This window comes from Halanaerobium sp. MA284_MarDTE_T2 (assembly GCF_003337245.1).
GTDB lineage: Bacteria > Bacillota > Halanaerobiia > Halanaerobiales > Halanaerobiaceae > QPJE01.
Genome location: NZ_QPJE01000006.1, coordinates 1 through 57671 on the forward strand (window position 1 = coordinate 1; position 57671 = coordinate 57671).

52 protein-coding genes, 1 tRNA gene, 1 pseudogene and 1 riboswitch (1 of these 55 running past the window's edge) are annotated in these 57671 nt (G+C 33.9%); of the genes and pseudogenes, 6 read left to right on the top strand and 48 right to left on the bottom strand.

Translation table 11 applies throughout. The features are described 5' to 3' along the window. Positions 1-94: pseudogene (locus DFR78_RS12380) on the bottom strand (aspartate ammonia-lyase); the annotation flags it as partial. Between the two features lie 21 nt (positions 95-115). Then, complete coding sequence (locus tag DFR78_RS04165) at positions 116-3481, bottom strand: DNA polymerase III subunit alpha (protein WP_114457585.1); 3366 nt, start codon at positions 3479-3481, stop codon at positions 116-118. 437 nt (positions 3482-3918) lie between these two features. On the opposite strand from DFR78_RS04165, the gene DFR78_RS04170 reads away from it, so the two are divergent. Next, on the top strand, positions 3919-4140 hold the full coding sequence (locus DFR78_RS04170; protein ID WP_114457586.1) for a NifU family protein: 222 nt from the start codon (positions 3919-3921) through the stop codon (positions 4138-4140). Positions 4141-4203: 63 nt separating this feature from the next. Here the strand turns inward: DFR78_RS04170 and DFR78_RS04175 are convergent, their stop codons facing one another. The 6 genes from DFR78_RS04175 to rlmD form a co-directional block, all read right to left on the bottom strand. Then, positions 4204-4596, bottom strand: a complete 393-nt coding sequence (locus tag DFR78_RS04175) for a YlbF family regulator (RefSeq protein ID WP_114457587.1) — start codon at positions 4594-4596, stop codon at positions 4204-4206. Further along, entirely contained in the window at positions 4596-5090 is a 495-nt protein-coding gene (locus DFR78_RS04180) for a metallophosphoesterase family protein (RefSeq protein WP_114457588.1), read from the bottom strand. The genes DFR78_RS04175 and DFR78_RS04180 overlap by 1 nt, the downstream gene beginning before the upstream one ends. 17 nt (positions 5091-5107) lie before the next feature. Then, positions 5108-6250 carry a DUF362 domain-containing protein gene (locus DFR78_RS04185; RefSeq protein ID WP_114457589.1) on the bottom strand — a complete coding sequence of 381 codons (1143 nt, stop codon included), beginning with the start codon at positions 6248-6250 and terminating at the stop codon, positions 5108-5110. 129 nt (positions 6251-6379) lie between these two features. After that, the gene (locus DFR78_RS04190) at positions 6380-6607 is read right to left on the bottom strand and encodes an FmdB family zinc ribbon protein (protein WP_114457590.1); all 228 of its coding nucleotides are present in this window, start codon (positions 6605-6607) and stop codon (positions 6380-6382) included. A gap of 96 nt (positions 6608-6703) precedes the next feature. Beyond that, positions 6704-6976 carry a hypothetical protein gene (locus tag DFR78_RS04195; protein WP_114457591.1) on the bottom strand — a complete coding sequence of 91 codons (273 nt, stop codon included), beginning with the start codon at positions 6974-6976 and terminating at the stop codon, positions 6704-6706. Positions 6977-7116: 140 nt separating this feature from the next. Then, a complete protein-coding gene (gene rlmD / locus DFR78_RS04200; protein WP_114457592.1) occupies positions 7117-8493 on the bottom strand; it encodes a 23S rRNA (uracil(1939)-C(5))-methyltransferase RlmD in 1377 nt (458 codons plus the stop codon). Between the two features lie 435 nt (positions 8494-8928). On the opposite strand from rlmD, the gene DFR78_RS04205 reads away from it, so the two are divergent. Together DFR78_RS04205 and DFR78_RS04210 are read left to right on the top strand one after the other, a co-directional pair. After that, a complete protein-coding gene (locus DFR78_RS04205) occupies positions 8929-9849 on the top strand; it encodes an AEC family transporter (protein WP_158531709.1) in 921 nt (306 codons plus the stop codon). 48 nt (positions 9850-9897) lie between these two features. Beyond that, a complete protein-coding gene (locus DFR78_RS04210) occupies positions 9898-11265 on the top strand; it encodes an MATE family efflux transporter (RefSeq protein ID WP_114457594.1) in 1368 nt (455 codons plus the stop codon). Positions 11266-11297: 32 nt separating this feature from the next. Here DFR78_RS04210 and DFR78_RS04215 read toward each other — a convergent pair whose 3' ends face one another. From DFR78_RS04215 to DFR78_RS04275, 14 genes are all read right to left on the bottom strand, one after another. Then, the gene (locus DFR78_RS04215; RefSeq protein WP_114457595.1) at positions 11298-11612 is read right to left on the bottom strand and encodes a helix-turn-helix transcriptional regulator; all 315 of its coding nucleotides are present in this window, start codon (positions 11610-11612) and stop codon (positions 11298-11300) included. 69 nt (positions 11613-11681) lie between these two features. Then, positions 11682-12302, bottom strand: coding sequence for a CoA pyrophosphatase (locus DFR78_RS04220; RefSeq protein WP_114457596.1), 621 nt, complete (start codon positions 12300-12302; stop codon positions 11682-11684). 59 nt (positions 12303-12361) lie between these two features. Next, entirely contained in the window at positions 12362-13807 is a 1446-nt protein-coding gene (gatB, locus tag DFR78_RS04225) for an Asp-tRNA(Asn)/Glu-tRNA(Gln) amidotransferase subunit GatB (protein ID WP_114457597.1), read from the bottom strand. A 21-nt stretch (positions 13808-13828) separates the two neighbouring features. Next, entirely contained in the window at positions 13829-15271 is a 1443-nt protein-coding gene (gene gatA, locus DFR78_RS04230; RefSeq protein WP_114457598.1) for an Asp-tRNA(Asn)/Glu-tRNA(Gln) amidotransferase subunit GatA, read from the bottom strand. Positions 15272-15301: 30 nt separating this feature from the next. After that, entirely contained in the window at positions 15302-15589 is a 288-nt protein-coding gene (gatC, locus tag DFR78_RS04235) for an Asp-tRNA(Asn)/Glu-tRNA(Gln) amidotransferase subunit GatC (protein WP_114457599.1), read from the bottom strand. A 76-nt stretch (positions 15590-15665) separates the two neighbouring features. Continuing rightward, the gene (gene ligA, locus DFR78_RS04240) at positions 15666-17672 is read right to left on the bottom strand and encodes an NAD-dependent DNA ligase LigA (protein WP_114457600.1); all 2007 of its coding nucleotides are present in this window, start codon (positions 17670-17672) and stop codon (positions 15666-15668) included. Between the two features lie 12 nt (positions 17673-17684). Beyond that, positions 17685-19832 (bottom strand): DNA helicase PcrA, encoded by a 2148-nt coding sequence (gene pcrA, locus DFR78_RS04245; RefSeq protein ID WP_114457601.1) that lies wholly within the window; start codon positions 19830-19832, stop codon positions 17685-17687. After that, positions 19822-20271, bottom strand: coding sequence for a DUF123 domain-containing protein (locus DFR78_RS04250; protein WP_114457602.1), 450 nt, complete (start codon positions 20269-20271; stop codon positions 19822-19824). The genes pcrA and DFR78_RS04250 overlap by 11 nt, the downstream gene beginning before the upstream one ends. Before the next feature lie 171 nt (positions 20272-20442). Further along, on the bottom strand, positions 20443-21879 hold the full coding sequence (locus DFR78_RS04255) for a monomeric [FeFe] hydrogenase (protein ID WP_114457603.1): 1437 nt from the start codon (positions 21877-21879) through the stop codon (positions 20443-20445). An 11-nt stretch (positions 21880-21890) separates the two neighbouring features. After that, positions 21891-22130, bottom strand: coding sequence for an NAD(P)H-dependent oxidoreductase subunit E (locus tag DFR78_RS04260; protein WP_114457604.1), 240 nt, complete (start codon positions 22128-22130; stop codon positions 21891-21893). A 69-nt stretch (positions 22131-22199) separates the two neighbouring features. Further along, positions 22200-23354: a PP2C family protein-serine/threonine phosphatase gene (locus tag DFR78_RS04265; RefSeq protein ID WP_114457605.1), complete on the bottom strand. Its 1155-nt coding sequence runs from the start codon at positions 23352-23354 to the stop codon at positions 22200-22202. A gap of 2 nt (positions 23355-23356) precedes the next feature. Next, entirely contained in the window at positions 23357-24856 is a 1500-nt protein-coding gene (locus DFR78_RS04270) for a [Fe-Fe] hydrogenase large subunit C-terminal domain-containing protein (protein ID WP_369834917.1), read from the bottom strand. A gap of 12 nt (positions 24857-24868) precedes the next feature. Beyond that, positions 24869-25078, bottom strand: coding sequence for a 4Fe-4S binding protein (locus tag DFR78_RS12145; RefSeq protein ID WP_233486974.1), 210 nt, complete (start codon positions 25076-25078; stop codon positions 24869-24871). Continuing rightward, complete coding sequence (locus tag DFR78_RS04275; RefSeq protein ID WP_114457606.1) at positions 25078-25323, bottom strand: (2Fe-2S) ferredoxin domain-containing protein; 246 nt, start codon at positions 25321-25323, stop codon at positions 25078-25080. The genes DFR78_RS12145 and DFR78_RS04275 overlap by 1 nt, the downstream gene beginning before the upstream one ends. Before the next feature lie 264 nt (positions 25324-25587). On the opposite strand from DFR78_RS04275, the gene hflX reads away from it, so the two are divergent. Then, complete coding sequence (gene hflX, locus DFR78_RS04280; protein ID WP_114457607.1) at positions 25588-26820, top strand: GTPase HflX; 1233 nt, start codon at positions 25588-25590, stop codon at positions 26818-26820. Here the strand turns inward: hflX and hslO are convergent. The 8 genes from hslO to DFR78_RS04320 all read right to left on the bottom strand — a co-directional run bounded on the left by hslO (position 26817) and on the right by DFR78_RS04320 (position 37538). Beyond that, entirely contained in the window at positions 26817-27701 is an 885-nt protein-coding gene (gene hslO / locus DFR78_RS04285) for an Hsp33 family molecular chaperone HslO (RefSeq protein ID WP_114457608.1), read from the bottom strand. The two genes, hflX and hslO, sit on opposite strands and share 4 nt — an antisense overlap. 199 nt (positions 27702-27900) lie before the next feature. Beyond that, positions 27901-28596 carry a 2-phosphosulfolactate phosphatase gene (locus DFR78_RS04290; protein ID WP_114457609.1) on the bottom strand — a complete coding sequence of 232 codons (696 nt, stop codon included), beginning with the start codon at positions 28594-28596 and terminating at the stop codon, positions 27901-27903. Between the two features lie 35 nt (positions 28597-28631). After that, positions 28632-30932, bottom strand: coding sequence for a single-stranded-DNA-specific exonuclease RecJ (recJ, locus tag DFR78_RS04295; protein WP_114457610.1), 2301 nt, complete (start codon positions 30930-30932; stop codon positions 28632-28634). Between the two features lie 15 nt (positions 30933-30947). After that, positions 30948-31748: a PD-(D/E)XK nuclease family protein gene (locus DFR78_RS04300; protein ID WP_114457611.1), complete on the bottom strand. Its 801-nt coding sequence runs from the start codon at positions 31746-31748 to the stop codon at positions 30948-30950. Beyond that, on the bottom strand, positions 31741-33951 hold the full coding sequence (locus DFR78_RS04305; protein ID WP_114457612.1) for an ATP-dependent helicase: 2211 nt from the start codon (positions 33949-33951) through the stop codon (positions 31741-31743). Before DFR78_RS04305 ends, DFR78_RS04300 begins: the two co-directional genes overlap by 8 nt. Further along, complete coding sequence (locus DFR78_RS04310) at positions 33941-35932, bottom strand: UvrD-helicase domain-containing protein (RefSeq protein WP_114457613.1); 1992 nt, start codon at positions 35930-35932, stop codon at positions 33941-33943. Before DFR78_RS04310 ends, DFR78_RS04305 begins: the two co-directional genes overlap by 11 nt. A gap of 10 nt (positions 35933-35942) precedes the next feature. Further along, a complete protein-coding gene (locus DFR78_RS04315) occupies positions 35943-36422 on the bottom strand; it encodes a DUF456 domain-containing protein (protein ID WP_114457614.1) in 480 nt (159 codons plus the stop codon). A gap of 654 nt (positions 36423-37076) precedes the next feature. Then, positions 37077-37538 (bottom strand): peroxiredoxin, encoded by a 462-nt coding sequence (locus DFR78_RS04320; RefSeq protein ID WP_114457615.1) that lies wholly within the window; start codon positions 37536-37538, stop codon positions 37077-37079. Between the two features lie 236 nt (positions 37539-37774). Between DFR78_RS04320 and DFR78_RS04325 the strand changes: the two genes are divergently transcribed. Both DFR78_RS04325 and DFR78_RS04330 read left to right on the top strand, forming a co-directional pair. Then, positions 37775-38983: a DHHA1 domain-containing protein gene (locus DFR78_RS04325; protein ID WP_114457616.1), complete on the top strand. Its 1209-nt coding sequence runs from the start codon at positions 37775-37777 to the stop codon at positions 38981-38983. 143 nt (positions 38984-39126) lie between these two features. After that, a tRNA-Pro gene (locus DFR78_RS04330) sits at positions 39127-39203 on the top strand. A 105-nt stretch (positions 39204-39308) separates the two neighbouring features. On the opposite strand, the gene DFR78_RS04335 is transcribed toward DFR78_RS04330, so the two are convergent. The 18 genes from DFR78_RS04335 to DFR78_RS04420 all read right to left on the bottom strand — a co-directional run. Next, positions 39309-40700 (bottom strand): NAD(P)/FAD-dependent oxidoreductase, encoded by a 1392-nt coding sequence (locus tag DFR78_RS04335; RefSeq protein WP_114457617.1) that lies wholly within the window; start codon positions 40698-40700, stop codon positions 39309-39311. A 214-nt stretch (positions 40701-40914) separates the two neighbouring features. Then, on the bottom strand, positions 40915-41205 hold the full coding sequence (locus tag DFR78_RS04340; RefSeq protein WP_114457618.1) for a YerC/YecD family TrpR-related protein: 291 nt from the start codon (positions 41203-41205) through the stop codon (positions 40915-40917). 23 nt (positions 41206-41228) lie between these two features. Next, the gene (gene guaA / locus DFR78_RS04345; RefSeq protein ID WP_114457619.1) at positions 41229-42764 is read right to left on the bottom strand and encodes a glutamine-hydrolyzing GMP synthase; all 1536 of its coding nucleotides are present in this window, start codon (positions 42762-42764) and stop codon (positions 41229-41231) included. A 174-nt stretch (positions 42765-42938) separates the two neighbouring features. Further along, positions 42939-45563 (bottom strand): pyruvate, phosphate dikinase, encoded by a 2625-nt coding sequence (gene ppdK, locus DFR78_RS04350; RefSeq protein WP_369834906.1) that lies wholly within the window; start codon positions 45561-45563, stop codon positions 42939-42941. Between the two features lie 14 nt (positions 45564-45577). After that, positions 45578-46387: a pyruvate, water dikinase regulatory protein gene (locus tag DFR78_RS04355; RefSeq protein ID WP_114457695.1), complete on the bottom strand. Its 810-nt coding sequence runs from the start codon at positions 46385-46387 to the stop codon at positions 45578-45580. Positions 46388-46467: 80 nt separating this feature from the next. Continuing rightward, positions 46468-47259 carry an ABC transporter ATP-binding protein gene (locus tag DFR78_RS04360; RefSeq protein ID WP_114457621.1) on the bottom strand — a complete coding sequence of 264 codons (792 nt, stop codon included), beginning with the start codon at positions 47257-47259 and terminating at the stop codon, positions 46468-46470. A gap of 317 nt (positions 47260-47576) precedes the next feature. Next, positions 47577-48548 (bottom strand): ABC transporter substrate-binding protein, encoded by a 972-nt coding sequence (locus DFR78_RS04365; RefSeq protein WP_114457622.1) that lies wholly within the window; start codon positions 48546-48548, stop codon positions 47577-47579. Beyond that, positions 48549-49316, bottom strand: a complete 768-nt coding sequence (locus DFR78_RS04370) for an ABC transporter permease (protein ID WP_114457623.1) — start codon at positions 49314-49316, stop codon at positions 48549-48551. A 2-nt stretch (positions 49317-49318) separates the two neighbouring features. Then, entirely contained in the window at positions 49319-49618 is a 300-nt protein-coding gene (locus tag DFR78_RS04375; protein ID WP_114457624.1) for a thiamine-binding protein, read from the bottom strand. Positions 49619-49660: 42 nt separating this feature from the next. Beyond that, a riboswitch (TPP riboswitch) is annotated at positions 49661-49758 on the bottom strand. A gap of 261 nt (positions 49759-50019) precedes the next feature. Next, positions 50020-51678: a chaperonin GroEL gene (gene groL / locus DFR78_RS04380; protein WP_114457625.1), complete on the bottom strand. Its 1659-nt coding sequence runs from the start codon at positions 51676-51678 to the stop codon at positions 50020-50022. Between the two features lie 69 nt (positions 51679-51747). Further along, positions 51748-52038, bottom strand: coding sequence for a co-chaperone GroES (locus tag DFR78_RS04385; protein WP_114457626.1), 291 nt, complete (start codon positions 52036-52038; stop codon positions 51748-51750). Between the two features lie 192 nt (positions 52039-52230). After that, the gene (locus DFR78_RS04390; protein ID WP_114457627.1) at positions 52231-53565 is read right to left on the bottom strand and encodes a DUF512 domain-containing protein; all 1335 of its coding nucleotides are present in this window, start codon (positions 53563-53565) and stop codon (positions 52231-52233) included. Between the two features lie 127 nt (positions 53566-53692). Further along, the gene (gene tsaD / locus DFR78_RS04395) at positions 53693-54733 is read right to left on the bottom strand and encodes a tRNA (adenosine(37)-N6)-threonylcarbamoyltransferase complex transferase subunit TsaD (RefSeq protein ID WP_114457628.1); all 1041 of its coding nucleotides are present in this window, start codon (positions 54731-54733) and stop codon (positions 53693-53695) included. Between the two features lie 2 nt (positions 54734-54735). Further along, complete coding sequence (gene rimI / locus DFR78_RS04400; protein WP_158531710.1) at positions 54736-55179, bottom strand: ribosomal protein S18-alanine N-acetyltransferase; 444 nt, start codon at positions 55177-55179, stop codon at positions 54736-54738. After that, entirely contained in the window at positions 55169-55888 is a 720-nt protein-coding gene (gene tsaB / locus DFR78_RS04405; protein WP_114457630.1) for a tRNA (adenosine(37)-N6)-threonylcarbamoyltransferase complex dimerization subunit type 1 TsaB, read from the bottom strand. Before tsaB ends, rimI begins: the two co-directional genes overlap by 11 nt. Further along, positions 55869-56354, bottom strand: a complete 486-nt coding sequence (tsaE, locus tag DFR78_RS04410; RefSeq protein WP_114457631.1) for a tRNA (adenosine(37)-N6)-threonylcarbamoyltransferase complex ATPase subunit type 1 TsaE — start codon at positions 56352-56354, stop codon at positions 55869-55871. Before tsaE ends, tsaB begins: the two co-directional genes overlap by 20 nt. An 11-nt stretch (positions 56355-56365) precedes the next feature. Beyond that, the gene (gene proC, locus DFR78_RS04415) at positions 56366-57175 is read right to left on the bottom strand and encodes a pyrroline-5-carboxylate reductase (protein WP_114457632.1); all 810 of its coding nucleotides are present in this window, start codon (positions 57173-57175) and stop codon (positions 56366-56368) included. A gap of 27 nt (positions 57176-57202) precedes the next feature. Continuing rightward, positions 57203-57671 carry the end of a glutamate-5-semialdehyde dehydrogenase gene (locus DFR78_RS04420; RefSeq protein WP_114457633.1) on the bottom strand. It continues 788 nt past the right edge of the window, so the window shows 469 of its 1257 coding nt (coding positions 789-1257); the start codon falls outside the window, past its right edge — the gene reads right to left on this strand; the stop codon is at positions 57203-57205.

The following is a 57671-nucleotide window of genomic DNA, read 5'->3' on the forward strand; positions in this document are numbered from 1 at the left end:
AATTTTCTGCCGCTCTTGCTGACTGTATTCCATAATAGGCATCTTTCGGCACTTTTTTACTGCCTATTGAATCTTGTTCTTCTCTCATTAGCATTGGATAAACCCTCCATTATGTTTATATATATTTATATTTTGAAACATCTATAATTTTACTGAGATTTTTTTGACTTGTTTGATCATCATTAAACCAGAATTTAGAATTTGATAAAATCAATTTATTATCAAGAACTTTCAGTATAACTGGTATATTTCCTTCTTTTTTGAAGAGAAATTTTTTTAAAGTAAAAATTTTTTTTCGTTCAATATTATTCAAATCTATAATTAATATTTTTCTTTCCATCGGGATAATTTTTGAAGCTATTACTTTTTTGTCATCTCTTCTTCCAACAACAAAAATCTGCCCAGATTTCTCCATATCAAAATCCAGTTCAGACAGCAGATCTGGAAATACAATTACATCTATCTTACCTGACCAATCTTCCAATGTCAAGAAGGCCATTTTGTTGCCTCTTTTTGTTATATGTGAACGATTATTTATTATTTGACCTGCAAAAAAAATCTCCCGATTTTCTTTAATATTTTCAATTTGACTTATTGAAAGATCAACTATTTCGTTTATTTTATTTTTGTATTTATCCAGAGGATGACCGGAAACATAAATTCCCAAAAACTCTTTTTCCTGTTCTAACAGAACGTCTTTTCTCAGTTCCTGTATATCCTGATAAGCAAGATCTTCTTCCATAAAGTCATTACTTTTAGAAAACATATCAAAAAATGATATCTGGCCCTGAGCTCTTTCCTTATACAGCATATTATATTTTTTATACAAATCTTTATAGTTTAATAAAAGCTGAGACCTTTTAGCAGAAAACTGAGAAAATACTCCGCTTTTTATAAAAGCCTCTAAAACCTGAATATTTATTCTGCTCATATCTATTCTCTGCAGAAAATCCGTAAAACTTTCAAATTTTTTTTCTTTACGTGCCTCTATAACAGCTTCTATGGAACCGCTGCCTACATTTTTAACTGCTTTTAAACCAAATCTTATTTTATCTTCCGCCTCAGGTGTAAAATAAAATCCGCTGATATTTATATCTGGCGGCAGTACTTCTATATTTATTTCCCGGCATGCTTTAATATAATCCGAAATTTTATCCTGATTACCCATAACAGATGACAGGAGAGCAGACATAAAATCAGCTGGATAGTGTACTTTTAAGTAAGCTGTCTGATAGGCGAGAAATGCATAAGCAGTACTATGGGATTTATTAAATCCATATCCAGCAAAATATTCCATCTGATCAAAAATTTTATTGGCTGTTTTTTTATCTATACCATTTTCTACAGCACCATTTATAAAACGCTTTCTTTCGCCCGCAATTAATTCTAATTTTTTCTTGCCCATGCCTCTTCGCAAAAGGTCAGCTTCTCCCATAGTATATCCACCGAGCGTACTGGCAATCTCCATAACCTGCTCCTGATAAAGAATCATACCAAAAGTTTCTTCTAGAATTGGCTTAAGTTTTGGGTGCAGATATTCCGGCTCTTTTTCACCATGTCTACTCTTTATATAATCATCAACCATATCACTACCAAGTGGTCCGGGCCTTCCCAGAGCCAGCAGAGCTATAAGATCACTAAAGCGGTCAGGTTTTAATCTTCTATTTAAAGATTGAAATAAATATGATTCCATCTGAAAAACTCCAGCAGTATTTCCTGACTGAAGAAGACGATATACTTTTTTATCATCAAGTGGAATACTGTCAATATCTATTTCTTTCCCGTGCCTCTGCTTAATCAAATTTAATGTATTTTCTATAACTGTTAGATTGCGCAGACCTAAAAAATCCATTTTCAGAAGGCCCAGTGCCTCCAGATCACCCATAGGCAGCTGAGTAATTATGCTGTCATCCTGTTTCTGCAGAGGAATAATTTCAGTCAGAGGCTGGGCACCAATTATTATGCCGGCAGCATGTGTGGAGATATGTCTGGGCATACCCTCCACCCCTCTGGCATAATCTATTAATTTTTTAATTTCCGGATCGTTTTTATAATAATCCTGCAGTTCTTTAACAGAACTTAAAGCTTCTTTAATCGTTGTACCAGGCTGAGTTGGAATAAGCTTTGCAATTTTATCAACCCTTCCGTAGGATATCCCAAGCGCTCTACCTACATCTCTAACAGCTGCACGAGCTGCCATTGTTCCAAAAGTACCAATTTGTGCCACTCTCTGTTCTCCATACCTCTTTTTTACATATTCAATAATTTCATCTCTCTGTTCATCAAAATCTATATCTATATCAGGCATTGTAGCTCTTTCTGGATTTAAAAATCGTTCGAATAAAAGCCCGTATTTTAAAGGATTGACCTTTGTAATATTTAATAAATAAGCAACAAGACTTCCAGCTGCAGAACCTCTACCAGGGCCAACTCTAATACCGTTTTCTTCCGCATATTTAACAAAATCATATACAATCAAAAAATAAGAAGCATAACCCATTTTATAAATAATACTAAGCTCATATTCCAACCTTTTTTCTGCTTTTTTAATATCCTGAAATACTTTATTTTTTAATCCTTGACAGCACAATTTTTTGAGAAAACTTTCAGGATTTTCTCCATTTTCTATATCAGGATAATCAGGAAGATAAAACTTATCAAAATCGAGTTCAACATTACATCTTTCAGCAATTTTTACTGTATTCTCATAAGCAGTTTTAATATCAGGAAATAATGCTTCCATTTCTTCAGGTGTTTTAAAATAAAATTCCTTTCCTTCAAAGGTCATTCTATTTTTATCATCTATTGTTGTTCCTGTCTGCAGTGCCAGCAGAACATCCTGAAGATCTGCATCTGATTTATTTAAATAATGTGCATCATTGGTAATTACAAGAGGAAGATCAAGCTCCTGAGAAATCTTTATAATTCCTGAAGCAGCTTCTTTTTCAGACTGAAGATTGTGATCCTGAAGTTCAAGAAAAAAATTATCCCTGCCAAAAATCTGTCTGTATTCTGCTGCAGCATTTTTAGCTGCTTTATATCGACCTTTTAAAATAAGCTGAGAAATCTCTCCTTGAATACACGCAGATAGACATATGAGACCATCACTATATTCTGCCAGCAGTTCTTTGTCCACCCGCGGCTTATAATAAAAACCTTCCAGCCATGCTTTGGAAACCAGCTGAATAAGATTATGGTATCCTATGTTATTTTCAGTCAGTACAATCAGGTGATACCGTTCTCTAGATTTTTCAAATCTGGAACCTGTGGTCAGATAAAGCTCACACCCTAGAATTGGCTTAATATTCTCACTTTTTGCATGTCTATAAAATTCTATCATACCATAAAGAACTCCATGGTCTGTCATAGCAACTGCAGGCATATTATTTTCTTTTGCCTTTTTAACCATATCTTCAATCCTAAGAGCACCATCCAGCAGGCTGTAAGCGGTATGGTTATGAAGGTGTACAAATTTAGACATTTTATCATTCTCCTATTAACAAAATCGAAAATATAATTTAGATAGAGTTTCCCCAAAATTATTTTTAGAGTTGCAAAATGGGAAAAGTCTTTATATAATTTAGTAGGAGTTTCTCCAAAATTTATTTTCAAGCTGCAAAAAGGGGCTTTAGTCATCAACGAAATTTTTAGATTTATCTAAAACACAATTCGGGTGTGAAATAGGGCACACTAATCAATGAGTCCTCCTGACTCATGATTAGCTCACTCCATCCTGTAGTTCAACCCTATTTCTTCCTTAATTTCGTTAAGATTCATTGACTAAAAATTTCAATATTCCTGCATCTCCCTTTTTTGCAGCAGTATATAAAAAATGGGGAAAATCCAGATAATTTAGGTGTTGTAAAAAGTTGAGTTTTTTAGTATAATATAATCAAATGTAAATTAGGAGGTGCAACATTGAAAAAAGAAGTTGAAAAATATATCGATAAAATCAGACCCAGCCTTCAGGCTGATGGTGGTGATGTTGAGCTGGTAGAAGTCACTGAAGACGGAATTGTAAAAGTTAAATTACTTGGAGCCTGCAGTGGTTGTCCAATGTCAACACTGACCATAAAAAATGGTATTGAACGTACACTGAAAAATAACATTGACGGTGTAAAAGAAGTACGTCCTGTATAACCTGTATAAAATGTATCTTATTAAAAGCACCCAGACACTGGGTGCTTTTTTTCTGCCTGACTTTTAATCCTCTTTTTCTGAACTACCTTCTTTTTCTGAACTATCCTCGGCTTCATTATTCTGCGGTATACCAATTTCTATATCTGAAAATATAATTTTCTGAAGATCATTTAACATAACACTTAATTTATATTCTGCCTCCAGATATTTTTTAACATTGTTATTAATTTCAATAAAATTATTAAGATTATTGAGCTTTTCTTTTTCTTCTTCACTTATTTCCTGCCCGGAAAGCTGTTTTGTCTGCAGCTCCATCATTAAATTCTGATAGTCTAAAAGCATTTCTCTTGAGCCTTTTTTTCCCATAACTTTTTTTCTTAATTCAGTGTATTCCTGATATTCATCAGAATCTTTTATTTTTCTTTCCAGCCTTCTTGCAATATCATACACAGACATTAAGATCCCTCCTTTAGAATTTTTATTTCAGAATTTATATCTTTATTAATATCTATTATACCAAAGGTATAGTTTTTCTCAAATCTTTTATCTGTTGGAGAACCTGGATTAAAAAATAATTTTTTGTTAATATATTGATTTAACGGTCTGTGTGTGTGGCCAAAAATTATAATATCACAGTCCGGAAAACTGTAATCCAGAGAATTAATTAAATCTCCAGCCCTGAATTGATGGCCGTGAGTCAGCCCAATTTTCCTATCATTTATTTCAAATGTTATTTTTTTAGAAAGCTTATTTTTTATTAAATAATTATCCATATTGCCATAAACAGCGCGAACAGGTTTAATATTTTTTAGTTCATCCAATACTTTTTCTGACACATGATCACCAGCATGTATTATTAAATCTACGTTTTTTAATTCTTCCAGCAGTTTTGGAGGGAGTTTTTGCCCCCCCATAGATATATGTGTATCTGAAATTACACCCAGTTTCATTAATAAATATTCCTCCTCTATCTGCTAAAAAAAAGTTTGCCCAGCCAGGGATGTTTAATATTCACTGCATCATAAGGGCATAATTCCTGACAGCAAAAGCAGCGAATACATAGATCTAAATCAACTTTTGGAAAGCTGTCAACCATCTCTATTGCTTCAGGAGGACAGTTTTCCGCACAGGTTCTGCAGCTTACACATTTATTTTTATCAAAAACCGGTTTGGGCCGCAGAAATTTTTCCAGAAGTTCTGCTAAAAAATTAGGCATTTTATCCTTTAGAAGATTTGAATTCCCTTCTATAGAAGGAATTTTTGCATCTTTATAGCTGTCAAGCTGATCACCCACTATTTGATAATTATCTTCAGCAATTAAACCATCTTCACGAGAGATTTTAATAAGTGGAACTTCCTCTAGTGGATTAATGCCTAAAATTTCTACTGCCACCCTATCCAGATAAAAAGGGGATTCTGAAGCAAGCAGATATTTAAAATTTCTTGGTTCTCCAGAAGAAGGTCCATCTCCTTCCATTCCTATTATTCCATCCATAATTGTTAATCCTGGTTTAACAAGTAAGGCAAGATCATTTAACATACGCGAAAAATCATCCACATTTGGCATTTTAAGATGATATTCTGCTTTTAAAACACCCGGTATACATCCAAATAAATTTTTTACAGCTCCTGTATACATAGTTAATCCATGTGTTTTTAATTTAGGTAGATTTATAATAAAATCTGCATTTAAAACATATTCTCCAAGAACAAAAGACTTGATTATTTTCCCATCTTTAAATTCCACTGTTTTTTCTTCCGTATTATAATTGAGTTCAAAACCTTCCTCAGCTGCCATTTCATAAATACCGCTTTTTTTATAGGCTCTTTTTAGTAAATTTTCATTAAAAGGTCCTCCAGGACTATCACCAATAACTACCTCTGCTCCCAGAGATTTTACTTTTATTCCTACAGCTCGCAGAATCTCCGGATGTGTAGTTACAGCCTGATCAGGATCTTTTCCCATTAAAAGATTTGTTTTTAACAAAACCCTTTTACCTTTTTTAATATATTGCTCCCATCCACCAAGATTATCGATTAGAATATCCAGTGAATTTTTTATTTTTTCTCTATTATATGAATCACATTTTTTTAAAGACACTTTTATCATTTTATTTTACCTGCCTTTATTTTACCTAAAATTAATTATAATTTTATACACTTCATCAACTATTATACAGCTCACACAGGAGAACATTTCAAAAAAAGCCGGCACTACTAGTGCCGACTTTTATTGTTTTTAAGATGCTTTATCAGTATTTTCCTTATTTTTCTTTTCTTTTTTTTCAGATTTTTTATTTTCCTGATTTACATAAAAATTAGAACCTTTAAAAATAATGCCGGGAGCACCTATAATGCGTTTTACTTTACCTCCACACTCCGGACATTCTTCCAGAGGCTCATCCTTAATATTTTGAAATTTTTCAAACCTTCCACAGCTTTTACATTCATATAAATATGTCGGCATTTTTATTCCTCCCTATTGTGTTATTTATATTTACTTATTTATTTTTTAGACCCTGTTCAGCAGAATTTTTTACCTGTCTTATTATAATGGGAAATATTATTCATGTTCAGCATTTAATAATCCCCAGTAATTATAAAGCTGAATAAAAATGAACAGGGCTGTTATCAGCCATTTTTTTGTATAAATAAAATAGCCACCACCTATTACTGTCGAAATTAATATTGATATCAAAACAAATTTTTTGTTCAATTTAATTTTCAAAAGCTGCCATGGTATTAATCCAAACCCTATAAATATACCTGAATCAACCTGATAAAAAAGGCCTGCAGCCCCAACTAATACAAAAAGAATCAGAAAAAAGATATTCATATTTACTCCTCCTATTTTGTGGAGCATTTTTTAACTATACTATAATATATCACAAATCACCCTTAATGAGCAAGGAAACAATTTAAAGAAGTTTTTCATATTTAAGCATAAAACTTAATATTTTATAAGAGGCAGTTTTCTTATGTAAATTTTTTTAATAATGCAACAGACTCAACGTGATATGTCTGTGGAAACATATCAACTGGCTGTATAACTTCAACCTTATAATCACTTTTTAAGTTTTTTAAATCCCTTGCCTGTGTGGCTGGATTACAGGAAACATATATAACCTTCTCTATACCACTTTCTTTTACCATTTCAACTGTTCTATCTTCCAGACCTTTTCTGGGGGGATCAAAAACCAGCAGATCTATCTTATTATCCTTTAATAATTTTCCCAGTTCTTTTTCTACTTCACCTTCAATAAATTCAATATTATCCAGAGAATTCAAATGTATATTTACTTTCCCATCTTTAACTGCAGATGCAGAATTTTCTATACAATATATTTTTTCTATATTATTTTTTTCTTTTTTCATTTTCTGATCCAGGTAAACAGCAATACTTCCTGTGCCAGAAAAGGCATCTACTATTTTTTCGCCTCCATTAAATTCAGCCATTGAAAAAATCTGCTTATATAATTTTTCTGCCTGAAGTGTATTAACCTGGAAAAAAGATGATGGAGAAATAACAAACTCTGCTTTCCCAATATATTCTTTTATCTTATTTTCTCCAAATAGATTTATATTTCTGCTGCCCATAATTCTATTTGTATTTTCTATATTTATATTCTGAGTTACGCCTTTTAGTTCTGGAATTCTGTCAAAAATTCTTTTGGCTATATTTTTAGAATTTGGAAATTCAAGTTCTGATGTTACAAAAGTAAGCAGAGCTTGGTTTGTACATACTCCAGCTCTAATTATTAAATGCCTCAGCAAACCAACACCTTTCTTCTCGTCATAAACTGATAGTTCTTCCTTGTTCAGCACTTCAAGGGTTTCTCGCAGAATTCTATTTATAAGTGGGTGCTGGATCAAACAGTTATTATATGGAACTATAGAATGAGATGCTCTCTGATAAAATCCAGCCACTATTTCCTCACCAACTTCTGTGAGTGGAAATTGAGCTTTATTTCTGTAGCGAAATGGAGGCTGATAGGGAATTATTTCTTTTAAAGGAATATTATCAAGTTCTCCGATTCTTGCCATTAAATCATAAATCATATTTTTCTTGAATTCCAGCTGTTTTTTATAATTTATATGCTGAATCTGACAGCCCCCACATATATCAAAAACCGGACACGGAGGTTCTATTCTATCTGGAGAAGATTCAATTAGCTCTATTAATTCACCCTGTGCAAAATTCTTTTTTTTGTATGTTATTTTAATTTTTACATAATCACCAGGAAGAGTTAGGGGTACAAAAACTACCAGATTATCCTCTATTCTTCCTACACCATCTCCACCATTGGCAAGATCTTCAATTTTTACTCTATATATATCATTTTTTTTAACCATTTTAGCAGCCCCCTGTAAATCTTATAAGACAATTTTATCAATTAAAACTTAAAATGCAAATATATTTACTAAAAGACTTTCCCCATTTTTTTATATACTGCTGCAAAAAGGGGAGATGCAGGAATATTGAAATTTTTAGTCAATGAATCTTAACGAAATGAAGGAAGAAATAGGGTTGAACTGCAGGATGGAGTGAGCTAATCATGAGTCAGGAGGACTCATTGATTAGTGTGCCCTATTTCACACCCGAATTGAGTTTTAGATAAATCTAAAAATTTCGTTGATGACTAAAGCCCCCTTTTTGCAGCTTGAAAATAAATTTTGGGGAAACTCCTGTTATTTACTGTTTTTGACAGCCCACATCTTCTGTGGTAGAATTACTTGACAGTATTTATTAATATTTTGCCAGTATAATTTTAAATGGAGGCTAAAATCTTGGATTTTCAACTGATTATTGGACAGATAGTCTCACTGTTTATTCTTATTTTTATCGGTTATTATTTGAGAAAAATCAATTATCTTAATGAAAATAATATGGCAGCAATTTCTAAGCTGCTGATGAATCTTATTTTACCGGCAATGATTATATCATCACTGCAGATGGAATTGAATAAAAACTTGATATCTAATATGAAAACTATTTTAATATACTGGTTTATTTTCTATATTTTTCTTATTATTACAGCAAATTTAATCACCAAACTTTTCTCACTACCTAAAAGTAAAAAAATAATAGTAAAATTTTTACTAATTTTTGGTAATATAGGTTATATGGGGATACCGGTAGCAGATGCACTGCTTCCCGAAAATGGCCTGGCATATGCTGCCCTTGGTCTAATTCCATTTAATATAATTGTATGGACTTATGGGATCAGACTTTTTATAAATGACAGTGATGAGCTGGATTTTAATTTTAAAAGCATGTTTAACAATGGATTAATAGCAATATTTATAGGACTATTTTTAATGATTACTGGCCTTAAACTTCCCCTTCCTCTAGAGTCTGCAGTTGATATGCTGGGAAATGCTACTTTCCCACTTTCTATGCTTGTTATTGGCAGCAGTCTGGAAAAAATACAGTTGAGGGGAATTTTTACTGATATTAATTTAATAGTATTTTCTATCATTAAATTACTGATAATTCCGGCAGCAGCTTTTTTGGTGCTTTTTTATTTTGAAGTAGACAATCAAGTTAGAACTATTTTAACCTTACAGATGGGTATGCCGGCCGCATCCTATGGAGTTATATTTGCGGAAATATATAATGGCGACTACACCTATGCAGCAAAAAGTTTATTTGTTTCTACACTTTTTTCAGCATTAACAATACCTGTAATATCTTATTTTATCATTTAATTAATTTTAACAGCATATAATCTATAAGACAGAGGAGGTCTACAGAAAATGCAGCAGAAAGGTTCAGAAAAACTGGGAACTGAAAAAATAATACCGCTTTTATTGAGGTTGTCTGTACCATCAATAATTGCTATGGCCATTCAGGCCCTCTACAATGTAGTTGACAGCATTTATGTTGGCAGACTCAGTACTGAAGCTCTTTCGGCATTGTCACTTGCTTTCCCAATTCAAATTATCTTAATAGGTATTGGAGTTGGAACAGGTGTAGGTGCAAGTTCTCTTATTTCAAGAAGACTTGGGGAAAATAACAAAAAAGCGGCTGCAAATGCGGCAGAACACAGCATCATGATTACCCTAGTATATGGAATAACAGTAGCTGTAATTGGATTTTTTTATGCTGATAAAATCCTGCGTCTCTTTACAAATGATAAGCTTCTCATCCAAATGGGAGGTGAATATATCAGCATAATTTTAATGGGATCAATCGCCATGTTTTTCCCCATAATCACAAACAATATTCTCCGCGGTGAAGGTAATACATTTACACCAATGATTGCAATGCTTATCGGATCTGTAATAAATATTATCCTGGATCCTTTTTTGATTTATGGATGGTGGATCTTCCCTCGTTTGGAAGTTACCGGTGCCGCAGCTGCTACTGTTTTTTCCAGAGCAGTAAGTGGAATATTCCTTTTCTTTATTTTTTTCGATGAGCGCAATGAACTTCAAATAAAGCTTAGAGATTTTTCTTTCAGATTTCAGATAATAAAAGAAATTTACAAGGTAGGTTTCCCGGCAATGGTAATGCAGTTTTTGGCCAGTTTTATGCTGGGTGGTATGAATAAAATCCTGGCTGGTTTTGGCAGTACAGCTATTGCTGCCGCAGGTATTTATTTTAGACTTCAGTCATTTGTCTTTATGCCTGTTTTTGGACTCAATCAGGGATATATGCCTATTATGGGATATAACTATGGGCATAATAATCCAGCAAGAATGAAAAAAGTATTTAAATCAGCATTAATGATTGCTTTTACCTTTACTTTTATAGGATTTATCATCTTCCAGACTGTTCCAGAATTTTTGATTAAATTGTTTAACAGTGATCCAGAACTCATAGATATTGGAACAAATGCACTCAAAAAAATAAGCACAGCTTTTCCAATTATAGGTCCGGCAATAATTGTCTCAACTACTTTTCAGGCACTGGGAAACGGATTACCAAGTTTATTCTTTTCTTTCTTGAGACAAATAATAGTTCTGCTTCCTTTAATGTATATTTTAGGAAGGACTGTTGGTCTGGAATATCTTTGGTTTGCCTTTCCTATTTCAGAAGTTATAAGTGGTATACCGGCAGCACTCTGGTTAAAATTTAAACTTAATAAAATATTTTTCCAGATGAAAAATAAAGGCAGTTGATATTTTCAATCAGACTGCCTTTAATATTATCTTCAATCATCTAAGGACATTACGATTTTCTTAGCTTTATCACTGATAACATAATAATTTCTTTCCAAACCATTTCTTTTGCTCGAAAGTATACCTGCATCTCTTAATTTTGCTAGATGCTGTGACAGAGTTGACTGAGGTATATCCAGACACTGCTGCATCTTCGAAACATTACATCCTTCAACATCCAGCAGCCCTCTTACAATACAGAGCCTCACCGGATGTGCAAGCGCCTTTAAAATTTCAGCTTCTGACTCAAAATTAGAAAAATTATCTTCCAATAAATTTCCCGTTTCTGAATCTGTAAAAAAGGGCATTTTATTTCCTCCCAGCCTTTAATATTATTGTATTCAAATAATACGATATATAGAATAGAATGTCAAGCTTTATACTCTGTTTTTTAAGATATCAATAAAGTTTTTACTTATTTCTGCTGTTATTCCCCATATTATTCTATCTTCATACCTGTAAAAATAAACTGTATAGCTGCTTCTGCGGTGGTTGTACTCCTCTCCCCCTGGAATTAAATGATAGGGGAAATTATTATCCATTTCACTTTTCAGCTCTGCTCTGTATTCTTCTGGCTTATGGATCATAAGATAATCAACAGGAACTTTAAATATTTCTTTTACTTCATTTTTGTTAACTTCAATCCCATATAAATTATCAATATCAATTTGAGCAACAAACGCATATATTATAAAATTAAATGGGGTAATTAAATAATCTATTTCTCCCAGAACATCTATTTTTTCTTCAGCAATGTTTAATTCTTCTGAACACTCTCTTACAGCACCCTGACAGAATGTTTCTCCTCTTTCCACACGTCCGCCAGGAAAAGATATTTCTCCCGGCTGTGTGGAAAGATGATCTGCTCTCACCTCATACAGAATATAAGTTTTATTATTTATCTCAATCACTGGTATTAATACAGAATAATATCTTTCTATCCTCATCGGTCCTGGAATTCTGTTTTTTATTTTATTTTTTATTTTATCAATTTTCATTTCACCTCATCCTTATTTTGAACCCGCCTTTTCTGCGGCGGGTTCAATTGGTACTTATTTTATTCAGCAACTTTTTTCCTCAACATCTGATTTACCAGTCCAGGATTGGCTTTTCCTTTTGTCTCTTTCATTACCTGACCAACCAGAAATCCAATAGCCCTATCTTTTCCGTTCTTTATATCTTCCACTGCTGATGGATTATCTGCTATTATTTTATCAACGATTTTTTCTAGTTCATCCTCATCACTTATCTGCTTCAGTCCTTCTTCTTCAACAATTTTTTCAGCACTTTCTCCACTGCTGTACATCTTTTCAAATACTTTTTTAGCTATTTTCCCACTTATTACTCCTTCATCAATTAGTCCAAGCATTTCAGCAAAGTTTTTAGCCGAAATCCCAGTCTCATCTACACAGTCATTATTTTCATTAAGCAGGCGGAGAAACTCACCCATCATCCAGTTGCTGATTGTTTTAGCATCAGAGTAAGATTTTAAAGTTTCTTCGAAAAGTTCAGCCATTGCTCTATCTCCTATTAATACACCTGCATCATATTCCGGCAGTCCTAATTCAGAAACAAATCTTTTGTATTTTTCACGCGGGAGTTCCGGTATTTTTTTGCTCATTTCTTTTTTCCAGCCCTCATCTATTTCTAGAGGTACCAAATCCGGTTCAGGAAAATATCTGTAATCATGAGCTTCTTCTTTACCGCGCATAGATATTGTTTTATTTAAAGATTCATCCCAAGTTCTTGTTTCCTGAATAATCTCTCCTCCCTCTTCCAGTATCTGCTGCTGTCTTTTTATTTCATATTCCAATCCTTTTTCTACTGCACTAAAAGAGTTCATGTTTTTAAGTTCAGCTTTTGTACCAAATTCTTTTTGTCCTGCAGGGCGCAGAGAAATATTGGCATCACAGCGCAGAGAACCTTCTTCCATATTACAATCTGATATATCAAGATATTCCATAATAAGTTTCAGCTGTGTTAGATAAGCTTTAGCCTGAGCTGGAGTTCTTATATCCGGCTCACTAACTATTTCTATCAGCGGAACTCCGGTTCTATTATAATCTATTAGACTTCCTTCAGATTTATCAATACTACCTTCGTGAATTAATTTTCCGGCATCTTCTTCTAAATGAACTCTGGTAACACCTATGTTAAAAACTCCTTTATCTGTCTCAACTTCAATATTTCCATGTTCTGCAATTGGAAGATCAAACTGTGAAATCTGATAGGCTTTCGGCAGATCAGGATAAAAATAATTTTTTCTGTCAAATTTAGAATACTCTGCAATTCTGCAGTTTAAGGCAAGTCCTGCCATAATTGCATAATCCACTGCTTTTTTATTTAAAACCGGCAGTGTTCCTGGTAGACCCAAGCAGACAGGACAAGTATTTTCGTTTGGTTCTTTTCCAAATTCTGTACTGCAGCCGCAGAAAATTTTAGATTCTGTAGCCAGCTGTACATGGACTTCAAGTCCAATTACTGTTTCATATTTAGTAGCCATTTTTTCACCTCTCTCAATGATTTATAATTCTGCTCTTCTATCTTTAATATTCAGCAGTTTTTCTAGGGTATATGCTGCCTGTATAATTTTACCTTCACCAAAATGTGGTCCAATCAACTGCAGTCCAATTGGCATATTACTGGAGTCAAAACCACAGGGAACAGACATTGCAGGGACACCGGCTATATTTACTGGTACTGTAAAAATATCTGAATGATACATTGTTAAAGGATCACTTTTTGAGTCCAGTTCAATAGCTGTTGAAGGCGCAGTTGGAGTTATGATTAGGTCAAAATCATTAAAGATTCGGTCAAAATCATCCTTGATTAGAGTTCTAACCTTCTGTGCCTTAAGGTAATAAGCATCATAATATCCTGAACTTAATACATAAGTTCCAATCACAATTCTTCTTTTAACTTCATCACCAAAACCTTCATATCTGGTGTTTGTAAACATTTCTTCCACATCTGAAGCATGCTCACTGCGCAGACCATAACGCACTCCATCATACCGGGCCAGATTGGAACTTGCCTCAGCTGGAGCAATTACATAATAAGCTGCAAGAGCATAGGATGCATCTGTCATATGTACTGTTTCTACTTCTGCACCTGCTTTTTTTAGCTTTTCTACTGCTGACATTACACTGTTTTTAACTTCCTGATCAAAATCTAAGTTAAAATATTCTTCGGGAATACCTATTTTCATGCCGCTGACATCTTCTTTTAAGTATTCTGTATAATCTTCTTTTTTTCTCTCAACTGAAGTGGTATCTTTTGGATCATGACCTGCAATTACATTCATCATAACGGCACTATCTTCCACATCTTTGGTAAGAGGGCCTATCTGATCTAAAGAAGATGCAAAAGCAACCAGACCATAGCGGGATACCAGTCCATAGGTAGGTTTTAGTCCAACCACACCACAGTATGAAGCCGGCTGTCTAATTGACCCACCTGTATCAGAACCAAGAGCAGCTGCACATTCTCCGGCTGCCACAGCTGCTGCTGAACCACCACTAGATCCTCCTGGTGCACGATTTAAATTCCAGGGATTGTGGGTATTAAAAAAAGCTGAATTTTCTGTGGTTGAACCCATGGCAAATTCATCCATATTGGTTTTACCTAAAATTAATGCTCCAGCATCATTTAGATTTTCAACTACTGCAGCATTATAAGGTGGTTTATAATTTTCCAGTATTTTGGATGCACAGCTGGTTTTTATTCCATCAGTTGACATATTATCTTTTACTGCTATTGGAATTCCAGCCAGCAGGCCATCCTTATTTTCTTCATAGTTATTTAGCTGACGATTAACCAGCTTATCAATAACAGTAATATATGATTTGACTTTATCTTCAACGTCATTAATTCTATCTAAAAAAGCATTTTTTATCTCTGCTGCAGTCAATTCTCCATCAGAAAGTTTATCCTTTAATTCATGGATCGTTAGATCATAAATGTTCATTTTATTAATTACCTCTCTTTCTGCCTATATTTAGTCTGACATTATTTTGGGTGCTCTAAACTGACCATCTTTTTGATCAGGTGCATTTGCAAGTGATCTTTCTCGTGGAAGTGATTTTTCCACCTTATCCTCACGCAGAACATTTTTCATTGGTACTGTATAAGCTGTCGGCACAACACCATCTGTATTCAGTTCATTCAGCTTATCTACATAATTTAATATTTCACCAATCTGTTCTGTGTATTTTTCTTTTTCTTCTTTATTAAGTTTAAGCTTTGCTAAAGCAGCTGCGTGTTCCACATCTTTTCTTTTAATCATTAAATTTCCTCCTCACATATATAATTCATTTAATTTTTAGTATAAAATATCAGTTTCTTATCCTATCTTAGTGTTTTTAATCGGACATTTCTTCAATCATATTTTTAAATTCATCTTCATCTAATACTTTAACTCCAAGTTCTTTTGCTTTATCATACTTAGAACCTGGATTTTTGCCAGCAACAAGATAATCAGTTTTACTGCTGACTGAAGAAGAAGCTCTACCTCCAGCTTTTTCTACTATATCTTCTACTTCTGAGCGAGTAAAAGCGTCCAGTGTACCTGTAAAAACAAATTTTAAACCTTCCAGATAAGAATCCTTATTATTATTATTTTCTTTTTTTAACCTTACTCCTGCCTGTTTAAGTCTTGTTATCAGATCTTTATTATGTCTTTCCGAAAAAAATGAAACTATACTCTTGGCAATAACAGGACCAATCTCATCAATCCTGACAAGTTCTTCCTCTCCAGCATCTGCCAGCTGGTCAATTGAATCATAATTTTTATCCAGCACACGAGCTGCACCAAGACCTACGTGTCTTATTCCCAGTGCAAAAAGCACCCTAAAAAATTCTCGTTCCCGGCTTTTTTCTATTGAATCTATCACATTTTGCGCTGATTTCTCGCCCATCCTCTCCAGTGGAATAAGGTGTTCTTTTTTGAGAAAATATAAATCAGCATAATCTTCAATAAGATTATTTTCCAACAGCTGGTCAACCAGTACTGGCCCGATTCCTTCAATATCCATAGCATCTCTGGAAACAAAATGAAGTATACTTTCTTTTCTCTGGGCCGGACAGGTAATATTAGTACATCTTGTAACTGCTTCACCTTCTTCTCGGATAACCTTACTGCCACAAACAGGACATGAATCAGGCATTTTAAATTCTTTTTCACTGCCGTCTCTTTTTTCTTCAATAACTTTTACCACTTCCGGTATAATATCACCAGCTTTATGCACTAAAACATGATCTCCAATTTTTATATTTTTTCTTTTGATTTCATCTTCATTATGAAGTGTAGCCCTGCTGACAGTGGAACCTGCCAGCTGTACCGGTTCCAGAACAGCTGTAGGTGTAAGTGCTCCTGTTCTTCCAACTGAAATTTCTATATCTTTAATAACTGTGGTCTTTTGCTGAGCTGGAAACTTATATGCTGCTGCCCAGCGTGGACTTTTAGCTGTTGAGCCAAGTTTTTCCCTCTGAGATAAATTATTTATTTTGACTACAAGTCCATCTATCTCAAAATCAAGCTCTTCTCTTTTATCCTCCCACTTTTTACATATAGCAATTACTTTATCAATATTTTCTGCTTTCTGATACCAGTTTACTCTAAACCCAATTTTTTTTAGATATTCCAGACTTTCAGTATGTGTTTTAAATTCTTTTTCGGAATGATCAATTAAGTCATATATTAAAATAGATAAATTTCTTTCTGCTGCAATTCGTGGATCCAGCTGTCTTATACTTCCAGCTGCTGCATTGCGGGGATTGGCAAAAAGAGGTTCGCCATTTTTTAGCCTTTTTTCATTGATCTTCTCAAATTCTGTTTTGCTTAAAAATACTTCTCCTCTAATTTCAATATGGGCCCTATCGTTTATTTTTAATGGCAGAGACCTAATTGTACGGAAATTTTCTGTTACATCTTCACCAACAACTCCATTACCTCTTGTTGCTCCAAGAACAAAACTGCCGTCTTCATAGGTTAATATTGCCGATAAACCATCAATTTTGTGTTCAACAACATATGAAAAATTATCTTTAATTGTCTTTCTTACACGAGAATCAAAATCACGCAGTTCTCCCTCATTAAACGTATTAGCAAGGCTCAGCATCTGTCTTGAATGTTCAACTTTTTTAAATTCACCTACCGGCTCTCCACCCACTCTCTGTGTGGGAGAATCTTCAGTAATAAGTTCAGGAAATTTTTCCTCCAATTTAATAAGGTCACTCATAAGCTGATCAAACTCAGCATCAGAAATTGACGGATCATCCAGAACATAATATCTATACTCATGATCTCTTATTTTCTCTCTTAAAGCATTTATTTTTTTTTCAGCTTCTTCTCTGCTTAATTCCTGCATATAATCACCTACCTATACTTTCTGAATTGGAGCATATTCTGCGAGAAGAGTCCTTATTCCACCATTATGAAAACTTATTTTTAATTCTGTCCCTTTATTCTCTTTGATAGAAATGACAATACCAATTCCCCAGCGTGGATGTACAATTTTCTGGCCTATTACATATTCTGCAGGAGGATTTTTAGCGGTATAGTTTTCTTTTTTATCTTCTATATCTGTTTTTTGATCTTCTCCTGTTTTTAATAGTTCAGAAGGTATTTCTGCAAGGAATTGAGATGGTGGATTCATTTCTCTTTCTCCAAAGCGAAGCCGCAATTTTGCTCTGCTCAGATAAAGTTTGTCTTCAGCTCTTGTCATACCAACATAACATAATCTCCGTTCTTCTTCCAGACCATCACGTTCATAAAGTGAATTGGAATGAGGGAAAATACCATCTTCCATACCAACTAAAAAGACAACAGGAAATTCCAGACCTTTAGCAGAATGTATGGTCATCAATGTTAATGTACTTTTCTCATCTTCCATAGAATCCACATCTGACATAAGTGTCACTTCTTCCAGAAAACCACCCAGATTATTATCAGAACTCTGCTTCATGTATTCATCAATTACTGAAAATAGTTCTTCTATATTTTCCAGACGCGATTCTGCATCTGCAGTATTTTCTTCCTGCAAATTTTTTCTGTATCCACTTCTATCAAGCACTTTATCCACCAGCATTGAAAGTGCCATCTTATCCTGTTTTTTACGGAGTTCTTCCATTAATTCAAAAAAAGTTTTTATCCTTTTTAAGTACACTCCTGTAAGTGCTGTTATATTATCTGCCTGTAGTCCTGCTTCGTAAAGGCTAATATTTTCTTTTTCTGCATAATCACGCAGCTTAGAAACTGTTCCTTCACCAATTCCCCTTCTGGGCCTGTTGATAATCCTGAGCAGATTAATATTATCAGAAGGATTATATATAACTCTCAAATAAGCCATTAAATCTTTTATTTCCATTCTTTCATAAAAGCGAACTCCTCCAACTATCTGATAGGGAATTCCATATTTCATAAGCATATCTTCAAATGGTCTGGACTGAGAATTTGTCCTGTAAAGCACTGCTATATCATTGTAATTATAACTGCCTTCTTTTTTTAATTCTTCTACCTTTTTGCAGATAAAATCTGCTTCATCTTTTTCGTTTTCTGCTTCATAAAGTTCCAGTTTTGACCCCTCACCTCTGTCTGTCCACAGATTTTTCTCTTTTCGAGAAAGATTGTTTTTTATTACAGATTGAGCGGCCTTTAATATGTTTTCTTTGGAGCGGTAATTTTGCTCTAATTTTATTACCTCTGCCTCAGGATAATCAACTTCAAAATTTAAAATATTTCTTATATCTGCACCTCTAAAACCATAAATACCCTGATCCGGATCTCCAACAACACATATATTTTTATATTTATCTGATAGGAGTTTTACCAGTTCATATTGAGCTGTATTAACATCTTGATACTCATCAACAAGAATATATTTAAACCTCTGCTGATAATATTCCAGAACTGCCGGATAATTTTCGAATAATTTTACTGTAAGCATAATTAAATCATCAAAGTCTACTGCATTATTATTTTTTAATCTTTTTTGATATTCTTTATAAATATCTGCTGAAAGTTTAGCAAAAAAACTATCAGCAGTTAAAAGTGCTTTTTCCGGACTTTTTAATTCATTTTTGGAACCGCTTATATTATTTAAAACCGCTGCTGGTTTTGTCTTCTTTGTATCTAAATTTTTATCTTTTATTATCTCTTTTAAAAGCTTTTTTTGATCAAGTGTATCAAAAATAACAAAGTTGTTTTTATAACCCAGTTTTTCCGCTTCTCTGCGCAGTATTTGCACACAAAAGGAATGAAATGTACTGACAAGAAGTCTTTTATTTTTCTGACCCACAATTTTTTTAACTCTTTCTTTCATCTCATCTGCAGCTTTATTTGTAAAAGTTACTGCAAGAATATTTTCTGCAGGTACCCTGTATTTATCAATCAAATAGGCAATTCTATGTGTCAGAACTCGTGTTTTTCCACTACCTGCACCTGCAAGAATAAGTAGAGGACCATCTTTATATTTAACTGCTCTTTTTTGTTCTTTATTTAAACCAGCAAGTATATCATTATCTTCCATATAACCACTCCTTAAATTCTGAATTAACATCTATATTATATAATAACTCATTGACAAACACTTTCGCAAAGTTTTTTTGAAAAAAAACAAGATGACTCCTGCAGCTGCAGTCTCCTGCACCAAATGTGGGCACAACTATTCTGCCATTATTATTAATCATTAAATCAGTTAAAAAACACTCCCCCTTTTTAGGCAGCTCAAAAGCAAAATCATCTATCAGTTCTGCTTCTCCCAGCAGATAATCAATATGCCAGTGATATTTCTTCTCCTCAGAATAATGTCTTCTAACTCTAGCCGGTAAGTTTCTCTGTGCTGATCCAGCATAAAAATAATATCCTTGTGGAAATTCACATTCTCCTAAGGCTCCAATTTTGATGATCTTATTTTGAGATAAATATATTTTGAGAAGATAAACACCTTTTTTAATTTCTTTCTGCATATATATTCCTTTCTACAGTGTAAATAATTAAAATATTTCCTGATAAATACCCATATTTTTTCTAAAAATTGCTCCAACATTTATTATTCTTGATAAAGTGGTGAGAATCCTTTATTTATAAGCAAAAAGAAAAATGCCTAAAAACGGCATTTTGTTAAAGTTGTATTATATTTATTTTAATTTCAGATTTGATCTTTCAGCAAAATTTTCTATTAACTTTCTGGCAGCTTTTGGATTTATCATACTTCCAGGGCCACCTATACATCCATCTTTACAGGCCATTCCTTCAAGAAAGTCAAAATTACTTTTTCCTGCCTTTAAATTAGTCAATTTTTTTATACATTTTGCCAGGCCTTCAGCATTATCAGCTTTTATTTTTCCTTCAGATAATTCTTCTATTACACCTTTCAAACCCCCAGAATAAGCAAATTGTCTGCCGAATTTTGAAGCATCTCTAATTTCTCTTCTTTCAATGACTTTTTCAAGATTAATCTCAAATCCAGTAATAAGAGCTATGAGTTCTTCAAATGTAAGCACATAATCTACCACTTCACTATCTGCTGCCTCCTCTTTTTTAGCAGTACAGGGTCCAATAAATACAGTATTTATGTCTGAATTATATCTCTTTAATTTTTCTGCAGTTGTTAACATTGGTGAATCAGTATGTGAGAGATTATCTTTTAGATCAGGAAAGTCATTTACTATCATCTTCTTAAAAGCAGGACAGCAGGAACTAAGCAATATTCTATCATTTTCTAAACTCTCTATAGCTTCTCTGCTTTCTTCTAATGCAACTCTATCTGCTCCTTCTGCAACTTCAATAACTTCATCAAAGCCTATTTCTAATAAAACATATTTTACTGTTTCAGGGCTTACTTTAAATCCAAATTGTCCTACAAAAGAAGGTGCAATTAAAGCAGCAGTTTTTTCATCTTTTTTTAATATTTTATCGGTAACCTGCACAATACTTGACTTATCAGCGATTGCTCCAAATGGACATGCTACTATACATCTTCCACAGACTACACATTTTTCTTTATTAATTCTCGCCTGTCTTTTAGCATCAGATTTTATGGCATCTACCTCACAGACTCTGACACATGGTCTGCTGTTTTCTAATATTGCTCCATAAGGGCATTCTCTTGCACATTTTCCACATTCCAGACATTTGTTCTGATCAATAAATGCTTTGTTCTGGATAATTACAATTGCATCTGCTGGACAGGAGTTAAGACATTTATGAGCCACACAGTTTCTACAGGCATCAGTTACTATATATTTATCAATGGGACAGCTGTCACATGCCTGTTCAATAACTTCAACAATATTATTTATATTATCAGCCTTATAGAGATCTGAAGCTAACTCATGTAACTCTATATTTTTATTATTTAAAGTACTATATCCAAGAGCCATTTTTATTCTCTCTGAAAAAATCGCCCTCTCTTTAAATTCACAGCATCTGTATCTTGGTGTGTCGTCTCTGATCATTTTTTTGGGAAGATAATCTATTTCTTCTACCAAATTTTCTTTTATCATCATTTTGACCAATTCTACATATAGCTTTCTTTTTAATTTAACTACCTCAGAGATGGTATTATTGGACACTTCTATCACTCCTATTGTGTTTTTTTTCTTATAATCTTACTCAATCTCTCAGGGGTAACATCAAAATATAATTTATCATCAAATTTTATTACAGGTCCTTTTTCACATTTATCCTCTAAACAGTGGGATGTCCTCAACTCAATCTTATCTTTTATTCTACTTTCAAGATTATTGTAGTATTCTATTAACTCTGAGGCTCCCATCAGATAACAGGGTGTTCCTATGCATATTTCCAGTATTTTTTTAGTCAATTAAAGACCTCCTCAAAATTTATTTGCAGTTATTATATATTATAAATATGTTGAATTGAGTTTGTGGTTTTAATACCATTCAATATAAATCTCTTTTTTTAGCTTTTTTAAATGGGTTGCTATCAAACTTATTATCTGGCTTCTTATTCCAAGCTCAAGTGGCAGGTTAAGACTCTGATGTGATTCATTGACTGCTCTGCCAACAAGAAATGTTATTTTATCACTTTCTAATAAGAGTTTTAATAATTTTGAAGCACCATCTTCCTTTTTAATAATTATCTGTCCAGGTTTATAAGTTTCTAATTTATCAAGTACTTTATTTAATGTCAAAAGACCTTCTGTTAATAAATCAATACCTTCCATCTCACTAATCGGCGGTACACTTTTATCTTCATATTTTAGGCTTGTTTTCAATTCTCTATCAAGCTCTCTAGCTGCAATATGAGCTGTTGTTCCTCCACTAATAACTTTTTTGCCATCTGATTTAATCAATTTTTTTACAATACGGCTGTCGTCCTGCTTTTTTAGAGGTGGGCCTGACCAGAGAGTAAGTTTTCTTTTTTCTCTATATCTCATACCTATTATTGTAAAATCATCTCCTGGCTTATCTTCATAAAAAGCCATAAAAATCTTTACCAGCTTTTCAATAATTTCTTTTAGATCAAAATCATTATAATTGATTACTCTAGTAATTTGTTCTGCTGTTCCATCCCACCCTAAACCAAAACTTAAAAGACCACCTAAACCGGCATGTATTACTCCATCACTAACTAAAAACAACTTATCATTTTTGTGAAAGTGAAAACTACTTTCTCTAATATTTTTTCCTTCCAGCACATATTCTTTATAATTTAATTTTTCTATTTTTCCATTTCTATACAAAAAAGCTGCTGGGGTATCTATTTCTACCAGTTTAGCATCTTTATTATGGTCAATTACCATAAAAGCCAGAGTAGCATATGCAATACCTCTAACTTCACAGACAGGCAGAGCAGCTAAAATTGTTGAAAGTATTTCTTTAAGTGGAAGCTCTTTTTCTAGCAAACCAGATGCAATTTTTGAGGTTAGAGTTGATAATATATTGGCTTTAATACCACTTCCCAACCCATCAGAAAGAACAATAATTGTCTTATCGTTTTTCTTAATTATTTCTACATTGTCTCCACATACTTCTTGACTATATTTAGGAACTGATTGATAAAACTCTTCAAATACTATATCCAAGGCTATTCACCCACCTGAAGCAGGTCTGACAGCTCTGAAAGTGCTGCTTTTGTTTCCACAGTTGTTTCTCCTAATAAACCTGCTATTTCCTGTACTATCTGCATCTGTTTATTTATTACAATATTTGTTTTTTCTACAGCAAGTTTTTTCATTTCCTGTACTTCTTCTCTCTGTTTTTCCTGTTCTGTTATATCTGTCAGTATACCTATTACAACTTTGTGTTCTGGAAGAGGAAATATTGTTTGATCAACTACAGTACTTCCGTCGAAATATGAATATTTATGATGTGAAATTATCTGCTGATTTAACCAGGCTTTTTTGAATATAGAACTATCTATTATTTTACCCAGCTTTAAATTTTTTATTTTTCTATTATTTTTATTAAACAATTTATTTGCTACCGGATTAAATTCCTGAATTTCCATTTTCTCATTGACAACTATTATAGCATTGTGCGAGGATTCCACTATGATTTGAGAGAGTGATTCTGCTCTTGATTTCATATATGGTATACACATTTTCTTTTCTGCAAATCCATAATAAACTGCTGCTGCCTTTTCTCTACAGGTAGAATAACCACAGCCTCCGCAGTTTTTTTCATCTTCTTTAGAATATTTACCTATTGAAACAAGTATTTCTCTTATTGCTTGTTCGGGTGGTTCTTCACGAATTTTTTTCTTATCTTTATGAATACGGTTTAAATCAATCTTTTCTCTAACAGCAGTTTTGCTTTTCTCCGGATCATAACTTTGGGATTTTTGCAGATAATTGTTAACTAATATTTCCTTTACCGGTATACTGAGGTCATTTTCTATTGCTGGTCCGGAGATACATCCTCCATCACAGGCCAGCAGCTCTACAATATCTGTATTTAATTTCTCTTTTTTTATATCCTCAAGCACTTCAACAATATTATCTATTCCACTTATGTAAACTGAAGTTATTTTATTATCAATTCCATCAGCACTTAAGCCAGCTGCCTTTACCGCTCCACCTGAAAGTGGATAATCAGCAATTTGTGGGCCAGCCACCAGATCTGGTTCAGATTCCTCAAAGTCTTCCGGGAAAATACCATTTTCCTCAAATAAAACTCTCAGCTGTTTAAAATTAATAACAATATCAGGTCTTAATAATCTATCTTCAACCCGATTCATTTCCTCTATTTTCGATAGGCACGGTCCGATAAAAATTACTCTTGCCTTTTTATACTTTCTTTTTAATTCTCTGACCTGCAGCATCATTGGTGATAAAACCGGGGCCAGCTGTGGAATTAATTCTGGATAATGTTTTTCAATCAAATTAACAACAGTAGGACAGCAGGAAGTAATTAAAGATTTGTTCATATTATGAGCATGATAATTAAACATTGCAGCAACCCTTTTTGCAGCTTCAGCTGTCTCTGCAATATACTCAAAACCAAGTTTCTTTAGAGCTGTAATAATCTGACCACTTTTATATTCAGGAAAAGCAGCTGCAAATGACGGGGCAAGTGAGGCAATAATAAAACTGTCAGACTAAAGAAAAGACTCCACTTTCTTTTTTTCAAATAATGCCTCCTTTGCCCCCTGGGGACAGGTTTTAATACAATTACCACAGTATATACATTTATCTTCTATAATCCAGACCTGATTATCTTTAAAACCAATTGCACCAACACCGCATTCCCTGAGGCATTTATGACAGTCTTTACAGCTTGCTGGATGAACTATTAGAGGTTCTACCATCATAAACACTCACTTATTTTTTCTCTAAATATTTTCTCAGCATTTTCCGGGCCAACATCTGGAATGATTTTACCATCAATAACTACATTAACCCCATTTGTACAATTTCCCTGACAAAAACTTGCACTGAGCTCCACTTTGTTATCTAAACCTAATTTTTTATGTAAATTTTTAAAAATATCAACAACTTCTGCAGCTCCTTTTAAGTGACAGCTGCTTCCTACACAAATAGAAACGTTTTTCATTATCATCACCTCTATTTTTTCTATTTTTGTGAATATCTTCACAAATAATTTTAACGCAAAATCATCTCTCTGTCAAGATGGTTTGAGGGTGATTTTTATTATAAATTTACCCTTAGAGATATTTTAACCTATCAACAAAAATGCTATAATATATTTACATAGAGTTGAAAACTACAGACATGAATTTACTGAAAAGATAAACTTAATTGAAAGAGGGAGGTAATATCTATTAATAATAATTTTAAAGTCTCAAATGAAGATAAAATGTATAACCTTAACCAGCTTAAAGAAAAGGCTGTGCTTGTGGGTTTAAATGAGAGTGATTTAAATGAATTGGAACAGCTTGTTTATACTGCTGGTGCTGAAACCATTTTAAAAATGTCATATCATAATAGAAAAATAGATCCTGCTTTTTACATCGGTACAGGTAAAGTACATGAAATTAAAAAAGCTGTCAGCACAGTATCAGCAAACCTGGTTGTTTTTGATAGTGAATTAACTCCTGTACAGCAGAGAAATCTTGAAGAGGAAATTGATGTTAAAGTAGTAGACAGAGCCCAGATTATACTTGATATTTTTGCCAGACATGCCCACAGCAGGGAAAGTAAAATACAGGTCGAGCTGGCTCAACTGGAGTACAGACTACCCCGTCTAAGGGGAAGAGGTATAGAAATGTCAAGGCTGGCAGGTGGAATTGGCACTCGAGGCCCTGGAGAGACAAAACTGGAAGTAGATAGAAGGCGTATTGAAAAACGAATTTATCGATTAAAAGAGAATTTAAAGAAAATAAAAGGAACACGCAGTCTGCAGAGGTCAAATAGAACTGATCCCCTTATTTCTCTAGTTGGATATACAAATGCAGGCAAGTCAACACTCATGAACCTTTTAACTAATGCGAAAACCTTTGTGGCAGACCAGCTTTTTGCAACACTTGAGTCTACAATGAGAAAAATAACTTTACCTGTGGGCAGACAAATAATTTTAAATGATACTGTTGGTTTTATAGATAAACTTCCACATCAACTTGTGGCTTCCTTTAGAGCCACCCTGGAAGAAATTAAAGAGGCGGATATTTTAATACATGTAATCGATGCATCTCATGAAGATATGGAACGGCATATTAGAGTCGTGCAGGAGGAGCTGCGTAATTTGCAGGTTGTTGATAATACTGAAATAATTAAAGTATTTAACAAAATAGATTTAATTTCTAAAGATCGTCTGAAAAATCTCGAATTAATCTATCCAGATGCAGTTTTTATTTCCGCCCATACTTCGCAGAGAAAAGATGATCTGCTTAATTTATTAAATAGCATAATAAAAGAACAGATGATTGAACTGGAAATTGACCTTCCTTATTCTGCTGCTGACTGGATAGAAAAAATATACAATAGTGGGCAGGTTAAGACAGAAAAATATGAACAGGAATATATCCACTTAAAAGCACTTCTTCCATCTCCACTTGCAGCTAGATTAAATAAATACAGCAGCAGGAATTAATTATCCTCTGCTGTATTTTTAAGCAGCTCTTCTATTTCTTCTCTGGAAAAACTATATACACTGTTGCAGAAATGACATTTTACCTCAACCTTACCCTGTTCTGCAAGTGTTTCTGTTAATTCCTCTTTTCCCAGACCAGAAACCAAATTATAGATCCTATCTCTACTGCACCTGCATTTAAATTCAACTTTTTTACTGGTCATTACTCTAAAATCAAATCCATCCAATACTTTCTCCAGCAGCTCTTCGGGCTGCATGCCTGATTCTATTAGTCTGCTGACAGAGTTAATTTGTTTTATATTTTTTTCCAATCTATCCACTGTTTCCTCTGATGCATCCGGCATAAGCTGTACTATAAATCCTCCTGCTGCCCTAACAGTTAAGTCTTTTTCGACAAGCACACCCAGTCCAACAGCTGATGGTATCTGTTCAGATGCTGTAAAATAATAACTTAAATCCTCACCTATTTCGCCAGAAACAAGTGGTACACTGCCAGTATATGGTTCTTTTAGCTTCATCTTTTTTGTTACAGAGAGCTTTCCATTCCCAACTGCTTTTGCAACATTCAGTTTTCCTTCAGGAGTTCTGTAAAATTCCAAATCAGGATTAGAAATATACCCTCTAACTTCTCCATACTGATTTGCTTCTGCAACAATATTTCCTGCAGGGCCATCCCCTTCTACTTTTATGGAAATTTCATCACCAGATTTGACCATTGAACCAACCAAAACTGCTGCTGTAATTACTCTTCCCAGAGCAGCTGTTGCCACAGGTGTCGTATTATGAAGTTTCTGTGCAGTTGAAACGGTATATGTAGATTTTACTGCCAGAGCTCTAATTTCTTTATTTGTAGTAATTGCCCTTATAAGATAATCTTCCATATATAAATTCCTCCATCTTTAAATTAAAATTAGTTATCAAACTGATAAAATTTATTTAAAATACCAAGATATTTATTTTGATGATCAGATTTTTTTAAAGTAAATATACTGTTTTAGAAGGATTGCTTGCAGCTGCTGCCAGCAGCACAGTCATTTCAATAAATATAATTATCAGTATTTTTTTATCAATTTTCTCTTTTCAAAGAGATATTTTTGTTAGTTCAAAAATATCTTCACCCTGTTTTTCAGCTTTTAAAACAAAATCGAATTTATCAAAATCCAGTGAATAATAAAAATCTTCTTCCGGCATATCAGCCTGTGTATCATCTGCAAAAAATCTTCTGCCTGTACTTTTCTGCAGCCGATCAATCAATTCTTTTCTTTCAATTACTTTATTTCCAAGCAGCAAGTTTTTTAAATGTACAGCACAGCTAAGATCTTCTTCAGCTCTTTTTTCCCCACCGATTCCCATTGCAACTAGTGATACCTCTTCTGGTGAAATTTTTTTAATATATTGAGCCACTGAAGCTGAATTAACAAAACTACCTGTTATTATCTGTTCGGCATTTTCAGCACTGATAATTCCTTTAGTACCAGAACTTGTAGTCAGAACAATTTCTTTTTTGCTAAAATCATGCTGATCAATTAAATAAGGAGAATTGCCAAAATCAAATCCTTTAAGTTTTTTCCCACCTCTTTCTCCAACTAAAACCGGCCTATCTAATTTACTTTTTAATTTTAAAGCTGTTTCTATTTTGCTGACAGTATAAACATTTTCGGCACCATTTGCAAAAAGGTAACAGGCTGTAGTAAATGCTCTAAAAACATCTATTATTACTGCAAGCCCTTCAGCTTTTTTGGCCCCGGCAATCAGCTCATATATATTTATTTTCAATATTAACTCTCCCTAATTATTTTATTTTTCATTATTTATTTTCTTTCTTCGTTCAGTTTGCTGATAATTAAATTCTTTATATCTTCTGTATCAGCACTAAGAATATATCTGCGGAAAGCACGGCTTTCCTCAAGCAGTTTATTTAAATATTTCCAGGCAATTCTAGTTTTAGAAGGTCTTTCTATTCCATTTTTGGAGACTACTAGATTGTTATAATCCAAATATTCATAATCTATAAACCCTCTGCCTGACAAATAATCTATTCCCCTTCTCACTGTATTTTCTTGTTCAGAGAGAAATAATGCAGCTTTTTCAATAGAGAAAATTCTATTTTCGTTTACAAAAACATATTTAATCATAGCAGTCAATTTTTTTATAAACTCCTCAATATTTTTAATATTTTCAGCAGCAGAATAAATTTCAATATATTCTGCACCGGTCATTACTACAGCTTCTGCCAAAATATCGGCTGATGGTGGAATACTGAGAAAAGCTATACATTTTGCCTTTTTATAGTAGAAACGGTTAATGAGTGGATAAATATTTTCCTCGGTTCTACCTTCTAAAAAATAAGCTGTTCCTTCTTTACCAGCTTCAGCATCTTTAATATTTTTATTTCTAAAATCTCTTACTTCCAGCTTTATATCAGCTGATTTTTCCTTTTTTATCTTTTCAGTTTCAGTCTCAATAAGTGATTTGATTTCCAGCTGCAGACTTCTACTGCCATTATAAATATTTTCATTCAGTGTATATAAAACCCTTATTTTTTCCTTAATTTTAACTTCATCTGCCCACCACCACAGAGCAGTAAAATGATTTAAACCATCACTCAAAACAAATTTTTTATGATTTTCTGCAATTATTCTAGAACTAATTATCTTTATTCCATTAACTGAAAAAATAGGTTCAGGATTTGCCTCACCAAAAGGAGCCATCATTCTCAATTTGCTGTAAAAATCTTCATCAATTTCATTAAATTTAAGTTCTATATCTGCTTTAGGTTTATAGCTGCTGCTTAAATTTATCATACTGCAGTTCAGCAGCTGATTTAATCTAATTTTTAATTTCTCCAGTTGAGATGGTTTTAAAGAAAATCCGGCTGCTGCCGCATGTCCTCCATATTTGACCAGCAGATCTGAACACTGCTTTATTATTTCATTTATATTTACACCCTCTACAGATCTGGCAGAGGCTGTTATTAATTCTCCTGTTTTATTTTTAGTCATCAGTACAGTAGGAATATTATAGTTTTCACTTATCCTACCTGCAGCTATGCCGATAACCCCCTGGTGCCAGTCAGGATTATATCTGATCAAAGCTCTCTGCTCAGTTGACATATTATTTTCCAAATCTTTGACAATTTCTGAAGTTATTGTTTTTCTTCTTCTATTTATATCTATTAATTCTGCAGTAAGTTCAGCTGCTTCTATTTTACTATCTGTCAGCAGAAGTTTCAATCCTTTAGCTGCATCATCCATTCTACCAGGTGAATTTAATACAGGACCAAGCTGAAACCCCAGCACCTGTTCATTTATATCACCTGCAGAAATATTCAGTTCTTTATAAAGTGTTTTTAAACCAATTCGATCCGTATTTTTTAAATATTTAAGACCTATCTGATATAAATATCTATTTTCTCCAACAAGTGGAACAACATCTGCAATTATAGCAAGCAGAAGAAGATCATAATATTCCTTCTCTTTGCCGGACAGTCCTAATTTTTTGTAAAGTGCTTTCAGCAGAAAAAATGCCATTCCCGCACCAGGAAGCCAGTAAGCCCTATGATTTTCTGGCAGCAGTCTTGGAGAAAGAACATAATCTGCATTTGGGAGTTTTTCCGGCAGTTCATGATGATCTGTAATAACTATTTCTAAACCCATTTTCCTGGCAAATTCTACTTCTTTATGGTTTGTAATACCACAATCACAACTTATAATTAAATCAACTCTGTCACTATATGCTTCTATCACATCTCGATTTAAGCCATATCCTTCTTTAAATCTATCAGGAATATGATAATATACATTTTCGGTTAAATCAGATAGTCCACCTGTTAATATAGATGTAGATGTAATTCCATCAACATCATAATCTCCATAAATAAGTATTTTTTTATTTTTCTCTATTCTGTCAATTATAAATTGAGCGGCATTCATTAGATCTGGAAATTCTTCACAGTCAGCCGCATCATAGTATTCTGGATTAATATAACTTTTTACATCACTTAAACTGCTGAAACCCCTTTTAATTAAAAGAGAAGCAATCTTTTTATTCCCAATATATCTCTCAATCTGTTTTCTTTTAAAATCCCTATTACTGGAAACTTTAGATTTCATAATTACACCTCAAAACTAAAATTCTAATTCTTCTATCTCCTCCCAATTTAAATCCATATCTAAATCTTCTTCAAAAATCTCTTTTTCTTCAGTTTGTTTACTGCGGCAGATAGGTCTGTACTCACAGTAGCGGCAAATATTGAGGTTATCGGTCATTGGAAACTCATCTTCCATTAAAATTTTTTCAACCAGTTCTTCAAAATAAATGCTGTCATTAAAGAAATTTTTATCACTATAATTAACAATTTTTTTTTCTTCAGGAAAACGCGGATTCCAGAATATTAAATCCGGATTGTTCTGAATATCAAATTTATCTGAATAATATTTCTGACCTACTTTTTTAAACAGATAAAGATAAAATCTACTCTGAGTAGAATTTTCCAGTTCTTTTTTCAGCAGGCTTTTTTTATCTGTTTTCCAGTCATATAGTTCTATCAGCTTTTTACCTTTATTGTAATAAAGGAGATCATATTTTGCCAAAAATTTAAATTGTTTTTGACGATAGCGAAGTTCCTGTTCAGCCGAAATAATATATTGAGAATAAGGCAGAAAACGCTTTAATCTTTTTAACCATACATTTAATTCTGGATCCTCAACAATCTGATGCTGTATACTGCCACCTAAATAATACCTTTCAGCCAGCAGATGAAATTTCCTCCCTTTTTCCAGCTCTTTTTCTGTCTCTGCATCTATTCCCCATTCAGCAGGCCAGTAAAGACCATCAATATATCTATACTGAAATCTCTTCCTGCATTTTTGAAAGATATCCAGAGCAGACTGACTAAAATACAAATCATGCAGTTTATTATCAGACATTTTTATTCCTCCAGTTTTTTTCCGCATTATCAATAAATTGATCCAGAATATTAAATGCTGCAGCTGCTTCTTTTTCCCATTTTTTACCCTGCTTCTGATGAGCTGATAAATAAAGATTTTCTTTAGCTCTGCTTATACCAACATATATGAGCCTGATTCTTTCCGCAATTATTTCCTGCCTGGCCTTTACTTCAGGATTTTTTGCGAATTTATCTTTCAGTATTTCCTCCAGCTGTGCCTTTGCTGCTGCTTCTGGGTTTTTAATTTCTTCACTGAGGTAAAATTTTTCACTGCGAAAATAGTCTTCTTCAGTATGCTGAAACTGGTCTGAAGTCAATGCACCTAAAAATACAGTGTCCCACTCCATACCTTTTGCTTTGTGAATTGTTGAAAGGGTGACTTTGTCAGCTGCAGGTTCAAAACCATCCAGATCATTTAAAGTTACTATAAAGTGCTTTAATCTATCTTTTAAAGAAGGCATTTCTCCCAGCAGCTGATCAAGCCGCCAGGCAGGATGCTGATTTAAAAGGCGGCTGAACTGAAGTGCTAAATTTTGAACTACAGCAAGTTTTTTCCCTTCCAGTTTTATTCTTTCAGCAATAAACAGAAGGAGTTCATCAGGGGGGATTTCTGATGCTGCTTCCAGCCATCCCTGTATTCTATTTAAATTTTTATAAAACTCATTAAAAAATTTATTTCTTCTTATTTCTCCTGAAAAATTATTGCAGCTCAAACCTGCATCAGGATAGATCAAACTTCTGACATCATTACTATCAATTATATTTTTGCTGAATAAATATTTTTCCTCTTCCTCTTTATAAAAAATTTCCCTAAATAACATCTTTAATTTATCTTTTTGATGAGGGTAGGTCAAAAAATTAAGTATTACTTCTATTTCATTAAAATAATTATCCCCACTGCTGCTGCCTGTAATTTGATATTCAAACCCCATTGAATTTATCTCGGCTCCTATCTTTTCCAGCTGATATCCGGCCGGCATAAGTACTGCCACAGTTTTGCCGTCATTTTTTTCTGCCATGCGGACAGAATTGCGTGCCAAAAATTTAGCCTCCATCTCCCAGGTCTTAAATAATCTTGATCCTATTTTATAGCTGTCTGGTACTGGATTGGGCATCGGGTCATCTTCTGGCACAGGTCTTATATATCTTTCTTCTAACGGAGAAAACCCTTTATCTGAAAATTCTTCTGTACTCCAGCGGACAAGATAATTAGCCAGATCTATAATGTCTCTGCTGCTTCTGCCGGACATTGTTAATTTCTGTACAGAAACATCATCCTTACTACAGAATGATCTAAAAATCTCTGGATCTGACATGGTAAAGGTACCTGTAATAGCCTGATTGCTATCTCCCACTCTCACAAAATTTTTTTCACTGCCTGCCAGCAGGTAAAGCATCTCTTCCTGTGCTCTATTGGAATCCTGTGCTTCATCTTCGAAAATATATTTATAATCTTCTGCCATTCTCTGACAGAAGTCGCTGTCTTCTTTCAGCAGCTTCAGGCTGTGCTGAACAAGGTCATCAAAATCAAGCAGTCCATCTGCAGCCAGTCTATCTGAATATTCTTCATATATTTCTGCCAGCCAGCTTAAAAGTTTAAATTTTTTGTTATCTATTTGATCTGTAATTTGTTTTAGCTTTCTACTGGAAATTAAGTTTAATTTAAAATAAGAAATCATTGTAGAAACAAAATCAGGAAAATCATTCTGTCTCCATTTATCAGCATATTCGTTAAATCTATAATAATTTTGATCTAAATCAAAAAAATCCATCAGGCGGTCGCGATTTTTCCCTGCCCATATACCGGATATTCTTCTGATAAGTGAATATCTCTGTCCACCATCTACCAGCTCAAATTCCTTATTGATTAGCCTTGCTTCGGGTTTTTCTTTAATAATTCCTAAGGCCAGGGAATGAAGAGTTTTAACAGTATATCCTCTGCTGCGAGGGCGACCTCTATCTGCCAAAAAATCTCCAATTTTTTTACGAAAATTTGCTGCGGCAGAATTCATATAAGTAACAATTAATACTTTTTGATTTCCATTAATTTTCTCGTCAATCAATTTTGCCGCCAGATAGGCAAGTACTGTAGTCTTTCCTGCCCCAGGTACCGCCGGAATTGCCAGCATACCACCGCTGTAGTTCAAAATCTTCTTCTGTTCTGGTCTGGGTTTAAACTTCATTATTTTCTCTCCTAACCATAATCCATTTATATAATGGGCCATCCTGTTCCCATCCCATGCTGTTTAAAAAACTATCAGTAAATATAATTCCATTATTGACTTTATTGACTAAATTTATTAAAAAATCACTCAACTGCCTCCTCCTTATATTTTGATCAATTTTGTCATTCCATTCTTTTTTAATTTTCCACTGATCGGTAAATATATAAGGATTAACCAGCTCTTTTGCAATACTTCTCAACCAGTTTTCACTAGAAATATCAATTAAAAACATATATTCTACCCCATCGGTTTCTGGTGAAAAAAGAAATTTATAGGGAGTTGAAAGAATGATTCTCTCTTTTTTTTCCTCTTCCAGAAAAAGGGTGTCGGCTGCAAGTGTACCCTCATAAATCATATCAATATATCTGCCGCTGAGGTCATCATTCTGCATATGAAAGTTGCTGACTGCTTCTCTAAATCTAGCCACAGATTCAATCATCTGTTTGCAGGCAAAAATATCCTCTCGTGATGGATTGAGGGGAGATAAAAGCTGGCTGAATACCGCCTGGAAAAAATGCTCTATTTCCAGTTCTTCATTTTCTTTTTCCTTCAGCCATTTTTTTAAGTAATCATATCTTTCACTGCCTGCAAAACCAATTTTTTCTCTAATGTTTTTATCATCAAGATCTATCAGCCTCATGCCGGCAGCTGCTATTTCTTCTGCCAGCAGTGAACTCCTCACAGGATCCAATTCCAGGAGCAGAGAAAATGTCTGCTGCAGAGCCGATATGCCTATCATTTCTGTTCTATTTTTATAAAAAAGATATAGTATAACTAAAGCTCGGGCAAATGGTATATCTACAAGTTTTTTCGATTTATTTAAATTATTTAATTTATAGCCATGTTTTTCTAAAATATGGTTTAAACTAAACAGAAGAACCTTATCTATCTGGGGAGAAATTACAGCGATATCTTCAGCTTTAACACCCTGTTCAATTAAAAAAATAATTTTTCTGCCCAGCTTTATAAGCATATCACCTCTAAGTTCACTATCTATTTCACCTTTAAACAGAGGTGATTCAACAAACTTTTTCTTCCCCATTTCTATTACTGATTTTATTTCCTGTTCTAAATTATCACTTTCAGCTGGCGAAGTAAAATTGTTTTCTAAATCAATAATACTTTCTGCATCTTCTAAAAATAACTTTTTAGAAAGCTGGGGATTACCCCCAAAAAACCTATTGAATCCTCCATGCTCATTATATGTAAGATATCCATCTGTACCCATGTCGATTATTTTTTTTATAAACTTCTGTCCTGATGGAACCATTTTTTCCAGATCATCAACTAAAATGTGTTTATAATTTTTTTCTAAAAAACTATAGTAATCTTTATTTTTAAGCATATTATTATTAAACAGGCTTACTGATAGTGAATAATCCAGCAGCCTATATTTTATGCAAAAAGCCCGAAAAATTTCCATAATCTCTAAAGATTCTTCAATATATTTTTTCTTCTCCATATCACCATTAGTAGAATAAATCAGTCTGTTTTTCAAGTCATCTAATGACAGAAGATTAAATGCAGCCAGGTTTAGATTATCAATTAGCTGAACAGCTATCTGAACTGATTTAGCTTTTATGTTTTTAAAAAAATTTTTTTTGCTGCGAAATTTTTCTACATAATTACTCATCAAAAAATGAGAAGTTTCTATAGTCATAAAAGTTGGTTCAATAACTGATCTGTCATCCTTAATGTTTTCCTCAAGCAGCGGCCAGTGTTTTTTTATTTCTGAGTTAACAAAACCAAAATAAGTGTATATATTTAGATTTCCAGCAGTCATTAAGTTAATGTTTTCTCTAAAATTTCTTACATTCTGAGCACTGCTGAGAAAAACAAGTATATCTTCTGTACCATTATTTTTAGCTATACTGTGATATTTTTTTAATAATTCAGTAGTTTTTCCACTACCACCTGACCCTCTATAAATTGTGTGCATTTTAACCACCTTAAGTTATCTCAATAATAAACCAAATAATTAAAATAATCTGCAGGAAAAATCTTGCTGCAGTTCCTGCAAAAAATCCCATAATAGCACTCAAAGCCAGTTTAAAAGAGTTTTCTCTATCTCTGCTTTTCCAGTACTCTAAAGCAAAGATAAACAAAAAAGGAGCTACAGCAATACCAACTGGTCCCAGAAAAATTATCCCAACCACCAGCCCCACAGCTGCTGCAAGCATTGTATCTCTGCCGCCACCCCTTTTTTTGATAAAATAAATATTTGCCAGATAATCGGCAGAAAATATCAGCAGTGTCAGCAGTATAGAAGCAGTCCAAAAATAAGGGGAATATAAGGTTCCAGACATTACAAATCTATAAAGAAGTATAGCAATCCAGAAAAACAATGAATCTGGAAGTGCCGGAATAAAAACTCCTATAATATTAAAAATAAGCAGTACAGCAGTTAAAAAAATTATAAATAATTCCAATATTTATTTCCCCTCGTATAATATGATTAGTGACATTAAATAAAGTCACTTTATATTAATTTCTTTTCATTTAAGTTAATTTTAACCCCTTGTAAATGGACTGTCAAGCTAATTACATAAATAGACTTTCCCCATTTTTTATATACTGCTGCAAAAAGGGGAGATGCAGGAATATTGAAATTTTTAGTCAATGAATCTTAACGAAATGAAGGAAGAAACAGGGTTGAACTGCAGGATGGAGTGAGCTAATCATGAGTCAGGAGGACTCATTGATTAGTGTGCCCTATTTCACACCCGAATTGAGTTTTAGATAAATCTAAAAATTTCGTTGATGACTAAAGCCCCCTTTTTGCAGCTTGAAAATAAATTTTGGGGAAACTCCTTAATTACATAAGGAGTTCTCCCTAAATTATTTTTAAAGTTATAAAAAAATTCGTAATAAATGAAATTTATACATGTTTATTCTTAAGTGACCTTATTACCCAGAAATTAAAATTAAATTTGGAAGATATTCTCTTTTAAAAAAAATACCTCCAAATAGACAGCCTAATTAATTAGGCTGTCCACTTTGGAAGTATCCATAAGATCAGTATTATCTTTAAAAACTATATTATTATATTTCAATATTCGTATTTGTACTACAAAGAATTATCTTTAACTATTGTCTTCAACTGCAGCTATAACTTCCTCAATATCAGGAAGTTCAGGTATATCATAAACCTTAAACCAGAGAATCTCACCACTGTCATCTACCAAAATATTTACCCGACCTGAAATTCCTTTTTCTTCAATAAATATTCCCAGCTGATCAGCAAACCCACCATGCGGCCAGAAATCTGACAGTATCTTTAGTTTTTCAAGTCCCATATCTCCAGCCCAGGCTTTTTTAGATGGAACAGGATCAACACTTAAACCAACTGCAGCTGTATTATTTTCTGCAAACTTATCATAATTTTTCTCAAGTGCCTTCATCTGCTTGGTGCAGACACCTGTCCAGGCCAGTGGATGAAAAGAAAGAAGAACATTAGTTCCTTTAAAATCAGATAGACTTACTTCCTCACCATTTTGATCATTTAACTTAAATTCTGGAATTTTGTCTCCTACATTCAATTTCATACTATCTCCTCCTGTTTTAAATTACGTTACGTCAAATCTAAAAAATTATCTTTAGTAATTAACTATAGTTTACTTCAATTTTTTATTAATAGCAAGTTAATATTTTACAAAAATGCAGATATTATTATTTTTAGAGTTGCAAAAATGTTGAACTCCTTTTATAATATACATTAAATCTGGATAGACCTACTGTTGAAGCAGTATATAAAAATAGGTTTAAAATAGGAGCAAATAAAATGACAAAAAAACTTTATTATCAAAATCCATATCTTACTGAATTTCAGGCAAAAATACTGGATATTAAAGAAAAAGATAATTTTTTTCATCTTTTACTTGATCAAACAGCATTTTATCCTGGAGGTGGTGGACAACCCGCAGATAAAGGCACTATAAATGATATTGAGGTAAAAGAAATTTATACTGAAAAAGACAAAATATTTCATGTAATAACAAAAATGCCTGATACAAATTTAATTAAAGGTGTAATTAACAAAAAATTTCGCCTGGAAATGATGCAGCAGCATTTAGGTCAGCACCTTTTATCTGCTGTCCTATACAAAAATTTTTCTGCCAGAACCGTTGGCTTTCACCTCAGTGAAAACAATCTAACAATTGATATAGATAAAGTTCTCAATCCTGCACAGATTGAAAAAACAGAAAAAATAGCAAATGATATAATTTACAGTAATCTGGATGTAAAAAAAATTTATCCAGGAGAAGAAGAATTAAAAAATATGCCTCTGAGAAAAAAACCCTCTGTTTCAGATAACATTAGAATTATAGCAGTGGGTAATTATGATTTTTCTCCCTGTGGAGGGACACATCCAGAAACTACAGCAGAAGTAGGAATTATAAAGATCAATGAATTTGAAAACTATAAAAATGGATTGAGAATACATTTTTCCTGTGGTATAAGAGCTTTAAAAAATTATGCTAAAAAAGAAAAAATTCTTCAAAAAACAGTTGAAATTTTATCTGTACCTGAAGAACAAATTACTAAACGAGTAAATAAATTGCTGACAGAAAATAAAAATCTGCAGAAGGAAAAAAAATTTATTAAAAATAGACTTCTTAAATTTTTAGCAGAAAAACTGCTCAGTGAAAGTGAGGATTATGCAGGAATTAAATTTATTTCTAAAATATTTTCCGACCAAAAAATCATTACACAAAATGAACTCTCATACTTAGCTTCAGAGCTAACTAAAAACAAAGATGTTGTATTTATCTCTTCTCTTAATATAAATGGAATATGCAGATTTATTTTTAGCCGCTCCAAAAATATTAACAGCCTTAATATGCAGCAGATACTGAATCAGGCACTGGAAATAACTGGTGGAGGAGGTGGAGGCAGCAGCCTTACTGCACAGGGGGGTGGTGGTGATGCATCTAAAGTTAAAACAGCCTTTGCAGAAGTTAAAAACAGCATCTTAGAAAAGATATCTTAATGAACCTCCCCCTAAATCACAATTAAATTTAGCAGAAATTCATTTTTACCATTTTTTAATAAAATTGCAATTTAAAAATTTATCACTGCTGGAACTTTACTTATTAACTTTATTGTGCTATAATATTTTTTGTTGATAATTAACTGGCTGTGGCGCAGCTTGGTAGCGCGCTTCGTTCGGGACGAAGAGGTCCGGGGTTCAAATCCCCGCAGCCAGACCATTTCATTTTATATACTTTAAGAACAAAACCGACCTGATCAGGTCGGTTTTTAGTATTTATTCTGCTAAAAATATTTTTTTATACTTATAGTGGTTATAATAGTGCTTATAATTTTTTTATAATTGAATCTGCAATAACAATACCAGATACAGATGCCTGCATTAAACCTCTTGTAATGCCTGCTCCATCACCACCGGTATAAAAATTTTTAATTTTTGTTTCCAGATTTTGATCTACTTCAAGTCTGGAAGAATAAAATTTCACTTCAACACCATAAAGAAGAGTATCTCGGGAATAAAGACCTGGAGCAAGGTTATCCAGAGCTTCAAGCATTTCCATAATTCCGGTTAAATGTCTGTGCGGCAGAACAAGTGACAGATCCCCTGGAGTAGCGCCTTTAAGAGTGGGATCAACTATACTCCTGGCCAGCCGTGTACTGGTAGATCTCCGGCCCTGCAGCAGGTCCCCCAGTCTCTGAACCAGAACACCTCCTGCCAGCAGATTTGCAAGCTTTGCTATATCTTTACCATATGTAATAGGTTCATGAAATGGTTCAGTAAATGTTTTACTAACAAGCAGAGCAAAATTTGTATTTTCAGTTTTTATATCAGAATGACTGTGTCCGTTAACTGTAATAAGCCCCTGATTATTTTCACTGACTACTTCTCCATAAGGAGACATACAGAAAGTCCTCACTTTATCATCAAAAGTAGGTGTCTGATATATTAATTTTGATTCATAAATATTATCGGTTAGATATTCTGTTATGACAGCAGGACATTCAACCCGCACACCTATGTCAACTGGATTTATAGCCGTATTTATGCCCATTTTTTTCGCTTCACTGCTCAGCCATTCTGCATTTTCTCTCCCAGCTCCTACAACAACAAAATCTGCATAAATTACTTTTCCGGATGCAGTTTTCACTCCTTTTATTTCATTTTTTTCTGTAATAATTTTTTTAACATTTTCTCCAAATCTAATTTCTACTCCTTTACTGGCAAGATAGTCCTGCATATTCTGCAGTACTACTTTACTGTAACCTGTTCCAAGATGACGCAGTTTAGCCGGTATAAATTTAAGGCTTGATTTAATAGCCTTTTTCTTTATTTCATCTAATTTATCTCCTTTAACTCCAAAAACTCTTTCTGGTGCACCAAATTCCATATAAATATCATCAGCATATTCTATATGTTCAATTAATGATTTTTCTCCAATATATTTTTCTAGATTACCGCCAATTCTTGGTGAAAGGGACAGTTTTCCATCACTAAAAGCTCCAGCTCCTCCCCAGCCTGAAACGACTGCGCAGCTGGGACAATTGACACATCCAGTGCCAGGATTTTCTTTCATTGGACAAACTCTGTGTTCAAGATCTGTACCTTTTTCTAAAATTAGAATATCAATATTTTTTTCTTTTTTTACAAATTCAATTGCAGTAAATATTCCTGTTGGACCAGCACCAATAATTATTACATCATATTTTTGGCTGTTCATACGATTAATACCCTCCAGATTTTAACTATTCTTTACCATAGTCCATCAATAATATTCTATATTATTAATACAAATCCTTTATTTTTTATAATTCTATTTTAAAGCATATATATTTGCCTCAATTTGTGTAAACAGCAGAAGCAGATCTTATTTATTTAAAATTAAAAATTCCCTGCAGACTGATATGCTGAAACACATCTGCAGGGAGCATAATTTATTCACTTTCAAGTCGATTTAAAATTAAATTATATCCATCTTCTCCATATTCTAAAGAACGTTTTACCCGACTTATTGTTGCAGTACTTACTCCTGTCTCCTCAACAATATGGTCATAGGTATACCCGTTTTTTAACATTCGAGCTACCTCTAGCCGCTGTCCCAAAGCTTTTATTTCACCAATTGTAGCAATATCACAAAAAAAACGATAACATTCATCTACATTTTCCAGCTTTAATACAGCTTTAAATAACTGTTCTGTAAATCTATCTCTAATCTCTTTAGACAAGTACTACACCCCTTTTCTTTTATTTACTCCCATTCGATAGTTCCAGGGGGTTTAGAAGTAATATCATATACAACCCGATTTACTTCTTTTACCTGATTTACTATTTTAACTGATATAGACTGCAGTAAATCATAAGGTAATTTCGCCCAGTCAGCTGTCATAGCATCATCACTTGTCACAGCTCTAAGAATCACTGGATAGCCATAGGTTCTCTCATCCCCCATAACACCAACACTCCGCAAATCCGGAAGAACAGCAAAGGACTGCCATATTTCTTTATATAAACCTGCTTCTTTAATTTCTTCCTGTATTACAGCATCTGCATCTCTTAGGATTTTTAATTTTGCTTCATCTATTTCTCCAATTATTCTGATAGCAAGTCCCGGGCCTGGAAATGGCTGCCTCCAGACGATTTCTTCCGGAAGTCCAACTACCTCACCAATTTTCCTTACCTCATCCTTAAACAAAAAGCGCAGTGGTTCTACCAGATCAAATTCCATATCTTCAGGCAGTCCCCCAACATTATGGTGGCTTTTTATTGTAGCAGCCTTATCTGTACCACTTTCTATAACATCAGAATAAATTGTTCCCTGAACAAGGTATTTCACATCTTCAAGTTTAGATGCTTCTTCTTCAAATACACGGATAAATTCGTTTCCAATAATTTTTCTTTTTGTTTCTGGATCACTTACACCGATGAGTCGGTTTAAAAATCTCTCTCGTGCATCCACATATACTAATGGTATATTAAACTCTTCACCAAAAGTTCTCCTCACCTGTTCTGCTTCCCCTTTACGCAGCAGTCCATGATCAACAAAAATACAGGTCAACTGATCCCCAATAGCTTTATGCACGATTGCAGAAGCTACAGCAGAATCTACCCCACCAGAAAGACCGCAAATTACTCTGCCTGTTCCAACCTGATTCTGAATTCTATCCACTTCTTCATTTATATAATCCGCCATATTCCAGCTGGCTCTAACCTTACAAATTTTAAAAAGAAAATTATGAAGAATAGTTTTTCCCTGTACAGTATGTAGTACTTCTGGATGAAACTGAACACCATAAAAATCTCTCTCATTATCTGACATTGCTGCTACTGGAGTCAGATCTGTTCTGCCAATAATTTCAAAACCTTCGGGTACTTTCTGTACGTGGTCTCCATGGCTCATCCAGACCTGTTTTTTATTATCCAGCCCATCAAAAAGACTTTTATTAGTAAAAATTTCTAATTCAGCTTTTCCATATTCACCATGTTCGGCCTTTTCTACAACTCCCCCTTCAAGCAGCTGAGCCATAAGCTGCATACCATAACAGATTCCCAAAATAGGAATTCCCAGCTCAAATACAGCGCTGTTTACACCAGGTGCACCTTCTGATGTAACACTATCCGGACCTCCAGAAAAAATTATTCCATCTGGATTTATTTCTTTTATTTCATCTAAAGCAATATCATGTGGTTTAATTACAGAATAAACATTAAATTCTCTCACTCGACGTGCAATAAGCTGACTGTACTGCCCGCCAAAATCGAGAATAAGTATTTTATTGTATTCCATTCAAATCTCCTTTCCAACTCTTTTTACTTTCCTGCTTTTTTTAACTAAAGTATTTTTTAAAGTATACAGTCAATTATAGTTAATTGTCAAGAAAAAACTCTTCAGATAAGGAATCAAGGAATCTCTCCTTCACCTGAAGAGTTTTTAAAATTAATCTTTTTTTATTCTCAAAAATTACTCATTATCTATAGCTGATTGAGCAGCTGCAAGTCGGGCAATAGGAACTCTATAAGGTGAACAGGAAACATAATTTAGACCTGTTCTATGGCAGAAATCTATAGAAGCTGGCTCACCACCATGTTCTCCACAGATACCTACTTTAAGATCCTTATTGCTTTTTCTTCCCATCTTAACAGCCATTTCCATTAACTTACCTACACCTTCCTGATCAAGAACAGAAAAAGGATCTTTGGGTAATATCTCTTCATCTACATATTCACCTATAAATTTACCAGCATCATCACGAGAAAATCCAAACGTCATTTGAGTAAGATCATTAGTTCCAAAGGAGAAGAAATCTGCATGTTTTGCTATTTTATCAGCAAGCAGGGCAGCTCGCGGCACTTCTATCATTGTACCAACTGAGTAATTTATATCAACTCCTGCTTCAGAGATTAGCTCTTCAGCAATCTCTACTGCCATTTTTCTTAAAATAACCAGCTCTTTTTCAGTACCAATAAGTGGGATCATAATATCAGGTTTAACATCATATCCTTCTTCCTGTTTAACTTCTACAGCAGCAGATATAATTGCTCTAACCTGCATTTCATAAATTTCTGGATAAGTTATACCCAAACGACATCCTCTGTGACCGAGCATTGGATTCATTTCTTTTAGATCTTCTACTGTTCTCTTCAGCTCATCTGCAGTAATACTTAATTCTTTTGCCAGAGCTTTTATATCTTTCTCAGTGTTGGGCAAAAATTCATGTAGAGGTGGATCCAGCAGACGGATAGTAACATTTAAATCTTTCATTACTTTAAATATACCTTTAAAATCTTCTTTTTGATACGGGAATAATTTATCCAGTGCTTTCATTCTCTTACTTTTACTGCTGGAAACAATCATTTCTCTTACAGCCATAATTCTTTCACTGTCAAAGAACATATGCTCTGTCCGACAGAGGCCTATACCTTCTGCTCCAAAATCTAAAGCTACTTCAGCATCATGTGGAGTATCAGCATTTGTCCAGACACCAAGTTTTCTGTATTCATCTGACCATTCCATCAGTATCTTAAAGTTTTCTGTTAAAAATGCATCGGTTGTTTCCACGATTCCAGCGTAAACCTCTCCAGTAGTTCCGTTAAGAGAAACAAAATCTCCTTCTTTAAAGACTCTATCATCAACAGTAAACTGCTTATTTGCTTCATCTACCTTTATTTCACCGGCACCAGCTACACAGCATTTGCCCATTCCACGAGCTACAACAGCTGCGTGTGAGGTCATTCCACCACGTGATGTAAGAATACCCTCAGCCTTAACCATTCCTTCTATATCTTCAGGTGAAGTCTCCTTACGTACTAAAATTACTTTTTCTCCATCTTCTGCTGCTTCTGCTGCTTCTTCAGAAGTAAAATATACTTTACCTGTTGCTGCTCCAGGTGAAGCTGCCAGTCCTTTTGCAAGTATATCAGCTTTTTCTAGTTCTTCATCTTTAAAGTTAGGATGTAAAAGCTGGCTAATATCTTCAGGATCTATCCTCATTATAGCTGTCTCTTTATCAATCAAGCCTTCTTCTTCCATATCTACGGCTATGTTAACTGCAGCATCTGCAGTACGTTTTCCTGTTCTTGTCTGCAGGAGGAATAAATTACCTTCCTGAATAGTAAACTCTATATCCTGCATATCCTTATAATGCTGTTCTAATGTCTCAGTAACATCCATAAATTCTTCATATACTTCAGGCATCAGTTCTTTTAACTCACTAATGTCTTTTGGAGTCCTTATACCAGCAACAACATCTTCTCCCTGAGCATTAAGCAAAAATTCTCCAAATACTTTATTTTCCCCTGTAGCAGGATTTCTGGTAAATGCAACTCCGGTTCCAGAGTTTTCTCCAATATTACCAAAAACCATTGCCTGAATATTAACAGCTGTTCCTAAATCGTGTGGAATATCATTAATGTTTCTATATGATATTGCACGAGAATTATTCCAGGAACTAAAAACAGCTTTTACTGCCATTAAGAGCTGTTCATTTGGGTCCTGTGGAAACTCTATGTTAGTTTTCTTTTTAATTAATTTCTTATAATCATCAATTATATCTTTTAAATCTTCTACTGTCAGTTCAGTATCATTGTCATATCCATTCTTCTCTTTTTTCTTTTCCAGAAAATTATCAAACTGATAACCCGGTATTCCCAGCACAACATTACCAAACATCTGAATCAATCTTCTGTAGCTGTCATAAGCAAATCTCGGATTATTTGTTCTTTCTGCCAGTGCTTCAACACTCTTATCATTAAGGCCGAGGTTGAGCACTGTATCCATCATACCGGGCATAGAAATTACGGCACCGGATCTAACGGATACCAGTAAGGGGTCTTCTAGATCACCAAAATTCTTACCGATCTTTTCTTCAAGTTCTTTCATGTGTTCAAAGATACCTTCTTTTATACTTTCCTCCAGAGTTTCATCCATTTCAAGATATCTTATACAGGCCTCAGTGGTTATTGTAAAACCTGGGGGTACAGGTAATCCTATATTGGTCATCTCCGCCAGATTTGCACCTTTACCACCTAATAATGACTTCATTTCCTTTTTGCCTTCTTCAAAAGAATAGATATACTTTTTCAACAAAACCCCTCCTTTAATTAATTCAAGTCATTGACAATATCAATAATAATACTTGCTGCTTCTTCCACAGCTTTTGTAGTCATATCAATAACTGGACATCCAATTCTCTTCATTACGTTTTCTGCATAATTTAATTCTTCCATTATTTTTTCCAGTGAAACATAATCTACACTGTTGTCCAGTCCTAAAACCTTTATCCGTTCTTTGCGTATTTCAATTAAATCAACTGGGTCTATCGTTAAACCAACAATTTTTTTCTTGGGAATTTGAAATATTTGCTCAGGAACTTTTGCATCTTTAACCAGGGGAATATTTACTACTTTATAGTTTTTGTGAGCAAGATACATGCTGAGTGGTGTTTTTGAGGAACGGGAAACACCGATTAAAACAATATCTGCCTTTAATATCCCTCTTGGATCTTTACCATCATCATATTTTACTGCAAATTCTACTGCTTCAACTCGTTTGAAATAATTTTCATCCAGTTCTCTAATCAGTCCAGGCTGGCGAATCGGGTCACTGTTGAGAAATTCACTAAAAACTTTTAAAGCAGGAGTCATGATATCAATATATGGTATATCTTCTTCAGAACAAACCTTTATTAAATATTCATAAATATCGTCATTTACCATAGTGAATATTACAATAGATTTACTATTTTTAACTTCAACAATAATATCATCTATTGATTCTCTGCTTTCTACATAGGGGTATTTTTTTATTTCATAATCAATGTCTCTAAATTGTTCGGCTGCAGCTCTTGCAACCTGTTCTGCTGTATCTCCTATTGAATCAGATATTATATAAATCTGATAATTGTTTATCATGATATCACCAAACCTCAGCATATTTATTTTTAACTTTATCATTAATTATTATACCATTTTAAAGGAAAAAACTCAATGTTTTACTCTCTTCGAGAAGTTTCCGTATTTTTATTAAAATCATCTTCTGCAGACAAACGTTCCAGCAGTTTTTCTCGGTAATCGACAAATACTTTATCGGTTCTGCAGCGGGGAGGTTGAAGGTCAATCTTTAATTTGTCAGTTATTCGCCCTGGACGCCCGTTTAAAATAATAATTCTATCTGCCAAAAGAATTGCTTCTTCAATATCATGAGTAATAAATAAAATAGTCTTATCCAATTTTTCCTGAATTGATAAAATCCATTCCTGCATGGTAGTTCTTGTCAGTGCATCCAGAGCTCCAAAAGGCTCATCCAGGGCTAGAATATCATTATGTGTTAGCACTGTCCTCAAAAGAGCCGCCCGCTGACGCATACCTCCAGAAAGTTGATCAGGATAATGATTTTCAAATCCTTTCAGGCCAAAGAGGGGAATTAATTTTTCTGCTTCCTGATAAGCTTTTTGAAGATTTTCTTTTTTTATTTCAACTCCGAGCAGCACATTTTCCATTACAGTTCTCCAGGGAAACAGAAGATCTCTCTGCGGCATATAAGCAATATGTCCCCGGGTTCCAGTTATATCTTCACCTTTCAGAAATATTCTTCCTTTATCAGGTTTTTCTAAACCAACTAATATATTAAAGAGGGTACTTTTTCCACAGCCGCTCGGTCCTATTATACAGATAAATTCTCCTCTTTTAACAGATATATTTATTTCAGCCAGCACAGGCAGTAAATCATTGTTTTCTTTATAATCATAATAAATATTTTCTATTTTAAGCAGCATTTTTTCCATAATGACACCCTCTATTTTATTTACTGGACTTTCCCCATTTTTTATATACTGCTGCAAAAAGGGGAGATGCAGGAATATTGAAATTTTTAGTCAATGAATCTTAACGAAATGAAGGAAGAAATAGGGTTGAACTGCAGGATGGAGTGAGCTAATCATGAGTCAGGAGGACTCATTGATTAGTGTGCCCTATTTCACACCCGAATTGAGTTTTAGCTAAATCTAAAAATTTCGTTGATGACTAAAGCTCCCTTTTTGCAGCTTGAAAATAAATTTTGGGGAAACTCCTAATTTTATTTACTGTTTATTTTTAAAATTTTCTATTTGCTGTCAGGCAAAAATTGATTTGTAAAAGCTTTTTCTGCACTGAATTCTTCATCTATTAAGTCATTTTCCAGCATCCAGTCAGCAAATTCTTTCCAAATCTCCAGCTTTTGATAACCCCAGTAAGGCGCATCATCTATATAGCGTGGACTCAGCCAGTTTTGGCTTTTTACAATAAATTCTCGGCTGCTTTCTGGAATTTTTTTATACAAAATTTCTGCAGCTTTATCAGGATTTTCTGCTGCAAAAATGTACCCTCTGCTCACTGCTTTCATAAATTTCTCCAAAAGCTGAGGTTTTTCTGCAGCCATTTTTTCTGAAGTAATTATAACTGGTGTATAGTAATCAGGAACTAATTCCTGATAATCTTCAAGCATAAAGATATCAATATCAATATCTCTCATTTCTGCCTGAATTCCATCAACCGCATAAAATATCCAGGTAAAGTCAAATTTATTGCTGTTTAACATAGCAAGCAGATCCCCACTCCCAATATTAATAAATTTAACTTCTGAAAATTCTCCTCCTGAACCTTCAACTAGAGATTTTATTATTGCCTTTTCTATTGGCATTCCCCAGCCTCCATATCTTAAACCACTTAAATCAGCCGGAGTCTCCACATTTTTTTCAGAAAGTACAGCAAATCCAGAAGTGTTATGCTGAATAATTGCAGCTATGGATATAATAGGTACTCCTTCTATTCTGGCAGGTGTTACCCATTCCTGAAAGCTAATTCCTAAATCTGCTTTTCCGGCACCAACAACTTGTTCAACTGACATATTACTTCCTGGTTCAATAAAATTAACCTTAATATTTTCCTGCTCAAACCATCCCATCTCTTCTGCAACAAATAGCCCAGTATGATTAGTATTGGGAACCCAGTCCAGCAGAAAATCAACCTCTTCTGCAGCAGTATTTGCTGACAGTAAAAGCATCAACACAGCTGTAAAAATAATTATTTTTCTCATTTAAATTTCCTCCCTTTTTTGTTCTTTCCAGGGAATTAAAATCTTTTCTAAAAAATCAATAGATTTGAATAATATTATAGAAAAAAAAGATACAAACACTATTCCAGCAAAAACTCTTGCGGTTAGATAAGAATTGGAAGACCTTACTATAAATACACCCAGACCCATATCACTGCCCATCCACTCTGCTACTACTGCCGCCATAACAGAATATGTTGCTGAAATTCTCATGCCGCTAAAAATCATCGGTAGTGCTGCAGGAACTCTTACTTTAGTAAATACCTGCCAATTTGTTGCCCCCATTGATTTTAAAAGACTTATCATATCATTATCTGCTGTAGAAAGACCATCAATTGTATTTACAGCAGCAGGAAAAAAACAGGCAAGTATTACTATTAAAATTTTTGGTAAAATACCAAATCCAAACCAGATAACCAGCAGGGGTATTAAAATAACTATTGGAACAGTCTGAGAAATAACAAGTAATGGATAAAAAGTCCTTTTTAAAATATCAAAATGGAAAATAACGACACCTGTAATAATTCCTGTAATAAAGGAAATAAGCAGCCCTACTATTGATTCAAAAAGTGTTCTCAGAGAATGTCTTAAAAGAAGTGATCTGGTTTTAATTATTTCTTTGATTATTCTATGGGGAGCTGGCAGTATCCAGCTTTCTATATCAAAAAATGCAACAGCTAATTCCCAAACTAAAATAAGCAGGAAGAAGAAAACAAGTACAGGCAGATGGTTTTTAATTTTCTTTATCATTTTTAATTTCCCTCATTTTGCCGTTTAAGCTTTTCTGTAGTTGAACCAAGATTGTTTCCTGTAGCAAGCTTTATATAGCTTATAACATTTCCACTGGAAGCATTCTGAACTGCTTTGTGAGCTTTTAAGGCAGTATTCCAAATTTCTTCCAGTTCTCCCTCTATAGTAGTTGAAAAAGCTGCAACAGTGTAATCATGACCAGATTTTTCTATTATATCTATAGCTATATCAACCAGTTTATACAATTCTTCTTTTTCTGCAACTCCCAGAGGAAGACACTGAATATCTACTGCTGATTTCATAATATCACTCCTTTCATTAAAATACAAAAGCTCCCCAAATGGGAAGCTAAATTTTATTCTTCCCTACACTGGAATTATCCAGACCAGGTTCTAAGGGTTGAAATTTATCTCTCAGCCTTTTGGCACCCCTGAAAACTATATTTCTTATAATATTATATTTCGAGATTAAATATTAAAATCCTCTTATTCAAGCAGGATCTTTTTGAACAAAATATCTTTCGGACTTTTTTATTATAGTAAGGTTAAATTTTGTTGATGTCTAAAATTATGAATCCACAAATTTTATTCACAATAAACCATCTGATATAATTTTTTAGACATTTTAAAAAGGCATATCTGTAAAAAAACAGACATGCCTTTTAAATATCTATATTAAATTAAACTATTGGGGGCGTTTGGGCTTACATCATACCGCCCATTCCACCCATGCCGCCCATTCCACCGGGCATGCCGCCTCTCATACCGCCACCACCATTATCGTCATCGTCATCACCTTTATCGGCAACTAGACATTCAGTGGTTAACAGCATAGCAGCTGCACTGGCAGCATTCTGCAGGGCAGAACGTGTTACTTTAGCAGGATCAATGATACCAGCTTCAATCATATTTACATATTCGCCTTTCATGGCGTCAAATCCAATTCCTGCTTCCTTTTCTTTAACTCTTTCTACAACAACCGATCCTTCAAAACCAGCATTATCAGCAATCAGACGAATTGGAGCTTCCAGAGCTTCTCTTACAATATCTACTCCTGTAGCTTCATCACCTTCAAGATCTAACTGATCCAGAGCTGACATTACTTCCAGATATGTTGTTCCTCCACCAGGAACAAGTCCCTCTTCTACAGCAGCTCTTGTTGCAGAAAGTGCATCTTCAATTCGATGCTGCTTTTCTTTTAACTCTGTTTCTGTAGCAGCACCTACCTGAATTACTGCAACTCCGCCGGCCAGTTTTGCAAGGCGTTCCTGCAGTTTTTCTTTATCAAAATCTGATGTTGTTGTTTCGATTTGCTTTCTAATCTGATTAATTCTATCCTGAATTTTATCTTTTTCTCCATTACCTTCAACAATTGTTGTATCATCTTTGGTAATAGTAACTTTGTGTGCCTGACCTAAATCATTTACACTTACATTTTCTAACTTAAGTCCCAGATCCTCTGTTATAACTGTACCACCAGTAAGTACAGCAATATCTTCTAACATTGCTTTACGGCGGTCACCAAAGCCAGGAGCTTTAACAGCTACACAGTTAAATGTTCCTCTAATTTTATTTACAACCAATGTAGCTAATGCTTCACCATCAACATCTTCAGCAATAATCATCAGACTTTTACCTGATTGAGCTACCTGCTCTAAGAGAGGCAGAATATCCTGAATACTGCTGATCTTCTTATCTGTAATGAGAATATATGGATCTTCTAATGAAGCTTCCATTGTATCTGTGTCTGTAACCATATAGGGAGAAAGATATCCACGGTCAAACTGCATACCTTCAACGACTTCTAAAGAAGTTCCCATACTTTTTGACTCTTCAACAGAAATAACACCATCCTGCCCAACTTTTTCCATCGCTTCAGCAATCAGCTGTCCTATTTCCTCATCATTACCTGCAGAAATAGCGGCAATCTGAGAAACAGCCTCTTTACCTTCAACAGGCTTGGCAAAACTTGCAATTTCATCAGTTAACTTTTCTACAGCTTTAAGAATACCTCTTTTGAGCAGCATTGGATTGGCACCAGCTGCAACATTTTTTAGTCCTTCTTTAAAGATAGCTTCAGCAAGAACTGTTGCAGTAGTAGTTCCATCACCAGCTACATCATTTGTTTTAGTTGCAACCTCTTTTACAGTTTGCGCACCCATATTTTCATAATGATTCTTTAATTCTATTTCTTTGGCTATACTTACACCATCATTTGTAATTGTTGGTGCACCAAAACTTTTTTCCAGTAAAACATTGCGTCCTTTAGGTCCAAGTGTCACTTTAACAGCATCTGCTAAAGATGTAACACCCCTTTCTAAACTGCGGCGGGCATTTTCGCCAAATCTTAATTCTTTTGCCATTATGTATCCCTCCTATATAGGTTAAATATCTTTATTTTCTAATTTTCAATCCATAAAAAACAAAATTGTTTATCCAATAACAGCTAAAACATCTTCAATTGAAAGAATAATATATTCTTCATCATCAATTTCGACTTTTGTTCCAGCATACTTATCAAATACAACCATGTCTCCGACTTTTACTTCTGCTTCTTCATCTTCAGGTGCTATATTCTTACCTACAGCTACAATTTCACCTTTTTGTGGTTTTTCATCCTTTTTGGCTGTGTCCGGTAAAACAATACCACCCTGTGTTTTTTCTTTTTCTTCTTCTTTCACAAATTTTACAGCAACTCTGTTGTCTAAAGGTTTGATATTCATACAAAAATAACCCCCTTTTATTTTTTTTCTTATATAATTATTAGCACTCATTAGCATCGAGTGCTAATAAGCACTATAGATATAATATCTAAGACTAAATTTAAAATCAAGTCTCTTTAATAACTCTACAGCGCTATTAGAGGTTATTAATAACTTTCTTAACTATTTAGCTTTCAAATTCTTCGATTTTCTTTATATTAATATTATTTTTGATTTATATATTTTTTCAAGTTCTGTATAAGAACTCATACTAAGATCATAACCGTAATAGTCATACATTATTTCCGGCAAAATCATTCTTTTAAAAGAAAAATTGTTCTTTTCCAGCACAGAAACTATATCACTATTTAAAAGCAGACCGGCTGACATAATAGAACCTCCAAAAAATTTATTTTTTGCTTTAACAAGTTTTAATTTATAATTATCTTTACTGTTATTATGGACTAAATATTTCAGCATTGGATATGCAAGCTCTGAAGTGATGATAACAGTGCTGACATTTATGCACTGTTTTAAATATCCCAAAAATTTTTCTTTTATATAAGGTGAAATATCATAAGACATTATCAATCCTGATTTTTCTCCTTCTTTTTTAATAATTTTTAAATTTATTATTTCATTACCTCTTACTATCCTTAAATTTGGATTTTCAGCTTTTTTTATTCTATAAAATGCATCTACCCTTGATTCTGATTTATCTCCATCAATTTCTTCAATTAGATCATCTTTTTTAATACCGGCTTTATAAGCAGGTGATTTATCGATTATCCCTGCTATTACTGCATCCAGATTACTTATTATCTGAGGTTCAAGAATTACTGGATAACTGTAATTCTCACTGATCTTATCTATAAAATCATTTAATTCATTATAGATATTACCACTAAAGGTTAAATTATCAGGTGCATGTCTGCTAAATCCGGGCAAAAAAATTCTGAGGCTTTCCGGACTATATAATTCCATTCTATCCAGGGTCTTTTTAATAAAACCAAGCCCGGTAATATGGTGCATGGAAACTATACTTGCCTGAAAAAATATGCCGTATTTTTTTAACTTTGAAAGAAGTATAAATACATTTTCCGCATTTTTGTCATTCATTAAAATTTTTCTGGCTTCAGCATCTGGTCCATTAACAGAAACATTTAATTCAAGATTTTTAAATCTCTGCAGCTGATAAAGTTCTTCATCTCCAATATGAGAACCGTTTGTTGTTATTTTTAAATTTATCTCCGGATATTTTTTGTAAAGCAGCTCTAATACTGTATTGATCTGCGGATGTAAAAAGGGTTCTCCTTCTATTATGCGTGTTGCTGACTCACCAATAATAAGTGGTTTTTTAGGATCAATAAATTCTATTAATTGTTTAATAACTTTTAAACTAAGATCTCCAAAAGAAAAGGTTTCAATTTCTGGCGGATTATTTTTATGACTGCAGAAAATACAGTTCAGGCTGCATTTAGAGGTTATGGGAAGAATATTATCACGCTGTACTGTGTCAAATAATAGTTTTTCTCTGCTGTAATTCACTTTTTCCTCCTTCTATTGTGTTATTCTAAATTATAAAAACTGATCAAACTAAATAATTTAAGAAGATTCCCCAAGATTATTTCTAGAGTTATAAAAAAGAGATTTCGTCATAAATGTAATTTTTATACTATAATTTAAGAGAAGGATCTGCACTTAAGCTCAAATCTGAAAAATCTCTGTTTAAATACTGATAATATGCAACAGCTGCTATCATGGCAGCATTATCCGTACAAAACTGTAGAGGAGGATAGTAAAAGTCCAAACCATATTTTTCTATTTCTTTTTTTACAGCTGTTCTCAACCTCTTATTAGCAGCAACTCCTCCTGACAAAACAACACTTTTTATATCGTATTTTTCCACTGCCTGCATCAATTTAATCTTTAAACTATCAACCACAGCTTCCTGAAAGCTCGCGGCTATATCTGCTTTATTTATTTCTTCATTTTTCTGTTTTTTGTTATTGATATAGTTCATTACTGCTGTTTTTAAACCACTAAAACTGAAATCAAAACTCTCATTATCACTTATAGCTCTGGGAAAATTAGCAGCTTCAGGATTGCCATTCATGGCTGCTTTTTCTATTGCCGGCCCGCCAGGATAACCAAGATTCATAAAACGCGCAATTTTATCAAAAGCCTCCCCGGCAGCATCATCTCTTGTCCTCCCAAGAATCTTGTAGTCTTTTAAGTCTTCAAAATAAAGAAGATCTGTATGTCCACCAGAAATAGTTAAACAAATAAGAGGTTTTTCTATAGCTGGATTTTCAATAAAATTAGCATAAATATGACCTGCAATATGATTAACTCCGATTAAAGGTATATTTAAAAAAAGTGACACCGTTTTTGCTGCTGTAAGCCCTACCAGAAGTCCTCCAACCAGACCCGGTCCATAGGTTGCTGCCACAGCATCAATGTCCGAAAATGAAAGCTGTGCTTTTTCTAATGATTCATCAATAACAGGCAGGAGAAACTCTAAGTGTTTCCGTGAAGCTATTTCTGGAACTACACCTCCAAATTTTTTGTGGAGATCAACCTGTGACGAAACAGTATTAGAAAGTATTTCCAGCCCATTTTTACTAACAGCAGCTGCTGTCTCATCACATGAAGTTTCAAATGCCAGTATGTAAATATCTTCATCTTTATTTTTTAATTCATATTCTGAGTTCAATTCTAATCTAACTCCTTCCACATTATTAGTGCATCACAGCCTGGACCATAATAATCCAGTCTAACTCCTTCAGCTGTAAAATTAAATTTTTTGTACAGATTTACTGCAGCAGTATTTTCTGTTCGCACTTCTAAAGTTGCTCTATTTGCACCAATACTTCTGCCGTAATTCAATGCCTCATCGAGTATTCTGCTGGCAATTCCCTGCCTTCTATAAAGAGGTAGAACAGCCAGATTAACTATGTGCAGTACATCTAAAATAAGCCAGCACCCTATAAAAGCAGCTATATTGTTATCAACAGTCATTTTAAGATAAAAAGCTCTTTTATTATGTTCAAGATCTCTCAAAAAAGCATTTCTGGTCCACGGTGAATCAAATGATGATTTTTCTATTTTTATAATTTCCTCCAAATCTTTAGAAGTTAATTTAGAAATTTTAACTTTCACTTTTTTGGCTCCCATATTTTTTAAGCCAGTTAATTTCTGCCTGTGGTTTTTTTAAATATTTCGGCTTTATTTTATATAAGTCATCTTCACGTTTCTGTTCAATGTACTCATGACCCAAAACAGCCAGGATAGATGACTGCGGGTAATCAAATTCCCTTCCAGGATAAATAATATTATTATCCAGCTCGGCAGCCAGGATATCAGCTGCTTTTTTGCTTTTTTCTCCTACCACATATATATCTTTACTGCCGACTGCTGCAGCCTTTTTTGAAATAATGTCCAGCTGAGCAGCTTCAGGGTCAGATATTAATTTGAGGTTATTATCTTCTCTAAGATAGATAGAAAAATAGAACCTGTTTCTTCCCGCATCAATTAAAGGAATAATTATACCATTGTTTTTTACAGATGATGCTGTGATTTCAAGAGTAGAAACACCTTTTATAGGAATATTATTAATTCTGGAGATTATTTTGGCAGCAGTTATACCTATCCTTAACCCTGTAAAAGAACCTGGGCCGGTCGAAACGGCCACAGCCTCAATTTCTGAAGGCTCAATTTCTAAAACTGCAAACATTTCTTTAATTAAAGGCAGCAGTTTTTCGCTGTGCTGCCTCCTCAATCTAAGATTATATTCTGCCTTAATTTTATTTTCATCTGCCAGGGCCAGCCCCAGCACCTCAGTAGATGTATCAATTCCTAATATCAGCATTATTATTCAGCCTTTCCATTATAATTTCTTTCTGCTTACCTTCTCCAAAAATAATTATCTCTCTTTTATTATCAGTTAATTTTTTTATCTCAATAAATACAAAATCAGCCGGAAGAAGAGAAAAAGCTAATTCCGGCCATTCTATAATAACAATATTATCTTTATCCAGATATTCTTCAAAACCTATTTCTATCAGCTCTTCTTCAGTATTGAGCCTGTATAAATCCATATGAATAATATTTTTGCTGCCACTATTATATTCCTGTATTATGCTAAAAGTTGGACTGGTAACTTCGTTTTTATACCCAGCTCCTTCAGCAATCCCTTTTGCAAGCAGTGTTTTACCACTACCTAAATCACCCAGCAGTAAAAGCAAAAATCCTTTTTCTATAAATCTGCCGAGCAAAACACCAAAATTAAATGTTTCTTCAGGTGAGTTCGATATTTTTCTATATTTTTCAGTCAAATTTATTCACCTCAATCACTGCTCCCCAGCTCTTCTGACCGTTCTACTGCCCTATTCACAGCCTTAATAATGGAAGCTCTAAAAGCTCTGTCCTCAAGTACAGAAAGACCGGCAATAGTTGTACCTGCAGGAGAAGTAACCATATCTTTAAGCTCCGCTGGATGTCTGCCTGTTTTAAGCACCATCTCAGCACTGCCTTTTACTGTCTGAGCAGCAAGTTTTAATGCTGTTTCTCTAGTTAAACCATTTAAAACGCCAGCATCAGACATTGCTTCAATAAGTATATAAATAAAAGCCGGGCCACTGCCGCTTAGCCCTGTAACAGCATCCATATATTCTTCTTCGATAACAGCAGTTTCTCCCACAGCAGAGAATATTTTTTTGGCTGTTTTAAGCTCTTTACTGGTAATACTGCTGTCAGGAGAAAGAGCAGCTGCACCTGAATTTATTAAAGCGGGAGTATTCGGCATTACCCTAATAATTTTCGCATCATTACCAAGCTTCTGTTTTAAATAATCTATTTTTATACCCGCAGCAATAGATATAAAAAGCTTTCCACTGCTTAAATCACTTATTTCTTCAAGTACATGTTCAATAATTTGCGGTTTTACAGACAGCAGCACTACATCTGCCTCTTTAACACCACTCCGGTTATCATCTGTAAACCTGACCTGCCTAAAAACTTCATCAGGCTTATTATCAGGATCAGAAAATTTTTTATCACAGGCAATTATATCCTCTGCTTTAAAAATTCCCGCTTCTCTAATTCCTTTCAAAATAGCTGTCCCCATATTACCTAAACCAATAACTGCTAATTTCATAATAACCTCCTGCATTCAGATACCATTTTATTCGCGTATCTGTCCATCTCCCATGATAATATATTTTGTTGTTGTAAGTTCCTTTATACCCATTGGACCTCTTGCATGCAGTTTTTGGGTACTTATACCAGTCTCAGCTCCAAGTCCAAATTCGCCACCATCAGTGAATCTTGTAGACGCATTGACATAAACTGCGGCTGCATCAATATCATTCAAAAAATTTCTGGCAGTTGTATAATTTTCGGTTACAATAGCTTCAGAATGTTTTGTTCCATATTTATATATATGTTCCACTGCCTCATCATAATTTTTAACAACCTTAACCGAAATTATATAATCAAGATATTCCCTGCCAAAATCTTCTTCAGTTGCTTCAGCTGCATATGGTACAATTGCTCTAGTCTTCTCACATCCTCTTAACTCAACATTATTTTCCGAAAAAATACGTGCCATCTCAGGTAAAAATTTTTCGGATATTTCTTCATCAACCAGCAGA

Excerpts from the sequence above, each read along its gene's own strand:
- DFR78_RS04165 (WP_114457585.1), bottom strand. The coding sequence starts at position 3,481 with ATGTCTAAATTTGTACACCTTCATAACCATACCGCTTACAGCCTGCTG.
- DFR78_RS04175 (WP_114457587.1), bottom strand. The coding sequence starts at position 4,596 with ATGTCTGTGTATGATATTGCAAGAAGGCTGGAAAGAAAAATAAAAGAT.
- DFR78_RS04180 (WP_114457588.1), bottom strand. The coding sequence starts at position 5,090 with ATGAAACTGGGTGTAATTTCAGATACACATATATCTATGGGGGGGCAA.
- DFR78_RS04185 (WP_114457589.1), bottom strand. The coding sequence starts at position 6,250 with ATGATAAAAGTGTCTTTAAAAAAATGTGATTCATATAATAGAGAAAAA.
- DFR78_RS04190 (WP_114457590.1), bottom strand. The coding sequence starts at position 6,607 with ATGCCGACATATTTATATGAATGTAAAAGCTGTGGAAGGTTTGAAAAA.
- DFR78_RS04195 (WP_114457591.1), bottom strand. The coding sequence starts at position 6,976 with ATGAATATCTTTTTTCTGATTCTTTTTGTATTAGTTGGGGCTGCAGGC.
- rlmD (WP_114457592.1), bottom strand. The coding sequence starts at position 8,493 with ATGGTTAAAAAAAATGATATATATAGAGTAAAAATTGAAGATCTTGCC.
- DFR78_RS04210 (WP_114457594.1), top strand. The coding sequence starts at position 9,898 with ATGCAGCAGAAAGGTTCAGAAAAACTGGGAACTGAAAAAATAATACCG.
- DFR78_RS04215 (WP_114457595.1), bottom strand. The coding sequence starts at position 11,612 with ATGCCCTTTTTTACAGATTCAGAAACGGGAAATTTATTGGAAGATAAT.
- DFR78_RS04220 (WP_114457596.1), bottom strand. The coding sequence starts at position 12,302 with ATGAAAATTGATAAAATAAAAAATAAAATAAAAAACAGAATTCCAGGA.
- gatB (WP_114457597.1), bottom strand. The coding sequence starts at position 13,807 with ATGGCTACTAAATATGAAACAGTAATTGGACTTGAAGTCCATGTACAG.
- gatA (WP_114457598.1), bottom strand. The coding sequence starts at position 15,271 with ATGAACATTTATGATCTAACGATCCATGAATTAAAGGATAAACTTTCT.
- gatC (WP_114457599.1), bottom strand. The coding sequence starts at position 15,589 with ATGATTAAAAGAAAAGATGTGGAACACGCAGCTGCTTTAGCAAAGCTT.
- ligA (WP_114457600.1), bottom strand. The coding sequence starts at position 17,672 with ATGCAGGAATTAAGCAGAGAAGAAGCTGAAAAAAAAATAAATGCTTTA.
- pcrA (WP_114457601.1), bottom strand. The coding sequence starts at position 19,832 with ATGGAAGATAATGATATACTTGCTGGTTTAAATAAAGAACAAAAAAGA.
- DFR78_RS04250 (WP_114457602.1), bottom strand. The coding sequence starts at position 20,271 with ATGCAGAAAGAAATTAAAAAAGGTGTTTATCTTCTCAAAATATATTTA.
- DFR78_RS12145 (WP_233486974.1), bottom strand. The coding sequence starts at position 25,078 with ATGGTAGAACCTCTAATAGTTCATCCAGCAAGCTGTAAAGACTGTCAT.
- DFR78_RS04275 (WP_114457606.1), bottom strand. The coding sequence starts at position 25,323 with ATGAAAAACGTTTCTATTTGTGTAGGAAGCAGCTGTCACTTAAAAGGA.
- hflX (WP_114457607.1), top strand. The coding sequence starts at position 25,588 with ATGTATAACCTTAACCAGCTTAAAGAAAAGGCTGTGCTTGTGGGTTTA.
- hslO (WP_114457608.1), bottom strand. The coding sequence starts at position 27,701 with ATGGAAGATTATCTTATAAGGGCAATTACTACAAATAAAGAAATTAGA.
- recJ (WP_114457610.1), bottom strand. The coding sequence starts at position 30,932 with ATGAAATCTAAAGTTTCCAGTAATAGGGATTTTAAAAGAAAACAGATT.
- DFR78_RS04300 (WP_114457611.1), bottom strand. The coding sequence starts at position 31,748 with ATGTCTGATAATAAACTGCATGATTTGTATTTTAGTCAGTCTGCTCTG.
- DFR78_RS04305 (WP_114457612.1), bottom strand. The coding sequence starts at position 33,951 with ATGAAGTTTAAACCCAGACCAGAACAGAAGAAGATTTTGAACTACAGC.
- DFR78_RS04310 (WP_114457613.1), bottom strand. The coding sequence starts at position 35,932 with ATGCACACAATTTATAGAGGGTCAGGTGGTAGTGGAAAAACTACTGAA.
- DFR78_RS04320 (WP_114457615.1), bottom strand. The coding sequence starts at position 37,538 with ATGAAATTGAATGTAGGAGACAAAATTCCAGAATTTAAGTTAAATGAT.
- DFR78_RS04325 (WP_114457616.1), top strand. The coding sequence starts at position 37,775 with ATGACAAAAAAACTTTATTATCAAAATCCATATCTTACTGAATTTCAG.
- DFR78_RS04335 (WP_114457617.1), bottom strand. The coding sequence starts at position 40,700 with ATGAACAGCCAAAAATATGATGTAATAATTATTGGTGCTGGTCCAACA.
- guaA (WP_114457619.1), bottom strand. The coding sequence starts at position 42,764 with ATGGAATACAATAAAATACTTATTCTCGATTTTGGCGGGCAGTACAGT.
- DFR78_RS04355 (WP_114457695.1), bottom strand. The coding sequence starts at position 46,387 with ATGATAAACAATTATCAGATTTATATAATATCTGATTCAATAGGAGAT.
- DFR78_RS04360 (WP_114457621.1), bottom strand. The coding sequence starts at position 47,259 with ATGGAAAAAATGCTGCTTAAAATAGAAAATATTTATTATGATTATAAA.
- DFR78_RS04365 (WP_114457622.1), bottom strand. The coding sequence starts at position 48,548 with ATGAGAAAAATAATTATTTTTACAGCTGTGTTGATGCTTTTACTGTCA.
- DFR78_RS04370 (WP_114457623.1), bottom strand. The coding sequence starts at position 49,316 with ATGATAAAGAAAATTAAAAACCATCTGCCTGTACTTGTTTTCTTCTTC.
- DFR78_RS04375 (WP_114457624.1), bottom strand. The coding sequence starts at position 49,618 with ATGAAATCAGCAGTAGATATTCAGTGTCTTCCTCTGGGAGTTGCAGAA.
- groL (WP_114457625.1), bottom strand. The coding sequence starts at position 51,678 with ATGGCAAAAGAATTAAGATTTGGCGAAAATGCCCGCCGCAGTTTAGAA.
- DFR78_RS04385 (WP_114457626.1), bottom strand. The coding sequence starts at position 52,038 with ATGAATATCAAACCTTTAGACAACAGAGTTGCTGTAAAATTTGTGAAA.
- tsaB (WP_114457630.1), bottom strand. The coding sequence starts at position 55,888 with ATGCTGATATTAGGAATTGATACATCTACTGAGGTGCTGGGGCTGGCC.
- proC (WP_114457632.1), bottom strand. The coding sequence starts at position 57,175 with ATGAAATTAGCAGTTATTGGTTTAGGTAATATGGGGACAGCTATTTTG.